This is a genomic window from Olsenella sp. KH3B4, from assembly GCA_900111695.1.
In the GTDB taxonomy this organism is placed as follows: Bacteria; Actinomycetota; Coriobacteriia; order Coriobacteriales; family Atopobiaceae; genus Tractidigestivibacter.
In genome coordinates, this window is the sequence record FOHD01000006.1 from 112,459 (window position 1) to 170,129 (window position 57,671).

45 protein-coding genes, 3 tRNA genes and 1 other RNA gene (1 of these 49 running past the window's edge) are annotated in these 57,671 nt (G+C 61.1%); 18 read left to right on the plus strand and 31 right to left on the minus strand.

Features of this window, described 5'->3' with window-relative positions:
• Positions 1–46 precede the first annotated feature (46 nt).
• From rbr to BMX94_RS07290, 10 genes are all read right to left on the minus strand, one after another.
• Positions 47–592, minus strand: coding sequence for a rubrerythrin (rbr, locus tag BMX94_RS07245; protein WP_032110601.1), 546 nt, complete (start codon positions 590–592; stop codon positions 47–49).
• 90 nt (positions 593–682) lie between these two features.
• Positions 683–1,582: an HhH-GPD family protein gene (locus BMX94_RS07250; protein WP_091005178.1), complete on the minus strand. Its 900-nt coding sequence runs from the start codon at positions 1,580–1,582 to the stop codon at positions 683–685.
• Positions 1,582–2,061, minus strand: coding sequence for an RrF2 family transcriptional regulator (locus BMX94_RS07255; RefSeq protein ID WP_091005180.1), 480 nt, complete (start codon positions 2,059–2,061; stop codon positions 1,582–1,584). Before BMX94_RS07255 ends, BMX94_RS07250 begins: the two co-directional genes overlap by 1 nt.
• A 25-nt stretch (positions 2,062–2,086) precedes the next feature.
• Positions 2,087–2,824 (minus strand): HAD family hydrolase, encoded by a 738-nt coding sequence (locus BMX94_RS07260; RefSeq protein ID WP_091005182.1) that lies wholly within the window; start codon positions 2,822–2,824, stop codon positions 2,087–2,089.
• A 235-nt stretch (positions 2,825–3,059) separates the two neighbouring features.
• Positions 3,060–3,136 (minus strand) — tRNA-Asp (locus BMX94_RS07265).
• A 207-nt stretch (positions 3,137–3,343) separates the two neighbouring features.
• Positions 3,344–4,195, minus strand: coding sequence for a hypothetical protein (locus BMX94_RS07270; RefSeq protein WP_091005183.1), 852 nt, complete (start codon positions 4,193–4,195; stop codon positions 3,344–3,346).
• 51 nt (positions 4,196–4,246) lie between these two features.
• Positions 4,247–4,852 (minus strand): recombination mediator RecR, encoded by a 606-nt coding sequence (gene recR, locus BMX94_RS07275; RefSeq protein WP_091005185.1) that lies wholly within the window; start codon positions 4,850–4,852, stop codon positions 4,247–4,249.
• Positions 4,853–4,854: 2 nt separating this feature from the next.
• Positions 4,855–5,202, minus strand: a complete 348-nt coding sequence (locus BMX94_RS07280) for a YbaB/EbfC family nucleoid-associated protein (protein ID WP_235810718.1) — start codon at positions 5,200–5,202, stop codon at positions 4,855–4,857.
• 56 nt (positions 5,203–5,258) lie between these two features.
• Positions 5,259–7,451 (minus strand): DNA polymerase III subunit gamma/tau, encoded by a 2,193-nt coding sequence (gene dnaX / locus BMX94_RS07285; protein ID WP_091005187.1) that lies wholly within the window; start codon positions 7,449–7,451, stop codon positions 5,259–5,261.
• Positions 7,452–7,844: 393 nt separating this feature from the next.
• Positions 7,845–10,973, minus strand: coding sequence for a glycoside hydrolase family 3 C-terminal domain-containing protein (locus BMX94_RS07290; protein WP_091005188.1), 3,129 nt, complete (start codon positions 10,971–10,973; stop codon positions 7,845–7,847).
• A gap of 147 nt (positions 10,974–11,120) precedes the next feature.
• On the opposite strand from BMX94_RS07290, the gene BMX94_RS10525 reads away from it, so the two are divergent.
• From BMX94_RS10525 to BMX94_RS07315, 5 genes are all read left to right on the plus strand, one after another.
• Positions 11,121–11,837: a LytR/AlgR family response regulator transcription factor gene (locus tag BMX94_RS10525; protein ID WP_177171368.1), complete on the plus strand. Its 717-nt coding sequence runs from the start codon at positions 11,121–11,123 to the stop codon at positions 11,835–11,837.
• Positions 11,834–13,225 (plus strand): ATP-binding protein, encoded by a 1,392-nt coding sequence (locus BMX94_RS07300; protein WP_091005190.1) that lies wholly within the window; start codon positions 11,834–11,836, stop codon positions 13,223–13,225. Before BMX94_RS10525 ends, BMX94_RS07300 begins: the two co-directional genes overlap by 4 nt.
• Positions 13,226–13,593: 368 nt before the next feature.
• The gene (locus BMX94_RS07305) at positions 13,594–14,274 is read left to right on the plus strand and encodes a methionine ABC transporter ATP-binding protein (protein ID WP_286160050.1); all 681 of its coding nucleotides are present in this window, start codon (positions 13,594–13,596) and stop codon (positions 14,272–14,274) included.
• Positions 14,267–14,938: a methionine ABC transporter permease gene (locus tag BMX94_RS07310; RefSeq protein WP_091005193.1), complete on the plus strand. Its 672-nt coding sequence runs from the start codon at positions 14,267–14,269 to the stop codon at positions 14,936–14,938. Before BMX94_RS07305 ends, BMX94_RS07310 begins: the two co-directional genes overlap by 8 nt.
• Before the next feature lie 74 nt (positions 14,939–15,012).
• The gene (locus BMX94_RS07315) at positions 15,013–15,870 is read left to right on the plus strand and encodes a MetQ/NlpA family ABC transporter substrate-binding protein (RefSeq protein ID WP_091005195.1); all 858 of its coding nucleotides are present in this window, start codon (positions 15,013–15,015) and stop codon (positions 15,868–15,870) included.
• A gap of 279 nt (positions 15,871–16,149) precedes the next feature.
• On the opposite strand, the gene BMX94_RS10530 is transcribed toward BMX94_RS07315, so the two are convergent.
• The 3 genes from BMX94_RS10530 to BMX94_RS07325 all read right to left on the minus strand — a co-directional run bounded on the left by BMX94_RS10530 (position 16,150) and on the right by BMX94_RS07325 (position 23,237).
• Positions 16,150–16,779 carry a hypothetical protein gene (locus BMX94_RS10530; protein ID WP_143052290.1) on the minus strand — a complete coding sequence of 210 codons (630 nt, stop codon included), beginning with the start codon at positions 16,777–16,779 and terminating at the stop codon, positions 16,150–16,152.
• Between the two features lie 445 nt (positions 16,780–17,224).
• Positions 17,225–20,173 carry a glycoside hydrolase family 3 C-terminal domain-containing protein gene (locus BMX94_RS07320; protein ID WP_091005196.1) on the minus strand — a complete coding sequence of 983 codons (2,949 nt, stop codon included), beginning with the start codon at positions 20,171–20,173 and terminating at the stop codon, positions 17,225–17,227.
• A gap of 595 nt (positions 20,174–20,768) precedes the next feature.
• Entirely contained in the window at positions 20,769–23,237 is a 2,469-nt protein-coding gene (locus BMX94_RS07325) for a glycoside hydrolase family 3 N-terminal domain-containing protein (RefSeq protein WP_177171369.1), read from the minus strand.
• A gap of 186 nt (positions 23,238–23,423) precedes the next feature.
• On the opposite strand from BMX94_RS07325, the gene BMX94_RS07330 reads away from it, so the two are divergent.
• Both BMX94_RS07330 and BMX94_RS07335 read left to right on the plus strand, forming a co-directional pair.
• Positions 23,424–24,215 (plus strand): LytR/AlgR family response regulator transcription factor, encoded by a 792-nt coding sequence (locus BMX94_RS07330; protein WP_177171370.1) that lies wholly within the window; start codon positions 23,424–23,426, stop codon positions 24,213–24,215.
• Entirely contained in the window at positions 24,215–25,534 is a 1,320-nt protein-coding gene (locus BMX94_RS07335) for an ATP-binding protein (RefSeq protein WP_177171371.1), read from the plus strand. Before BMX94_RS07330 ends, BMX94_RS07335 begins: the two co-directional genes overlap by 1 nt.
• A 669-nt stretch (positions 25,535–26,203) precedes the next feature.
• Here the strand turns inward: BMX94_RS07335 and BMX94_RS07340 are convergent.
• A complete protein-coding gene (locus BMX94_RS07340; protein WP_091005203.1) occupies positions 26,204–26,863 on the minus strand; it encodes a DedA family protein in 660 nt (219 codons plus the stop codon).
• A 100-nt stretch (positions 26,864–26,963) separates the two neighbouring features.
• Positions 26,964–27,059: signal recognition particle sRNA small type (gene ffs / locus BMX94_RS07345), an RNA gene on the minus strand.
• 402 nt (positions 27,060–27,461) lie between these two features.
• Between ffs and BMX94_RS07350 the strand changes: the two genes are divergently transcribed.
• From BMX94_RS07350 to amrS, 3 genes are all read left to right on the plus strand, one after another.
• A complete protein-coding gene (locus BMX94_RS07350; protein ID WP_091005205.1) occupies positions 27,462–28,055 on the plus strand; it encodes a hypothetical protein in 594 nt (197 codons plus the stop codon).
• A gap of 119 nt (positions 28,056–28,174) precedes the next feature.
• Positions 28,175–29,578 (plus strand): AmmeMemoRadiSam system protein A, encoded by a 1,404-nt coding sequence (gene amrA / locus BMX94_RS07355; protein WP_091005207.1) that lies wholly within the window; start codon positions 28,175–28,177, stop codon positions 29,576–29,578.
• Positions 29,575–30,420: an AmmeMemoRadiSam system radical SAM enzyme gene (gene amrS / locus BMX94_RS07360; RefSeq protein ID WP_091005209.1), complete on the plus strand. Its 846-nt coding sequence runs from the start codon at positions 29,575–29,577 to the stop codon at positions 30,418–30,420. The genes amrA and amrS overlap by 4 nt, the downstream gene beginning before the upstream one ends.
• Before the next feature lie 28 nt (positions 30,421–30,448).
• On the opposite strand, the gene BMX94_RS07365 is transcribed toward amrS, so the two are convergent.
• From BMX94_RS07365 to BMX94_RS07375, 3 genes are all read right to left on the minus strand, one after another.
• The gene (locus tag BMX94_RS07365) at positions 30,449–31,807 is read right to left on the minus strand and encodes an ATP-binding protein (protein ID WP_091005212.1); all 1,359 of its coding nucleotides are present in this window, start codon (positions 31,805–31,807) and stop codon (positions 30,449–30,451) included.
• A gap of 533 nt (positions 31,808–32,340) precedes the next feature.
• Positions 32,341–34,035, minus strand: coding sequence for a glucose-6-phosphate isomerase (gene pgi, locus BMX94_RS07370; RefSeq protein WP_091005213.1), 1,695 nt, complete (start codon positions 34,033–34,035; stop codon positions 32,341–32,343).
• 67 nt (positions 34,036–34,102) lie between these two features.
• Positions 34,103–34,660: a hypothetical protein gene (locus tag BMX94_RS07375; protein WP_091005215.1), complete on the minus strand. Its 558-nt coding sequence runs from the start codon at positions 34,658–34,660 to the stop codon at positions 34,103–34,105.
• Positions 34,661–34,819: 159 nt separating this feature from the next.
• Between BMX94_RS07375 and trxA the strand changes: the two genes are divergently transcribed.
• Together trxA and BMX94_RS07385 are read left to right on the plus strand one after the other, a co-directional pair.
• A complete protein-coding gene (trxA, locus tag BMX94_RS07380; protein WP_091005217.1) occupies positions 34,820–35,140 on the plus strand; it encodes a thioredoxin in 321 nt (106 codons plus the stop codon).
• A gap of 116 nt (positions 35,141–35,256) precedes the next feature.
• On the plus strand, positions 35,257–35,934 hold the full coding sequence (locus BMX94_RS07385) for a phosphatase PAP2 family protein (protein ID WP_091005218.1): 678 nt from the start codon (positions 35,257–35,259) through the stop codon (positions 35,932–35,934).
• Between the two features lie 415 nt (positions 35,935–36,349).
• Here the strand turns inward: BMX94_RS07385 and BMX94_RS07390 are convergent, their stop codons facing one another.
• The 5 genes from BMX94_RS07390 to BMX94_RS07410 form a co-directional block, all read right to left on the minus strand.
• On the minus strand, positions 36,350–37,090 hold the full coding sequence (locus tag BMX94_RS07390; RefSeq protein WP_091005220.1) for a Spy0128 family protein: 741 nt from the start codon (positions 37,088–37,090) through the stop codon (positions 36,350–36,352).
• Complete coding sequence (gene srtB, locus BMX94_RS07395) at positions 37,071–37,931, minus strand: class B sortase (protein WP_286160051.1); 861 nt, start codon at positions 37,929–37,931, stop codon at positions 37,071–37,073. The genes BMX94_RS07390 and srtB overlap by 20 nt, the downstream gene beginning before the upstream one ends.
• Before the next feature lie 81 nt (positions 37,932–38,012).
• Positions 38,013–39,107 carry a DUF7601 domain-containing protein gene (locus BMX94_RS07400; protein ID WP_091005223.1) on the minus strand — a complete coding sequence of 365 codons (1,095 nt, stop codon included), beginning with the start codon at positions 39,105–39,107 and terminating at the stop codon, positions 38,013–38,015.
• 61 nt (positions 39,108–39,168) lie between these two features.
• A complete protein-coding gene (lepB, locus tag BMX94_RS07405; RefSeq protein WP_091005225.1) occupies positions 39,169–39,723 on the minus strand; it encodes a signal peptidase I in 555 nt (184 codons plus the stop codon).
• Positions 39,723–42,203 (minus strand): vWA domain-containing protein, encoded by a 2,481-nt coding sequence (locus BMX94_RS07410; RefSeq protein WP_091005227.1) that lies wholly within the window; start codon positions 42,201–42,203, stop codon positions 39,723–39,725. Before BMX94_RS07410 ends, lepB begins: the two co-directional genes overlap by 1 nt.
• A 470-nt stretch (positions 42,204–42,673) precedes the next feature.
• Between BMX94_RS07410 and BMX94_RS07415 the strand changes: the two genes are divergently transcribed.
• Positions 42,674–43,474 (plus strand): LytR/AlgR family response regulator transcription factor, encoded by an 801-nt coding sequence (locus tag BMX94_RS07415; protein WP_091005228.1) that lies wholly within the window; start codon positions 42,674–42,676, stop codon positions 43,472–43,474.
• A 39-nt stretch (positions 43,475–43,513) separates the two neighbouring features.
• Here the strand turns inward: BMX94_RS07415 and BMX94_RS07420 are convergent, their stop codons facing one another.
• The 6 genes from BMX94_RS07420 to BMX94_RS07445 all read right to left on the minus strand — a co-directional run bounded on the left by BMX94_RS07420 (position 43,514) and on the right by BMX94_RS07445 (position 52,287).
• A complete protein-coding gene (locus tag BMX94_RS07420; protein ID WP_091005230.1) occupies positions 43,514–43,975 on the minus strand; it encodes a metallophosphoesterase family protein in 462 nt (153 codons plus the stop codon).
• A gap of 38 nt (positions 43,976–44,013) precedes the next feature.
• Positions 44,014–44,733, minus strand: a complete 720-nt coding sequence (locus BMX94_RS07425) for a LytR/AlgR family response regulator transcription factor (protein ID WP_174519234.1) — start codon at positions 44,731–44,733, stop codon at positions 44,014–44,016.
• 86 nt (positions 44,734–44,819) lie between these two features.
• Complete coding sequence (locus BMX94_RS07430) at positions 44,820–46,163, minus strand: sensor histidine kinase (RefSeq protein ID WP_091005232.1); 1,344 nt, start codon at positions 46,161–46,163, stop codon at positions 44,820–44,822.
• Entirely contained in the window at positions 46,156–47,379 is a 1,224-nt protein-coding gene (locus BMX94_RS07435; protein WP_091005234.1) for a glycosyltransferase family 2 protein, read from the minus strand. Before BMX94_RS07435 ends, BMX94_RS07430 begins: the two co-directional genes overlap by 8 nt.
• A 334-nt stretch (positions 47,380–47,713) precedes the next feature.
• On the minus strand, positions 47,714–51,268 hold the full coding sequence (gene nifJ / locus BMX94_RS07440) for a pyruvate:ferredoxin (flavodoxin) oxidoreductase (RefSeq protein WP_091005236.1): 3,555 nt from the start codon (positions 51,266–51,268) through the stop codon (positions 47,714–47,716).
• A 359-nt stretch (positions 51,269–51,627) separates the two neighbouring features.
• Positions 51,628–52,287, minus strand: a complete 660-nt coding sequence (locus BMX94_RS07445; RefSeq protein WP_091005239.1) for a hypothetical protein — start codon at positions 52,285–52,287, stop codon at positions 51,628–51,630.
• Positions 52,288–52,474: 187 nt separating this feature from the next.
• On the opposite strand from BMX94_RS07445, the gene BMX94_RS07450 reads away from it, so the two are divergent.
• The 4 genes from BMX94_RS07450 (at position 52,475) to BMX94_RS07465 (ending at position 54,738) form a co-directional block, all read left to right on the plus strand.
• On the plus strand, positions 52,475–53,227 hold the full coding sequence (locus BMX94_RS07450) for a GNAT family N-acetyltransferase (protein WP_177171372.1): 753 nt from the start codon (positions 52,475–52,477) through the stop codon (positions 53,225–53,227).
• Positions 53,217–54,275, plus strand: a complete 1,059-nt coding sequence (gene gluQRS / locus BMX94_RS07455) for a tRNA glutamyl-Q(34) synthetase GluQRS (protein WP_091005278.1) — start codon at positions 53,217–53,219, stop codon at positions 54,273–54,275. The genes BMX94_RS07450 and gluQRS overlap by 11 nt, the downstream gene beginning before the upstream one ends.
• A gap of 73 nt (positions 54,276–54,348) precedes the next feature.
• Positions 54,349–54,439: transfer RNA gene (locus tag BMX94_RS07460), tRNA-Ser, on the plus strand.
• A 222-nt stretch (positions 54,440–54,661) separates the two neighbouring features.
• Positions 54,662–54,738: transfer RNA gene (locus BMX94_RS07465), tRNA-Arg, on the plus strand.
• A 55-nt stretch (positions 54,739–54,793) separates the two neighbouring features.
• Here BMX94_RS07465 and BMX94_RS07470 read toward each other — a convergent pair.
• Entirely contained in the window at positions 54,794–55,192 is a 399-nt protein-coding gene (locus tag BMX94_RS07470) for a hypothetical protein (protein ID WP_091005242.1), read from the minus strand.
• 188 nt (positions 55,193–55,380) lie between these two features.
• Between BMX94_RS07470 and BMX94_RS07475 the strand changes: the two genes are divergently transcribed.
• Complete coding sequence (locus tag BMX94_RS07475; RefSeq protein ID WP_091005244.1) at positions 55,381–56,325, plus strand: patatin-like phospholipase family protein; 945 nt, start codon at positions 55,381–55,383, stop codon at positions 56,323–56,325.
• Positions 56,326–56,403: 78 nt separating this feature from the next.
• Here BMX94_RS07475 and serS read toward each other — a convergent pair whose 3' ends face one another.
• Positions 56,404–57,671 carry the 3' portion of a serine--tRNA ligase gene (serS, locus tag BMX94_RS07480; RefSeq protein ID WP_091005246.1) on the minus strand. It continues 19 nt past the right edge of the window, so 1,268 of the gene's 1,287 nt are visible here — the last part of the coding sequence; the start codon falls outside the window, past its right edge — the gene reads right to left on this strand; its stop codon occupies positions 56,404–56,406.

The following is a 57,671-nucleotide window of genomic DNA, read 5'->3' on the forward strand; positions in this document are numbered from 1 at the left end:
TCCGACGAATGCGAAACGGGTGCAATCAACATGCTTGGAAGCAGCGCTAGTAGTTGATCGCCTGCTCCTCGAAGTAGCTCTGCGGGTGGCCGCAGACGGGGCAAACCTTGGGAGCCTCGGGGCCAACGTGCAGGTGACCGCAGTTGAGGCACTTCCAGACCTTGACGCCGGGACGGTTGAAGACCTCGCCCTTCTCGACGCGCTCAGCAAGCTTGTTGTAGCGCTCCTCGTGATGCTTCTCGACCTCGCCGACCAGACGGAACTTAGCGGCGATCTCCTTGAAGCCCTCCTCATCGGCGGTCTCGGCGAAGCCCTTGTACATCTCGGTCCACTCGTAGTTCTCGCCTGCCGCAGCATCCTTGATGTTGGTCAGGGTGTCGGGCACGTCGCCGCCGTGCAGATACTTAAACCAGAGCTTGGCGTGCTCGGACTCGTTGCCGGAGGTCTCGGTGAAGATGTCAGAGATCTGGACGTAGCCCTCCTTCTTGGCCTTGCTGGCGTAGTAGGAGTACTTGCGGCTTGCCTGGGACTCGCCAGCGAACGCCGCCTCGAGGTTCTTCTTGGTCTGCGAATTCTCGAAATCGACTGCCATTACTGCTCCTCTCCTTCCCCTACCAGGGGAAACATTGGGACTTGGTTCCTGCGTCCCTTCCTGCATACGCAGGTAACTCCTATGGTAGCATCAGGTGCACCAAATGCTACCGTTATTATGACAAAAACCCTCCCTCGAGAGCTCCGTCAGCAGCGCTTGGGCATCCGACGTCCCCACGTCTTTTCTACCCGCTGCACGCTCCTCATGCGAAAGCTCCACGCAAAGAGTATCAAGGTCCACGCCCCCGCGCGGATCGGCTCGGTGAGCGAGGAGGATACGCAGGACTTCGGCGCGTTTCTGCCGGTGAGAGCCCTCAAAGCGCGACTGTCGCACGTGTGAGCGAGACCGGCGCGAGGGGTTGGGGACGGTCGCTTTGAGGTGCGCCCCATAGTCGAGAAGCGCATAGTACCAGGTGCGCGGGTCATCCGCTGGGTCGCTGGCATCCGGTGGGCACGTGGCACGCGCGATGGGCACCAGCCGCGCGTCTGGCACGCTCTCCTCCCGCGGGAAGAGCTCGTGGAGAAGAACGGCGCGCACGTTTGTCTCGAGGTAGATTCCAGGCAGGTCGAAGGCAAACGCGCGGATTCCCGCAGCCGTCGCCGGGCCTACACCGGGAAGCGCCTTCAGGCTGGCCTCGTCCGACGGCATGCGGCCGCCTGACGCCGAGACCTCCTGCGCCGCGCGCCAGAGCGAGAGAGCGCGCCTGTTGTAGCCCAGCCCCTGCCACTCGTCCAGAACGTCCGCGGAGTCTGCGGCGGCCAGGGCGTCGACCGTGGGAAAGAGCTGCAACCAGTGCTGCCAGCGGCCGTCAACGCGCGAGACCTGTGTCTGCTGGAGCATGACCTCCGAAATCCAGACGGCATAGGGATCCCTCGTGCGACGCCAGGGCAAATCGCGATAGAGCTCGCGTCCACGGGCCAGCACCGTAGTGCGAAACGAGGCGAGCACATCCGCGGTTGGCAGGGCACCGGAAGCTGCAACGGACGGCATTACTCGTCCGTGACCTTAGGCTTGCGCTTGCTGGCCACAAGTTTGAATGAGCCTGTCATCTGCGGCATCTTGCCCTCCATCACGACCTGGTAGAGGGTCACCGAGTCGAAGTAGGCGCGCAGCATGCGCTCCGCGTTGCACCAGACGGGGTTGAAGTGACACTCGGCCATCCGCGGGCAAGGGCCGCCGTCCTCGCCGGCATAATCGCAGGCGGCAATAAGAATGGGGCCTTGTACCGCCTCGACCAGCTTAAGGAGCGACGTGGTATGCGGGTCGACGGCAAGCTTCATGCCGCCGTGAGCGCCACGAGTGCTCTCGACGATGCCCGCCAATGCAAGGTCATGCTGGATGGAACGTGCGAACGAATAGGGAACGTCGTTGTCCTTCGCCGCGGTGCGCACCGAGACCACGCCATCAGGGTTCTGGACGAGAGCCGCAAGCATGCGGAGCGCGTAATCTGTCTTTCTCGAGATTTCCATTGCTACCTCCTGGCAGCCCGATGGGCTAGCCTCTCCTTCGGCTCATCTTTGCTGGAGAGTCCCCCCAGTTGAGAATCTCCCACCCATGCTGCCGCGCCAACTTTCTCAGCGTTTCTCCCGGACACACGGCGTAGCCCTCTGTGGCGGACGAGAGAAGCGCTGCGTCTGTATGGTGGTCGCCATAGGCGTATGCAAGTGTCCACGCGCCCTTACCCAGGTGGGCGTCTGCCCAGCGCGTGACTGCCGCGACCTTCTCGGGGCCCTGCACCACGTTCCCCTCGACGCGACCCGTGTAGTTGCCCTCGGCGTCACGCTCCATGCCGGTGGCGATGTAGTCGTCCACACCGAGCGCCTTGGCGGCATCTGCGGCAATGGGGGCAAATGTGGCCGAGACGAGCAGCGTAACGCAGCCTTCGTTGTGCCGCTTGGCGACCTCTGCGGCAACCTCAGGGCGATACCGATCCTTGAGGGTGCTCTCGTAGAACTCGTGCATGACCTTGTCTATGTCCCGGTGGCTCAAGTCTTCCAACGCGCCAAAGACAAGCTCGCGGGCCTCGTCCTGACTCTGGGGAAGATGCAGCTTGTAGCGCAGGCCCCACCAGGCGAGCGCGAGGGCTCGGGGGACGGGCATGAGACCGTGACGCCACAGGTACACCGAGAAGAGCGCGCCAGATTGACCGTCGATGGACGTGCCATCAAAGTCGAATACGGCAAGCTTTGTCTTCCTCCGCGGTTGCGCGCTGTCGTTCTTGGTAGCGAGCATGCTAGGCGTCTCCATGGGGCGGTTGGATATCGTATCGTGCCAATAATACCAGTCCGATGAGAACATAACGACAATTGCACTAATTGCCATATCAATTGAAACAAGATTAGGGCGCGTCGGCGGGGCTTCTCGTTACAGCGGCGGGCTGCGGGGCAACGGCGCGTTGACGAGCTGCACGATGCGCGGCGCGGACGCATAAGAAAGGAGCCCCTTTCGGGGCTCCTTGAGTTCACAATGGCGGGATATGCGGGGCTCGAACCCGCGACCTCCGACGTGACAGGCCGGCGCTCTAACCAGCTGAGCTAATACCCCACGCGCGTTGTGCGGGAGCTATTATACGCAGAGGACGCAGGGTCTGTCTAGCCCAAAATTGAGAAAGTTTTGTGGGGCGAGAGACGCAGGGCTGGGCAGAGCTGTGCTCGGAGGTGCAGGCCTCCCTCGAGACGCCGCCAATGCTGCGCGTTCTTGCCGTTTAACCGGGTCTAACCGTACGGAATCCGCAGCACTGCGAGCCCCCGTCTACTCGAGCGCCACATCCGTGGTGGCACCCGTCGAATCCGTCACGTGGACCACGGAGCCGTCAAGTGTGGCCGTAGAGATGGTCCCCGTGCCCGTGATGGCATTGCCCGAGGAGTCGGCAACCGCCATGGGTGCGGAGTCGCCGCCGATCGCGTAGGCCACCACGTCCCACGTGCCATCCGGCTTGTTCTCGGGCACGACGATGACCGAGTTGTAGAGGATGAGCGAGACGGGTGTTCCGCTCACGGTGAACTCTTGGGTCTTGTTGCCCTTGGAGTCCGAGGCAATAACCGCGTACGTCCCGTCCCCAGTAGCCTCGAGGGAGTACGAGATCCCCTGGTAGGTAACGGACCCATCCGCGGTGGTCTGGACCTGCTGCGGCTCCTCCACGCTAGCCGCAGGCTCCTGCGGCTGGGGGTTGTCCTGTGCGCCAAGGAAAGTGACAAAGGCGACAATGGCGAGAATTACGAAGAGTCCCACCACGCCGGCAATAACGAGTAGCACGGACTTGAGGTTTGCGGGCTTGCGCTGGGGCTTTGTGCCGTACTCCGGACGGTTGCGTCCACTAAGCCGGCGGTTGCGCGAGCGTCGCTCCGCACGGTCCCGCGCGATGTCGGCAGCCTCGGCAGCGTTGTCGCGCGTGGTCACGCGAGCGCCCTGGCCCGCAGAGAGGGTCTGGAGGGAGTCGACGGGCGCTGCGCTCTGGCGCGGAGCCGTGCTGTCGTCGACGTCCTCGGGGATGGAATGCGCGCCCATCCTGGAGACACCGGAGACCCCGGGGCCACCGGCAGCGTGCCTTCCCGCGGCATGCGCGGCGCGCCTGTATCTCTCGTTATTGGATGCGTAGTTCATCTCGTCTCCCCTTGCGTTGCCTTACCCGTACCATCCTAGCCCTCTGCGTGGCTATACCTCGCGGCGCGCCTCTATGGCACGGCCGAGCGTTACCTCATCGGCATATTCGAGGTCTCCGCCAACGGGAAGGCCGCTGGCAAGACGAGACACGCGCACGCCCAGGGGGCGGATGATCCGCGAGAGGTATGTGGCGGTTGTCTCGCCCTCAACGTCCGGGTTGGTGGCGAGAATGACCTCCTGGACCTCGCCCGAGGCAAGACGCGAGAGCAGCTCCTTCACGTGGAGCTGCTCGGGGCCAATCTTGTCCATGGGCGAGATGACGCCACCCAGCACGTGGTAGAGACCGTGGTAGCTGCCCGTGCGCTCGATGGCGGAGACATCACGTGGCTCTGAGACCACGCAGATGGTCGTCCGGTCGCGTGAGGCGTCGGAACAAACGTCGCAGGTGTCGCGCGTAGCGTAGCTAAAGCAGATGGGGCAGAAGTGAACCTGCTGCTTGACCTCGAGAATCGCCGTGGCCAGCCTGCGCGCCTCCTCCACGTCGGCCTCGAGGAGATAGTACGCAATGCGCTGGGCAGACTTGGGGCCAATACCCGGCAGCCTGCCCAACTCGTCGAGGAGGCGCTGCAGCGCGTGCCCGTCGTTAAGCCGGTCCATCCCTAGAAGAGCCCCGGGATGTTAAGGCCGCCGGTGACGGCGCTCATAGCCTTCTCGGTAGCGGATTCTGCCTGCTCGAGGGCGTCATTCACGGCGGCAAGGATCATGTCTTGCAGCATGTCGACGTCCTCTGGATCAACTGCCTGCGGGTCGATGGTGATGGAGCTAATGCGCAGGTCGCCCGTGGCCGTGACCTTTACCGAGCCGCCGCCAGCCGAGGCCGAGACCTCGGTTGCCGCGGCCTTTTGCTGTGCCGCAACGAGCTGCTCCTGCATCTTGCGGGCCTGGGCCATCATCTGGTTGCGGTTCATACCGCCCATGTTGTATCCGCCTCTGGGTCCCTTGGACATGTCTTCCTCCTGGTTGCTTGATGTGCGTGCTGAAATATGGCTGATAAGAACGTTGGCTAGTCTGTGCCCTCTCCATCCGAAGCGGAAGGCGCATCAGGCGAGTCTGGCTTCACGACTACGGAGCCGCCAAAGGCGTCCTCGAGCATCGCCGCGATGTTCGCGAACTCCTCGGTGAGGACCGGGGCGTCGTCTGCCGGAGGCGTGGCGGGCGGAGTCGGTTTGGGGGTCGGAGCAGGTGCCGGAGCGGGGGCCGGCTGCGGCACCGACGCGGGCTTGGGCGCGGGGGCTGGTTGCGGAGCCGGGGTCGGGGCTGGCTGCGGCGTTGGAGCCGGCGTGGGGGCGCCGAACTCCGCGTCCTCCTCGTAGGCAGAGGCATCCGCATCGCTGTACGGAACCTGCTCGACCACGGGGGGCTCTGGAGCGGGTGCGGACTGCCCTGCGGGCGCAACGGGATCCCACGGCATGGGATACGACGTTGGTGCCTGTTGCGGTGCGGCCTGGGGCGCGGGTGCCGGTGCAGGTTGAGATGAGGGCGCAGGCGCCGGGCGCGGGGCAGATGCGGCTCGGTCGGACTGTGCTATCGCCTGGCTCGAGAGGCTCGACTCGACAAAGACGACCTCGCGCGGGCCAAAGATGCTCGCGACAATGGGCAGGTAGAGCTCGCGAACGTCAGCGCGCTCGAGCATGCGGGCCGCAAAGTGCGAGCCCGTGGGCAAGGACACGGTGAGCTTTGCGCCGTCATCCGAGACGATACTGGAGTTAAGGAGCAGGGAGCCCCTAGACGCCGATTTGGCCATGAGGCCCTCGGTGACGCGCTTCCAGTTGCGCTGCAGCGTGGCGCCATCGGTGATGGGAGCGCCAGCTGTCGGCGCAGCCGAAGTACGCGGGGCGGGAGCGGGCTGGGGCGCCGGAGCTGGCCGCGGCGCCGGGGCTGGCCGCGGCGCCGGAGCGGGGGTCGGCCTTGGCGCAGGCGCTGGGCGCGGCGTGGGGGCCACCGGCTGCGGAGCCGGGGCTGGCGCAGGAGCGGGCGCGACGACCGGGGCGGACGCGGGAGCTGGTGCTGGCACAGCCGGCACCGCCACGCGGCCGGGCACCGAAAGCGCGGCAACCTGACGCTCGAGGTTTCCAATCCTCTCGGCAAGCGACTCCAGCGTGAGATCAGACTCTGGCCGGGCGATTCTCGTCAGCGCAATCTCAAGAACGAGGCGCTGGTTGGTGGCCGTGCGCATCTCGCTGGAGGCCTCTCCCAAAATGGTCAGCACGCGCGCGATGCGGTCCGTGGAGCCAAACGCCACGGCCTCTGCCGAGAGGCTCGCAAGCTCCTCCGGCGACGCGGCGATGACCTTTGCCGGGTCGCCGACCACCGCGGTCACATAGACGTCGCGCATGCGCGACGCAAGCTCGCGCGTAAACTGCAGCAGGTCGCGCCCCTCAGACGCAAGGCGCGAGACCTCCTCGAAGAGCGACGCCACGTTCCTCTCGGCAATTGCCTTTGTCACGTTGCCCAGCACCGCACCGTTAGCCTCACCAAAGAGGTCCTGGGTGGCAGAGAGCGTGATGGCACCGTCGCCAAAGACCGAGACCTGCTCGAGCGAGGTGAGCGCGTCTCGCATGCCACCGCGGGCATGGCGAACAATAAGCTCGAGCGCAGCGTCTTCGTAAGTGAAGCCCTCCTGCGTGCACACGTACGCCAGGTGGGCCTGCATCTCGTTGGGGCCAATGGCGTGGAAGTCAAAGCGCTGGACTCGCGAGAGGATCGTAGCCAGAATCTTCTGCGGGTCGGTGGTGCACATGATGAAAACCACGTGGCTCGGGGGTTCCTCAAGCGTCTTGAGCAGCGCGTTGAACGCCGCCGGCGTGAGAATGTGGACCTCGTCGATGATGTAGACCTTGTAGCTGCCGCGGACGGGCGCATAGTTGACGCGGCTGATGATCTCCTCGCGGACGTTGTCGACGCCCGTGCGCGAGGCCGCGTCGAGCTCAAGCACGTCCGGGTGCTCGCCTGCGGCGATGAGCTGGCACTCCTCACAGGTGCCATCGGGCAGGTGCCCTGCGCCGCGTTGGCACATGAGCGCCTTCGCCAGGATGCGCGCCATGGTGGTCTTGCCGGTTCCGCGCGGTCCGCAGAAGAGGTACGCATGGCTCACCTTGCCCTCGAGAACCGCGCGCTTGAGGGTCTCGACCACGTGTTCCTGGCCGACGACCTCTTCGAACGTCTTTGGGCGGTACTTCGTGTAGAGCGATTCCATGGGACCTCCGCGCCTCTTGCCTGAGAATCCAGTATACCCGCGGGCATTGGGGATGGACCGCGCTCCACCGTGTCACCTTGAACGACGACGGCCGCACGCGGCCCGATGCGTGGCCCGACGCGCGCGGCGGCGCCCTGCTCGACGCCGTCAACCGCCAACCGCCAGCCAAAAGTGCACACGAAAACGATGGGGCTCGTCGCTTTCCTGGTAAAACGCTACTGCTGCGACGGCACAATCGTTTTGGTGTGCGTTTTTGCGCTAAGACGCGCAGACAGCCGCATGGGGAACCGAGAGAATGAGCATCCAAATGACGAGAAAGGCGGGCCCACCCACAAGGGGCAAGCCCGCCTCGTTCAACGCTATCGTGCAACAACGCGTTTGGCGCCTGTACCGCTACGCCTCGCCACCGTCGCCGTCAGCAGCGCTCGTCGTCGCTGCAGCAGCGGCAGCCCGCTCGGCCGCGCGCTTCTTGTGGTTGCGCCAGCCAGTCCAGAACACCAGCGCAATTCCAGCGGCTCCGCCAACGGTCACGCCAATGCGGATCTTGTCCACCGCCTGCAATCCGTAGTTGATTGTCGCGCCCGGAGCAGCGCCGTTCATCACGTGGCTGTTGGCCGTCACGTACAGCAGGTGGTGCATGGCCTCGCGCGCGAAGTGATACGCCTCGGGGTTGTCCTGCTCGTACTTCCACACGCTACCAGCGTTGTCCTGGAAGGTGAGCTTGGTGTCGCCGCCTGCCTCAATCATCTGCTTGCCGTTCATGAACGTGCCCGTATTGGCGTTGTCGGTGATGACCCAGCCGTCAAAGCCCCACTCGCCACGAACCACGCTTGTGAGCAGATCGTAGTCACCGCCGACCCACGTGGCGCCGATGCGGTTAAAGCCGGTCATGATTGCCTGCGCCACAGGTATTTCCCGCGTCTTCTCCGCAAGCGTGCCGTCCGAAGCTTTCTCGACGTAGTTCTCCTCCACGCTGCCGGCCTTCATTACCATCTCGAAGGGCTTGAGGTAAATCTCGCGGATTGCCTGCTCGTTTGCCCACGTTGCGATGGAGTACTGGCCCTCGCGGTCACCGCGGTGGTTCTCCTGATCGTTGAGGACGAAGTGCTTAATCGTGGCATAGAGGCCCTTCTCGGCAGCTGCCCTCACGGAGCGGGACGCCACCACGCCTGAGAGGAACCCGTCCTCGGAGTAGTACTCTCCATTGCGCCCGGAGAAGGGCGTGCGGTGGATGTTCATCGAGGGTGCATACCAGCCAGCGGCACCACCGAGCAGGGACTCGTTGCCAATGATGTTGCCGAACGCGGTGTACAGGTCCTGGTTCCAGGTCTGCGCCAGGGTCGACGGGCCCTCAAAGGCATGGCCGGTGCCACCGTAGATGAGGTAACTGGCAGTATCTGCATCAACGTTATACGGTTTGCCAACTGACTCAAGCTGTACGGTGCCGTATCCGCCACGGTTAATGGACACGTCGTAGTCCTCGACGGTCAGCTGGTCGAGTAGCGAGTCCCACGCGGGGTCATCGTAGTCAAGCCCGCGCATGTCGGCAAGCGTCAGGCCATTCTTGGCCCCGTACGTGGGCGTGTCAGGAAAAGTACCACCCACGTTGGGGTTGCCGGAATCTGTAGAGTCAAGCTGGGCGAGAAGGTCATCCGAAGCGACCTTGGTCCAGGTATAGGGAACGGGGTTGCCGTTCTCGTCTGTGGCGTTGAGCTCGCCGCCCCAATCCGAGATGTCTCCCTGGTAAGGAGTGCCATCATGCTTGGGGAATGTGCCCGTCCAGTCTGCACGGCTGAGATAGGTCACATCACCGCGGGCGTCATCAAACCTGTTGGTCACGCTCTGGCCGGTAAGTGAGTCCGTCGCATAGGTCGTGGTGTCGACCTCGGTGTTCTCGGGCACGTATGTCGCTGCCATCGCGGCATTGCCGTCAACGTTTGCGCCCTTTGCTGCCAGTACGTTATTCGTCGCGTCATGGGCGTTGCGTCCAGCGGTCACGTAGTAGGTGCCTGCATCAAAGATGTACGTCCCGGCGCCCCGCGAGTCATATGCGGCGAGTTGCGAGCGGTCGAAGCTCACTTCGACCGTCTGGCTCTCGCCTGGCGCAAGAAGATCGGTCTTCGCAAAGCCCACCAGCTGGACGGATGCCTTCTCCACGCCATTTGCGCGGTCGTAATCGGTGTAGGGGCTCTGGGCGTAGACCTCAACAACATCCTTTCCGGCAACGTTACCCACGTTGGTCACGGTCACGTTTGCCGTGCACCGCTCTCCGTTCCAGTTGGTCGAGAAGTCCGACCAGTCGAATGTGGTGTAAGAGAGGCCATAGCCAAACGGATAGCAGACCTCGTCAGCGTAGTTGAAGTCTCCGGCGTTGCCCTGGCCCAATATTGCATCCTCGTAGCGCGTCTCGTAGTACTTGTAGCCTACGTAGATGCCTTCCTCATAGCTCACGTAGTTGTACCTGGTGAGGTTCCCGTCCTTGTCAACATACTGGTAGTCGCCAAAGTTCTGCGCGGCGGGGCTGGCAAGCGCATCGGCGGCAAAGGTGTCCACCGTACGGCCGGACGGGTTCACACGACCGGAGAGAATACCCGCAAGGGAACTCATTCCGTCGGTTCCCGTAGATGGCACAACCAGGCACGCCTTGATGTTGGGGAACTGCTGGAGCCAGTCAAGCTCGACAGCGGAAGCGGTGCTCACAAGCACCAGACCATCGTCAAAGTTGTCGTTAATGTACTGAAGAATCTGCAGCTCGGTCGAGTCGGGCTCGAGGTAACTCTTCTCCTTGTCCTCCTCGCTTGCAGCGTGGTTGTACATCGAGCGCGGCATGTCGCGACCTTCGCCCGCGACGCGACGAAGCACGAGGACCGGCGTGGTCCCCTTGGCGGAATCGAGCACGCCTGCATCCTGCATGACCGAGAGCGGGCACTCGTTGATGGCAAAGTTCTCCCCGTCGCCAAAGTTCACGGAGCCAGAGCCCATGTTGTAGTCTTTGCCCGCACCGTTGGCATAGAAGTCCTGCAGCGTCGTGTTGACCGAGAAGCCCTCAGCCTCAAGCGCGCTGTTCAGCGCATCACTAGTAGTCTTTGAGCCGGTAACCATGCTCATCATGGACTGGGAGGCACCCAGAAGCTTGGAGTTCTCGCCAAAGAACGAGAACGTCGTACCCGCCGCATAGGGGAGCGTGTCTCCATCGTTCTTGAGCATCACGACGCCCTCGGCGGCAATCTGCTGGTCAAGCGCCTTCTCTGCGTCACCGATGCTGTCCTTGGTATAGTCGGCCTTGTTGTACTGATGATCAATGCCTTCGGTGCTCACCGAGTTGCTCCACGATTGGTCGATTCCAACCATGTTATTGAGCATCCGGCTGTAACCCGGCAGCATCACGTTGACGGCGACCATAAGCACCGCCAGCACGACTACCAGGGCAGACTTGAGGATGGTCTTGATGACTCTCCCCACCTTGCGGGCACGGCTCACGGTACGCACTCCGCCGGAACCCTTCTGGTTCTTCTTTCCCATCTTCTCCCCTCCGTTGCTTTCTCAGGCGGGACGCACACCCGCCCAAACTTCAAATCGAATGGAAAGGTAGTTCAGCTAAGCTTGGAAAAGGCAAGGGGTGACCAAATCCGTCACCGCCGGGACAGAATCGGAATCGAGGTGAACGGCGTGGACACCTACAAGGTGCTGATTGTCGAGGATGACGACCAGGCGGCAGGCACGCTCTCCGCGCACCTCGAGCGCTTTGCCGCGGAGCACGGAATCCGCTTCTTGGTGACCCGCCTTGCAACCGCCTTTGACCTCTCGTCCGCCGACGCAGTCGACCTCATCTTCATGGACATCGACCTGCCGGGCATCAACGGCATGGAGGCGGCGCAGATGCTGCGCGAGGAGAACGCCACCACCCCGCTCATTTTCGTGACGAACCTCGCGCAGTACGCCGTGAAGGGCTACCAGGTTGACGCGCTCGACTTCATGGTCAAGCCGGTTGGCTACGGCGACTTTGCTATGCGCATGGGGCGAGCTCTCCGCACGATGGAGAAGAACGCGACGCGCACCGTTGCCCTTCCCACCGCAGGCGGCACGCGTGTGGTCGACGTGCGCGACATCGCCTACGTCGAGCTCGTGAAGCACGACCTTCTCTACCACGTGACCGGCATCGACCATCCGCTCCGCCGACGCGGGAGCATAAGCGGCGCACGAGAAGAACTCCCGCAGGACCTCTTCATCACCGTGAGCCAAGGGTGTCTCGCCAACATGTCCCACGTGAGTGCGGTGCTTGGCGACTCCATTCAGCTGGATGACGGAACCTCGCTCTTCTTTAGCCGCTCGCGCAAGAAGCCCTGTCTCGAGACGCTCGCGCGCTACTTCGGGGGCACCGTATGAGCGATTGGAGCCAGTGGCCTGCCCTGGGAATGATGTACGCCACGCGGGCAACCCTGCTGTTCGTCGAGGTCATGATTGCAGCTTGCCTGTTCGCGCATGGGCAGCCGACAAGGCCGCACCCCTGGCGTCGCACCACGGCGATAACCGCAGTGGTCTTTGCGGCAGGCATGCTAGCCCCAGTTTTCATCACGCTTCTGCAAGTCCCCGACGTATCGAACTATCATCCGGGGGCACTCGAGTATGGGCTTGGCTACGCCCTCGTCCCCATGCTTGTCGCATGCTCCCTGTTCCTCCTCGTCACCATCCCATCACTTCTTGCCTGCTTCGAGATAAGCCCATGGGCTGCAATCTTCTGCGCGACGGCAGGCTACTCTCTTCAGAATCTTGCCAGCGGGCTTGGAGAGACCGCCGGACTTCTCCTCATCGCCGCAGACGTCCCTGGCATAGTGCCGGGCGAGAACGCGTGGCTCACCACGATAAGCTGCGCCACAACCTATGCGGTGGCCTACCTGCTCTTCATTGGGCGCATCGACTCCAAGGGCCTGGAGGGTCAGAGAAACCCGGCGATGCTCGCCATGATCGTCGTGGTGATGTTTGGCATCATCGGCTTTGACCTTATCCTCAAGTACGTTGTCACCGTGAGCCTGCTGCTGCCCATCGTCCTATGCCTGCGCTTGTTCCACGTGCTTATCTGCGTCTTTGTGATCATCGCCGAGGTGGAGCTTGTTGTGGTGCGCCAGCTCTCCTCCGAGAAGGCCGCCACCGAGCGCCTCCTCGCCGAGCAGGAGCGCCAATACCAGCTCTCGCGCGAGAACATCGAAGCCATCAACATCAAGTGCCACGACCTACGCCACCAGATTCGCTCGCTCGCAACGGGCGACAAGGCCGTCGACAAGGCGGTGCTCGAGAACGTCGCGCAAGAGATTGACGTGTACGACTCCAAGGTACGCACCGGCAACGACGCCCTTGACACCATCCTTTCCGAGAAGAGCCTGCTCTGCGAGAGCCGCAAGATCACGCTCACCTGCGTGGCAGACGGCGCAGCACTGGACTTCATGGCGCCTGCCGACCTCTACGCGCTCTTTGGCAACGCACTCGACAACGCCATCGAGGCCGTAGAACACATGGATGACAGGACGAGAAGGTCCATCTCGCTCATCGTTCGCCGACGTGCCGGCGTCGTGACCGTCCACGTTGAGAACTACTACAACCCCTCCGCCAGTGCCACGCGCTTCAAGGACGGCATGCCCACGAGCACCAAGGGCGACCCACTCAACCATGGTTTTGGTACGCGTTCCATGAGGTCGATAGTCGAACGCTACGGGGGCACTGCGGCCTTCTCTGCAGATGGGACAACGTTCAGCGTGGACGCCGTGATACCCGAGTGACGGCCGGACCACACCGGACGCATAGCGGATATCTGTAATAACGATAACTAGCCAACGTCAATAACGATTTGAGATTCAGCTACGCCGCGGCTACAGTGTTGGCCTATGAACACGATGAGCAGCACATACACCTTTGCGCTCATGCGCCAGCAGATGCCCAAGCCCGGGCACCCTCGTCGCTAGCAGCCTGCCGCGTCACCCGGCACGGTCCGCCAGCGCGGAGGGACCGGGCGTCTTATCAGCGCGGCTTTTGCAAGAAGCTGCGCATTGGCCGGCAAGCGGAATCGAGCGGAGTACAGGTTTTGATCTCTCTGGAACATCTCAGCAAGACCTTTGAGGGCGGCAGCAGTGTACATGCCCTGAATGACGTGTCACTTACCATCCCCGACGGGGATGTGTTTGGCATCATCGGCATTTCCGGTGCCGGCAAGTCCACGCTGGTGCGTTGCCTCAACCTTCTCGAGCGACCCACTTCCGGGCGTGTGGTGGTTGACGGCGTGGACGTGACCAACCTCAAGGGTGCCGCACTCCGCGAGTACCGACGCCACGTGGCCATGATCTTCCAGGGCTTTGGCCTTCTCGCACAGAAGACCGCGCTGGAGAACGTCTGCTTCCCGTACCTTGCGAGCACGGGCAAGATTACGGCAGAGAACCGCAAGGAGGCCCTTGGCTACCTCGACCGCGTTGGCCTCGCCGACCGCGCCGACTCCTACCCGGCGCAGCTCTCGGGCGGCCAGCAGCAGCGCGTGGCCATCGCCCGCGCGCTGGCATGCCATCCGGACTACATCCTCTGCGACGAGGCGACCTCGGCCCTCGACCCCGCAAGTACGGCATCGGTCCTGCGCCTCCTGCGCACGATCAACGCCGAGACGGGCGTCACGATCATCGTGATCACCCACTCCATGCAGGTTGTCGAGGACATCTGCAAAGACGTTGCAGTTCTCGTCTCTGGCAACGTGGTTGAGCAGGGAAGCGTCGCCGAGGTCTTCGCGAACCCGAAGCACGAAGTGACCCGTCAGCTTCTGGGAAAGGAGAGCTGGGATGAGTAGCCTCACGCCTTTCCTCAACCAGTACGGTGCGCTTCTCGGCGAGGGGCTCGTCGACACGCTGGTCATGCTGTTCGCCTCGACGGCCATCTCGTACGTCATAGGCATCTTCCTGGGCGTTGTTCTCTGCGTCACCTCACCGCGGGGCCTTCGTCCCATGCGCACGCTGAACGCCGTGCTCGGCTGGGTGGTGAACATCGGGCGCTCCATCCCGTTCATCATCCTGCTGGTCTCGATGTTCCCGGTCACACGTGCGCTCGTGGGCACCACCACCGGCGTGCAGGGCGTGATTCCGCCCCTCGTGCTCTCCACCACGCCCTTCGTGGCGCGCATGGTCGAGCAGTCGCTGGCCGAGGTCCCGCGCGACGTCATCGAGGCAGCGGAGTCCTGCGGGGCGTCCATCCCGCGCATCGTGGTCTCCGCGCTGCTCCCCGAAGCGCTGCCCTCAATCGTCCGCGGCGTCTCGATCACGCTCATCGCCGTGCTTGGCTACACGGCCATCGCCGGCGCAGTGGGCGCAGGCGGGCTGGGCGACATTGCCATTCGCTATGGCTACTACCGCTACCAGGACGAGGTCATGATCGCCACGCTCGTGCTGATCATCATCCTGGTGCAGGTAATCCAGAGCACCTGCGACTTCATCGCAAAGAAGATTGACCACCGCTAGCAGGAGCGCACTGCACTTCTCGACAGCACCCCTACCACCACTCTCATCATTTTTCTAACAGAAAGGAACCCGTCATGCTCACCAGAAGGAACTTCATTGGCACCGGCCTTGCCGCACTTGCCGCAACCACCCTCGCCGCCTGCGGAAACTCTGGCTCCAGCTCGGCTTCGAGCAGCTCTGCCGCCAGCGACTCGGCGCAGAGCCAAACACTCACGGTTGCCGCGTCCCCCTCGCCCCACGCGGAGATTCTCAACAACTTTGCCGCACCCAAGCTCAAGGAGCAGGGCATCGACCTTCAGACCAAGGAGTACACCGACTACATCATCCCCAACCAGGTGACCACCTCCGGCGAGGTTGACGCCAACTACTTCCAGCACATCAACTACCTCAACAACTACAACGAGGAGAACGGCACCGACCTGGTGGGCGTGGCAGCCATTCACTACGAGCCGTTTGGCATCTACGCCGGCAAGTCCTCTGACCTGGCCAATATTGCCGACGGAGCGCAGATTGCCGTCCCCAACGACCCCACCAACGAGGGGCGTGCGCTCCTTCTCCTCCAGCAGGAGAACCTCATCACGCTCAAGGACCCCGACAACCTCGAGGCCACGCCGGTCGACATTGCCGAGAACCCCCACAACCTGCAGTTTGTTGAGGTCGAGGCAGCGGCCGTGCCGCGTCAGCTCCAGGACGTGGACTTTGCCGTCATCAACGGCAACTACGCCATCGAAGCCGGCTTCCACGTGAAGGACGCCGTTGCGGTGGAGTCCAAGGACGGCAAGGCCGTTGAGCAGTACGCCAACTACATCGTGACCACGCCCGAGAAGAAGGACGACGACCGCGTGTCCGCGCTTGTCAGCGTCCTCACGAGCGACGACTTCAAGCAGTACCTCTCTGACACGTACGACCAGGACGTTCTCCCCGCGTTCTAAGGCGAGAAGACCAGAGCACGCGAGGCCCCCGGCGAATGCGTTTCCGCCGGGGGCCAAACTACTATTACTCTTGAAGCTGTTAGTTCTTACTCAACTTGAAGTATATGACGATGCAGGCCGCTATTGCTGGAATAAGACACATTACCCTTATTGCCCAGTTTCCAAGAGGTTCAAGCTCCGGAAATGCAGACATAAGAACCACGCTTAGAAGAGCATAAATTCCCACACCAGACAGAAATCCAACCACCGCGCTGCGCCATTCGATCACATCTAGCCCCCCTAGGACGTGATGCCAAAACGACAATGGATGTAATTATCCGTACCGGCATAAAGAATGCAGTCTATATATACTTTTAGACTTGCAGGAGGCGGCCTCCTAATGATTTTATTAACTGCTTGGGCAAACCAGTAAGCACTGGACTCCCCTGTAACTGCGATAACGATTCCGTCAACAACCGTTCCGAAAACATATCCGAGCAGAACGCCACCGATAACACCTAATGCCGGACTTAATACGCGCCTACCAATGTCTTCATTAGTATAATCGGGCACCAGAATACCCGCTTCATTAGACCACTGAGCTACGTTCTGCTCCGTTGCAAGCTCGAATGATTCTTCAATCGACCGGAAAGACTTGAGAGTGATAACATTGCCCTCTTCATCTATGGTACAAGTCTGCCATAGGTGTCCATCTGCTCCAATTGGAGTGCTTCTCGAACTCACAGCTTCGAGGTAGTCTTCCGGTGTCATTATTAGTTGGGCATCAGTTTGGCCATGATCAGCAAAGCCATCATCCACTGATTTCTCAGGTTCACTTGCTAGAGCTGTTTTTGGAAGAGCAAGCCCAGACGCTCCCGCCGCGATAGCCGTCAGCATTTCCCTACGAGACAGTGACAGTTTAGAATCCATGCCTTCTCCTATTCATCGAATAACCTGCCGATAAACACAAAGAGAGTATGTTTTAACGTCACCTTGATTAATGAAAGAACTGCAGCGTTGGCCAGCCGTTGAAGTTATGTTTCTCGATACGCTAGCCAGTTTTCCTCACCTCCTTCATGCATTAGAATTACCTTGTTATTCAATAGTTTTTCACATACCCCTTAAGTGCGCCGGTGAACGGGAAGCGTTTCTCGGCACGCGGTAAATTTTGGCACAGCCCACAAGGGGAATGGACCATCACTGACGGTCCACGGTCCGTCGGTTCGTGTACACCTTTTCGTCTCAAAGTGTCGCTTGGAATGTTTCCCAGGAACTTAGATTGAACGTGACTCGCTGCGTCTCCGCCGCGACACACAAAAGCGGCCCGCCCCCAACCGGGGACGGGCCGCCGCGTCACGTGGGCAGAACCGCCACGCTACTTCTCGTCAGACGCCTTCTTGTCGCCCTTCTTAACCTCGGGGACGTCGGCAGTGCCGTCCTCGTCCTCGGCACCCATGAGCTTGTGGTTCTTCACGGCCTTGTAGCCAAAGAACGCCGCCAGCGCGACGAGCGCCGCAGAGCCGCCCCACACGCCGTACTGCCACGGGGCCACGCCGTAGGTGATTTTGGAGCCCGGCACCATGTTGTTCATGGCGTTGGAGTTGGCAACGGTGTAGAGCACGCGGTGCATGGACTCGCGCATCTCGGAGACGACGGTTGCCGTGTTGGTGCCCTCGTACTCGCCGCTCATTGCCGAGTAGGTGAGCTGGAGGTCGGTACCGGCGTAGATGGCCTGGTTCTTATTCATGTAGTCATAGAGCTCGAAGTCCGTGATGACCATGCCCTTGAAGCCCCACTCGTCACGCAGAACGCCGGTGCACAGGCTCTTGCGGCCGCCGGCCCACTCGGCGCCAACGTAGTTGAAGGAGCTCATCACGCCGGTGCAGCCCGGCATGGTCTTCGTCGAGACGGTGCCCTTGTCGTCCGAGATGTACTTCATCTCGTACGTGGCCTCCTTGACGGTGGTCTCGAACGGACGCAGGTAGATTTCGCGCGCGACCTGCTCGGTGGCCCAGGTGCAGACGTGCTGCACGCGGTAGGACTCCTGGTCGTTCATCGCGAAGTGCTTGATCATGGCATAGCAGCCGTTCTCGGCAGCACCGCTCACCACGGCAGCGCCAATCTTGCCGGCAAGCAGTGGATCCTCGGAGTAGTACTCGAAGTTGCGGCCAGCGAAGGGCGAGCGGTGCGTGTTCATGGCCGGCGCGTACCAGCCGTTGTACGCGGAGGCCAGCGCCTCCTGGCCAACCATCTGGCCCATGCGATGCATGAGCTCCACGTTCCAGGTCTGGGCCATGACGACCTCAGAGCAGTAGGAGCAGTTGCCGGTGGGGCCAGTGAGCGAGGTGAAGCCGGCGGGGCCGTCGGGCTCGACCGTAGCGGGCTTGCCCACGGACTCGACCTCGGGAGTGTTGTAGGCGTCGTCGTTCAGGCAGGTCGCCATCTCCTCGACGGAGAGCTGGTCGAGGATGTCGTTCCAGGCCTCGGAGTCAAAGTCCTGTCCGCGCATGTCGATGAGCTGCAGGCCGTTGTCCGCGCCGGTGGTGGGCATGGTGGCGTTGGGATCCTCGTGGTCCTCGAGCTTCCACTCTACAAGCTCCACGCCGCAGTCCGCCGCGCTCTTGTCGGCAGCAGCCTCGGGGAAGGTCCCCTTGAGGTCCTTGCGGGACATGGTCTTGACGTTCTTCTCCATGTACTCGGTCATGTCGTCGAACTTGTTGGAGATCTGCGCGTCGGTGGCAGAGTCGGTCGTGTACTTCTTGGCCCCCAGCGTCACGGTCTTCTGGTCCACGACGGTGTGCGAGTCGGTGCGCAGGCTAATGACGTAGTCGCCTGCGTCAAGCACGTATGCCTGCTCGTCGGAGCTGTAGGAGGCCATGTCGCGCACGGGGAACTCGATGGTGACCTGCTGGCTCGCGCCGGGGTCGAGCGCGTCGGTCTTGGCGAAGCCGCCCAGCACAACGGCGGCCTTCTCGAGCCCGCCTGCGGTGTAGGGGGCGGAGTAGTACACCTCGACGACGTCCTTGCCTGCCACGGAGCCCGTGTTGGCAACCGTGACCTCGACCTTGACCTTCTCGTCATCCGCATTCACGGAGTCAAGCGTCTGCGAGAACGTGGTGTACGAGAGGCCAAAGCCAAACGGGAAGACAACGGCCTTGTCGTAGTCGAAGCCGTCGTAGTTGCCAGCCTCGGCCTCGGCGGCTGCGGTCTCGTAGTAGCGGTAGCCATAGTAGAGGCCCTCGGCGTACTCGACGAAGTACGCGTTGCCCGTGGACTTCTGGGGGTAGTAGTTCTCGACGTCGGTGTAGCGCTTGCCGCCGAAGTTCTTGAAGGTGGGGTCTGCGGTGAAGTCCGCTGCCCAGATGTCGGTGGTCTTGCCGGAGGGGTTCACGGTTCCAGCCAGCACCTGGCCAAGCGCTGCCGCGCCGGTAGCGCCAATGGAGCCCACCTCGAGAATCGCGTCGACCTCGTAGTCGCCGGAGACCAGCGGGCCAAGCTCCATGGTCGTAGAGAGGTTGAGCACCGCGATGACCTTGGTGCACGACGCCTTGGCAGCCGCAATGACGCTCTTCTCCTCGACGGTGAGCTCGAGCTCGTGCTGGCCGTCCTCGTAGTTGGCCGTCTCGCTGTTGGCGGTGAAGTTCTCAGAGACGCCGGACTCGACATCGCCCTTGAGGTCGCGGGAGAGGTCGCCGCCCTCGCCACCGCCGCGGCCAATAAAGACCAGGCCAACGGTGCCGTTGATGGACGCCTGAGCGTCGGAGCTGTAGTCCGACCAGGGAATCTCGCCAATGTAGTAGGAGGCCGTGGACGGGTTGTCCATGGTGATGGCGGCCTTGGCGTAGTTGGAGAAGTTGCTGTTAATCCAGTCGTAGGCGGTGTCATTGATGGTGAAGCCCGCCTGGCTGATGCCCTGGTAGAAGTTGATGCAGGAGTTGGCGTCGACGGTACCAGAGCCCGCGCCGCCGTAAACCGGGTCGGCGGCATAGCGGCCGAGCATGCTCACGGTCTCGGAGGTGGAGAGCGGCAGTGCGGCGTTGTCGTTCTTCATGAGGACGATGCCTTCGCCCTCGATCTCGGTGACCAGCTCGTTTGCCGCCTCGGTTGCCTGGTTGCGACCGCGATAGTCCGCGGTGTAGTACTCCGCGTCCCAGCCCTCGGAGCCCTCGACCTTCTCGACCGTCGCAGGACGTCCGCCCACGTAGTGGTCGAGCAGCGAGCTGAACTTGTTCGCCGCGACGTTGGCCGCTGCGGTGACGCCCAGCAGGCCCACCGATGCGATGGTGGAGCCGATGAACTTCCTTCTCGTAGTGTTCTTAGCCATTCCCCACTCCCCTAACGTTCCCTCCGGCCCGAGGGCCGCTTGTTCGACGATAAGGGTAGGCAGCAGGCGGGTGCAGCACAAAAGAGGGTCGCATCCGGTCAATAACGCGTCGCAAACTGCAGTTGCTGCCCAGCAGCGGCACAGCGCGACGCACGACCCTCGCGCAAGAAGAAAGCGGGCCCCGGTACGCGGCCGAGGTCCCGCTCAATCAGACGCGTCCGGGCCGTAAACGGGAGGAAGAGTCCCGGACGTTGGTGCAAGACGGCATAGGGAGGTTGTCGTCGAGAAACACAGTAGGGCCTTGGACCCATGGCACCTCGCATTTGACGCAAGTGGTCGTTCAGGTGACACCATCGGCGAGAAATACCCTCTAAGTGTGCGGGAGACACCCCCCGGCTGCGCGGGAGATGCCACCGGGTGTTGCTGTTGAGAACGAATTCGACATTTTGGGCCCGCGATACGTCGTTATGTGTCGAATTTCTTCTCAGCAGTACCCGCGCGCGGTCCCCGCCGCGCAGCCAGGTGAGCGCCACGGCAAGGGGGCCCGCAACCACGACGGCTGCGGGCCCCCTGTCACGGGCGATGCCGGCAGGAGCTACGCCTTATCGGGCCTGACCTCGGTCTCGGGCTCGGTGAGCGGAGCGACTTTGTAAGTCTTGGTGCGGTCATCGTCAATCACGCCAGACCAGTTGAGGCCAAAGCAGAAGTCGTAGGTGTTGCCCTCGGAGTCGGTGTAGCAGTCCATGTCGCGAGGCACGTCCACGAGCTGCGCCTCGACGGTGTCCATGTCCTTGGGCATCTGATACTGGAGCAGGCCGTATGGCTCGACCTTTCCAGAAATTACGCGCAGGAAGGAGTCGTCGGGTATCTCGTTCCAGTCCATGAGAATGGTGTCAGCGTAGGGTTCGATCTCGCTCATCACCATGGGGTGGCTTGCGTCAATAATGAGAATGAGCTTGGCGGTCTTGGGGAGCCTTTCCCTTACGGAAATCACGAAATCAAGGTCGCTCTCGTTGGTGGCATACGTACTGGCGCCAAAGTGGGCTCGATTCTCCTTGGAGCCGTCCTCAAGGATATCGCCCGCGACACTGACCTTCTTGACGCTCGGACCATCGGCAGTGTAGGGACGATACTGCAGCGAGACGGGACGCCAGACAATGGGGCCACCGGTAGCGCGATCGAAGACGGGCTCGTCATTGCCGGAGTACCCGTCGAAAGCATCCTGCGGGTTCTTTACCCTAACGATAGCGTACTCAACGTCAGAGAGGTCATCCGAGCCGAGAACCGCGATGTCACTCTCCTGGAGCTGCGGGGCACCGCTCTCGTCTGCCTCGCCGGTGGGGTCGCCAACCGAATCGGTGACCACATCGAAGTACTCCGAGGCAAGGGTCTCGTCAATGCAGGCGTCCGCATGCGCCGGAACGGCTGGGGCCAACGAAGACCCACCAGCACTCGCTGGAGTGAACCTTCTGGGGATGTAAACCTTGGGCTTTGACGCCATGCCGTCCTTGGCAATCGCACCACCGGCATTCTTGAGCATGATGATGCACTTGTCTGCGATTTCCCGGGCGCCCTCCTTGGTCTCCTCCGACTCGAAGAACTCCTTGGCGACCGTCCTATCGCAATAGGGTTGATCAAACAGCTGGACGTTCATCATAAGCTTCAAAATACGACGGGCAGACTCGTGAACCATCTTAGAGGCTTCGTCGAGGCCACGTTCCTCGGCTATCATGTCGAAGGCAGGCTTACCATGAGACTCAGGATAGAATTTGCCTCCGTACTGGTCCACGCCGGCCTCAAACATCACCTTGAGGCGCTCCTGCTCAGTGAGGTTATCGAGACCCCGCTGCGTGGGGCCGATGATGTTCCAGTCGCTGCAGATCATGCCGTCCCAGCCAGCATTTCGCAGGATGGAAAGCTGCTTGCCGTTGAAGCCACCGCCCACCAGGGGACCGTACTCCTCGTCCTCGCTGTAGGCCACGCCGTAGTTGGGCATAACGGAGGCCATCTCTCCAGTGGTCGAGTCGAGATTCATGCCGCCATCGAGGAACGGAATGAGGTGAGCATCGTAGTTGTCGCCCTCGAAGACGTCGTACTTGCCGGGCTTGACGTGGTCGTTGCAACCAGTCTCGATGGCACCGGCGCCCACGTAGTGCTTGAGCATGGTGGCAACGGACTCGCTGCCCCAACCAAGATCCTCAGTCGCCTCGTTATCGCCCCACGAGGACTGCATACCGGCGCAATAGGCGCGGACGAAGTCGCGGGTGAGCGCAGGATCCTCGGACTCGGCGCCGGCAAGGCGCTTGACCGTGGGATTGGTGTAGAGGTCAACCTGCGGTCCAAGCTCGACTGTCACACCCGTATAGCGCCACGCGCGACTCGTCCACATGCCCGCCTTGCGCCAGAGGTCCTTGTCCATGAGGGGAGCAAGACCGCAGCCGGTGGGGATTCCTACGGAGGAGTATGGGTCGGTCGAGTTCATGTACGGGATGCCAAGCGGGCGCTTCTCACAGCGGCCCTGCACCGTATTAATCCACTCGATGTCGCTTGCATATGAATCCCCGTCGGAGGCCAGGCGAGAAACGCCTGCCACAGAGCCCTTCTCGATAAGGCCAAAATCGGGGTCGGTGGCATCCTCTGACTTGTCAGCCACGCCACCGTGGAACATGAGCTTGATGCAATCGTCGTCAGACAGTCGGGAGGCGAGGTCTTTCGCGCGGTCATCGGCGGTCTGGCGCCAGTCCTCATAGAGGTCAAGCTTGCCGTTGCCATCAAGATCCTTAAACGCAAGACCATCCACCTGGATGATCTTATTCTTGTCCATGACGCCAATCACAGCGCCGTTGGGGTTGGTCACGCGGATCCAGCCATCGCGGGTCTCCTCCGAGGTCCAAAGCGCCTTGACATCATCGCCATCGACATCAATGGGGTAAGCGGACGCATCGGGGGCAGCATTGCCGTCCTCTGAAGCAGTACCGTTGTTGTTGGCACACGCAGCAAGCGTTAAAGCGCCCGCACCTGCAGCCGCCCCGAAAAAGTTCCTTCTTGTCACATTGTTGCCCAAGGTCCTTCTCTCCCTTCGAAAACCTAACTGTGCTACCGTTGCAGTACTTGCCTCAGTGCGGGTTTCGCGGCTACGCAAAGAGGATGCCTGTTGTGGCTTGCATGTTCCGCTGCGCTTCGCTGCAGCGGAGTCCATTGGGGGAAACTGTCGAGATTGCGGCAAAACATGCTCGCTGGAGAAAGGCAAATGAACATCAGTAATTCCGATACGACTCCGTTCGGTGGTAGCCAGAAAGACTCTCCGACGAGTTCGACATCCAAACTCATCCGCATCCTTATCGTGGAAGACGACGAGAAGGAGACAGGCGTGCTTGTCTCATGCCTGAGAAGATATGAGCAGCTTCACAATCAACCGTTCGTTATCTCGACCGAGCGCAGCGCCTTCAACATACTTGACCCCTTTCCCAACGTTGACCTTGTGTTCATGGATATTGGCCTTCCCGGGATCAGCGGTATCGAGGCTGCGGGGATTATGCGCATGAATGGGATTAGAACGCCCATTATCTTCATCACAAGTCTTGCTCAATACGGCGCCAGCAGCTATGAGGTCGACGCGCTCGATTTTATGGTAAAGCCAGTGAGCTATGGGAGCTTTGCCCTTCGCATGGACAGGGCATTAAGGATAATCCGACGCACGCTTGGCAGGAGTATTTTCGTCAAGACCAAGGAGGGTATGCGGGTTATGCCGGTGGCTGACGTGACCGCAATCACGGTAGACGGCCATTCAATTCTCTATCACCTTGCCGATGGCAGCACCTTTGAATCTCGTGGCTCGTTGGGCAAGGTGGCACAAGACCTCGCTGGGACGTCTTTTGTGAGGGTTACAAGTGGTGCGCTCGTGAACATGGACTACGTGCGCACCGTCGACACCTTGAACGTCAAGCTCGCATCGGGTGAGGAGTATCCAATAAGTCGTCCCAAGCGCCGAGATGTCTTGCGAGCCATCGCAAGCTACTACGGAGGAAGCAAGAGATCATGATGGACGGGGCACTCGAACTCCCAAACCGCCTGGTTGCCCCCTTGAGCTACATGATTCCATTTCTCATGATCATGGGGGCTATGGGGAAAAGGGGCTACTACCCTCTCAGGGCGCTTGGGTCGGTTGCGCTGTTTAGCGTTTGCTTCAAGATGCTCCGGATGCTGCAGCCAGGGCCTGCGGAGGTGTGGTCCTCGTCCACAAGCCTGCTCCTGTTTCTGTTGGTCTACACATCAGTGCTGCCGCTCGTGGTCTTAATGACCCTGTTCTGCTGCAGCGCCTCATTCACGCAGGCGTTCTTTTGCGCCGGGGCGGTCTATACCATCCAAAACCTCTCATTCATCCTGGGCACTATCGCCAAGGAAAACTTGTTGTCTGGTTCTGCCCAGAACTTCGGTAGCTTCTTTTCATGGGTGTCGATTGCATTCGGGGCAATCCTGACCTATCTGCTGTTTGTTCGAAAGATTGGCGGAGAAGGGTTCGAAATCGTAACCAGCAAAGGCGCGGTCATAGCCATCTCCGCTGCCCTCTTTTTCAACATCGTCTTCAGCGAGGTCTGCAATGGCATTACCGCGTACGGCATCCGCCCCATGCAGCAACTCGCCCTCAGAACGTCGCAGGCAGGGCTGTGCGTTCTTATCCTCTATATGGAATACGAGCTACTGCTCAACAGGCGCTTCCAGATAGAAGCCGCCGCCACCAACCAGCTGATTCGCGATAAGGAACGACAATACGAGACGAGCCGCGAGGCGATTGATGCAATCAATCTCAAATGCCACGACATTCGCCACCAAATCCGACGGCTCGGCGATGCCAGGCTTGTGGATCCCACCACGCTCGACGAGATAGCGCTCGCAGTCAACATTTACGATGCCCAAATCGATTCTGGTAACAAGTCACTCGACACCATACTCACCGAGAAAAGCCTCCTCTGCGACAGCCTTGGCATTGAGTTCACCTGCTCCGCAGATGGTTCGAGGTTATCGTTCTTCTCCGATGCCGAACTGTTTTCGCTCTTTGGAAACATGCTCGACAACGCCATTGAAGCAACTCGTGATTTGGAAGACGAGACGAGAAGGGTAATAACCTTAGGAGTCCACCTGAATGCGGGGCTTGTCACCATACATGAGGAGAACTACTTTGCCGGGGAGATAACCCTAGTCGACGGGATGCCACAGTCCACCAAGCATGACCCGCTTAATCATGGGTATGGCTTCCGCTCGATGCGTACAATTGTCGAGAAGCACGATGGTGTCATCGGGTGCACGGCAGACGATGGCGTATTCTGCCTTGATATCGCGATTCCCCTCCTGCAGGCGTGAGCCGTCATTCCCAGATAGCAAGTTCCCCACAGGGGCGGAAGGAAAGCCCTGCACGACCTGCAATGACGCATACAGGCGCCCCAGAGCTTCTAGGAAGGCGCCACTGTTGCGCTGCTAAGGAGACTTCAGACATATAACGATGTTTTCTATGGTTAAAACGTCAGAAAGGTTCTCAACAAAGTCATCAGCTACCCTGCCACATGCCTTCTTGGATGCAACATGGCCCTTGCCAAGAAGAAAATGGGGCCCAGCGGCAAGGCCAGGCCCCTCGCGGGATGCATCCGGAGGGATTGGGAGGAGACAGCCGGATGCCGCGGCGGCGCCTGTGAGATGTGGGAGAGGTGCCGCACAGCCTGAGAATAGAACCGGTCGGCCCGCCAAGCATGTCCTCGTCACAAGATGCACTTCAAAAGGCACAAACTGCACCACAAGGGCGCCGACCGGCAGCACGGGCGTCGCACGAAGCTCCGGCGCTGGAGGCGGCATTCGAGGGGCGGCGAGGCCGGTGCGGACGCCGGTGCCGGGTGTCGGCGCACCCGCTTGGCCGCGGATTCCGAACGTTTAGGACTTTTCCGAACGTTTAACCCCACCTAAACGGTGAGATCCCGCGGCCAAGCGAGGCGAGCCGGGCGCGCAGCTCTCCCGCAGTCCGCCTCCTTGGCAGCCGCGCTACTCCGCGTCGGCCGCCTTCCTCGCGTTCATATGCGCGCGAATCGCCCCGACGACGGCCGGAATCACGGACACCAGGATGATTCCCACAACTACCAGCTCAAAGTGCTCCTGCACAGCGGGGATGCCGCCAAAGAAGTACCCCAGCAGCGTGAACAGCGTGGACCACGTGATGCCGCCCAGCACGTTGAAGATCACGAAGTTGCGCCAGTGCATGCCGCCCATACCCGCAATGAACGGCACGAACGTGCGGATAAACGGAAAGAAGCGCCCCAGGAAGATGGCCACGTGACCCCACTTCTCCAGGAACTTCTCGCTCTTCTCCATACGCTCGGGCGTCATGGCCTTAACCTTGCCCGAAGCCACGATCTTGGTCCCAAAGAAGTGCCCGATCATGAAGTTGCACTGGTCGCCCAGGATGGCTGCGGCCCAGGCCACACCAAGAAGCGCAAAGATGTTGAACCCGCCGCCCTGCGCAAAGAACCCGGAGGCAAACAGCAACGAGTCGCCCGGCAGAAACGGGAAGAACACCACACCCGTCTCGATGAAGATGACGAGAAACACAAAGCCGTACGCGGTGACCGGGCCAGCCGCAATCCAGCCGGCAATGGCAGCCCGCGGATCGCGGAGCAGGTTGGCAATGAAGTCGACAAATCCCATGAAGGCTCCCAGTTCAGGCGAGAACATCAGACAGCAGGCTACAAAAAAGCCCCAGCCGGCCGTGACGAGCGCGACCCGTGGGGCAAAAATCAAAACAGCGCGCTCGATGGGAACGGGTGCCCGCCAGAGGCCCCTTATGGCTGCTGCCTCCCGGCCCTGACCAGGTTCGAGGTGTTGCGTCACCCGCACCCATCCAACGCGCTGGAGAACACTGTACCAAAGAAGGGGCCGCGTCACTCTCGCGCCACGAAAACGCGACAAAGCAGGCGAACCATCGGCGAAATGGACGAGGGCCCACGGATTGATCAGATCCGAAGGCCCCCACTTTTGGCAGCTGCCAAGCTGTTTAAAGCTCACGCAGGTCGCAGCGCAAGACCTACGCCAGTCACGCCGCGCTCCTCTGCTCGACCTCTATCATTCCCCAATCGGCTTGCCACAAACCATGCCACAGACGCGAACGGTTCATTTCATCGGAGAAGCACAGCCAGCCGACAATTACCCCACAACCCTGACCTCGCGGCACCTCACGCGTCGGCAGCCCCACGACGCCCCGATGCGCTACCATGCTGCACGTATGCGATGGCAGCAAGGAGGACCCATGGCTAAGAAGCCCAGCGCAAAGGCTCGCAAGGCGGCCGAGGAGGCCGTTCGTCAGTCAAAGCTCGACGAGAAGTACGGCAAGCCGCTCTTCTCTCTCACCTACGACATGAACGAGTACGAGCTCGCCCGCGCCGCAAACCTCTACGGACCGGACCGCATGAAGGACCTCTTCAACGGCGCCGCGATCCTCTCGCTTGCTCTGCTCATCTTTGTCCTGGTGACCATGGGCGACAAGGTTGCGCTCACCATAATCCTGCTGGTAGTTGCCGTTATCACCTCTACCATCACCACCAACTGGAGCCGCTTCGCCACCTTCCTCGCACGCAAGAGCACGCTGGGGCTTGTGGGCGAGAACAACCGTCACCACATCGTGGTGACCGAGGACAAGCTGGTTGAGGAAGGCCCCGATGACCGCGTGGTAGAGTACCCGCTCTCCGAGCTCAGGCACTCCCGTTCCAGCGACGAGGCAACCGTTGTCGACTTTGGCAACAAGCGCTGCGTCTACATTCCTCGCGCGCCCATGAGCGAGGGCCGCTACCAGGCGCTCGTTCGTTTCCTTCTCGACCACGAGCCCAAGAAGGACAAGCGCTAGGCGGGAGCGCTCCCGCATTCGAACACGCGTGACGGCAGGCGACCCCCGAACGCCGAAACCGGTGATCGTCCCCCGCTCCAACGGGTATTGACTCTGGTAGCGACCAAGGAGGTCCTGCCATGAGCATTGTTGCTGCATTCGCCGTACCGCATCCACCCCTCATCATCCCCGGCGTGGGTTCCGGCAAGGAAAAGATTGCCTCCACCATCGCCGCATACGACGAGGTGGGGCGCCGCGTTGCCGAGCTTGCGCCAGACACCGTGGTAATCTCGAGTCCACACGCCGTGATGTACGCGGACTACATCCACGTCTCCCCCGGACGCTGCGCCCAGGGCGGCTTCTCCATGTTTGGGGCGCCGCAGGCCCGCTACGAGGCCGTCTATGACCAGGAGTTTGTTCGCGCGCTCGCACACGCGTGCGCGCAGGAGGGCCTCTCCGCCGGCTGCGAGGGCGAGCGCGACCCCACGCTCGACCACGGGACCATGATTCCGCTTCACTTCATCCAGCGCCACACCAAGGACTTCCAGGTGGTGCGCATGGGGATCTCGGGCCTCTCGCCAGAGGACCACTACCGCATGGGCATCCTGGTCCAGCGCGTCGCCCGCGAGCTTGGCAGGCGCGTGGCCTACGTGGCGTCCGGCGACCTTTCCCACAAGCTGCTCAAGAGCGGTCCTTACGGCTTTGCGCCCGAGGGGCCACAGTTTGACGAGAAGGTCACGCATGCCTTCTCGACCGGCGACCTCCTGCCCCTGCTCACGATGGACCGCGGCTTTGCCGAGCGCGCCGCTGAATGCGGGCTGCGCAGCTTCCAGATCATGGCGGGCGCTCTTGACCGCACCGCCATCAAGCCCGAGCTCCTCTCTTACGAGGGGCCCTTTGGCGTGGGCTATGGCGTGGCAGCATTCACGCCCGTGGGCGAGGAGGGCGCGGACGAGAGCCGCGCGCTTCTCGAGCAGTACGAGGCATTCCATAAGGCAGACCTCGCGCGCCGAAGGGCGTCGGAGGACCCGTACGTCTCTTTGGCACGCCTCTCGCTCGAGACCTATGTGCGCGAGCGCCGGCGCATTACGCCGGACGAGAAGCCCGGTCTGCCCGCCGAGTTGCTCTCGATCCGCGCCGGCGCGTTTGTCTCGCTCAAGAAGGACGGCGAGCTGCGCGGCTGCATTGGCACCATTGCGCCCACGCAGGACAACCTTGCCGAGGAGATCTGCGCGAACGCCATCTCCGCCGGTCGACACGACCCACGCTTCCCGCCGGTCACGGCAGGCGAGATGGACGAGCTCGTCTACGACGTGGACGTGCTTGGCGCGCCGGAGGCCGTGAAGTCCGCTGACCAGCTGGACCCCGAGCGCTATGGCGTCATCGTGAGCTGTGCGGATGGCCGGCGCGGGCTTCTCCTGCCAGACCTGGACGGCGTGGACACCGTTGCCGAGCAGCTGCGCATTGCGGCGGCCAAGGGACACATCGACCTGAAGCGCGATGACTGCTTGCTTGAGCGCTTCGAGGTCGTGAGGCACACGTGAGCAGCAACGCAACATGCGACGTCTGCTGGCGCCACTGCGCGATCCCAGAGGGAGGCGCGGGGTTCTGTCGGGCTCGCACCTGCCGCGAGGGACGCGTCGTGGCGGAGAACTACGGCAGGCTCACTTCGGTGGCGATAGACCCTGTCGAGAAGAAGCCGCTGGCAGAGTGGCATCCCGGCGCACGCGTGCTCTCGGTTGGGAGCTATGGGTGCAACATGCGCTGCCCGTTCTGCCAGAACCACGAGATATCGCAGGCGGGCGCAGGCGGCGTGCCCTGGCGTGAAGTCTTGCCACAGGAGCTGGTGGACCTCGCGCTTGAGTGCGCCGAGCGCGACCCGGGCGTCATAGGCATTGCACATACGTACAACGAGCCGCTGGTTGGCTGGGAGTACGTGCGCGACTGCTCAATGCTGGCGCACGAGGCGGGGCTCGCCAACGTGCTGGTGTCCAATGGCTGCGCCAGCGCTCGCGTGATCGAGGCGCTGGCGCCGTTCGTGGATGCCGCCAACATCGACCTCAAGTGCTTCTCGGCCGATGACTACCGTGAGCTGGGCGGCAGCCTTGAGGACGTGCGGCATGCCATCGAGGTGCTGGGGACGAGCAAGACGTGCCACCTCGAGGTGACCACCCTCGTGGTGCCCGGGTTGAGTGACTCCGAGGCTGCCATGCGCAAGGAGGCCGCTTGGCTTGCCAGCGTGGACGAGAGCATCGTGCTGCACGTCACGCGATTCTTCCCGCGCTGGCACATGGCGGACGCCCAACCCACGCCGGTGGCAACCGTGATGCGCCTCGCCGACGTTGCACGAGAGTACCTGCCGCACGTCCACGTGGGAAACTGCTAGAGGCGGGGGCTGACCGATAGTTGCCCTATTACTCAATCGCGAATGCAGCGTAGAGGGGTAGCGCTCTAAGCTCGATTCCCTCCTCACTGGTGTTGCGCGAAAAGTTCTGCTCAGAGAGCCTTATGGCATATGGCGAGCCGCCAGAAGCCATAAGGTGTTTCAGACTTCTCGCGTGTACGTTGCGTGCCGACTTCACCTCAATGGGCACTACCTCTGCGCGGTCATTCTGGAAGATGAAATCGACTTCGCCTCGTGAAGAGTCTTCGTCGGGCATCCAGTAGAACGTCTTGATGCTGTTCGCCCGCAGAGACTGCATCACGAAGTTCTCAGCCAGCGCGCCACGAAAATCCGACGAGAGCTGCGCGACAAGCGCCGTGTCCAGGAAGAGAGACGGGGCGATGCCAAACTTCTTAAACATGACCCCCGTATCCGCAACATACACCTTGAAGTAGCTGCCCTCCTCGTCGTTATATGGACTCAGCGGAGCGCGCGTGTCCTTGGTGAGCTCGTTGCGTGTCACAATTCCGGCAGCCTCAAGCCACTCCAAGGGCTCCAACAGGCGGGAGCGCCTGCCACCACGCACCACATCGGCATACTTGAACTTCTTGGTAGAAGCACGCAGGAGCTGCTTGGGCAGGCTGTCCCAGATGCGTTTGGCGGATATGCCGCTGATGCCATTCTCGGGGTCGGTCATATCTGCCGTGTAGGTAGCATCAATCTCCGCAAGCTCGTCCATGACCACATCAAGCGAGCCGGTTTCAAGCCACTCGCGGAGCGGTTTGGGCATACCTCCCACCACGAGAAAACGGTGATACAAATCAAGCGCGCGTTCATGAAGCACATATGGCTCACAGCTCTGGGCGTGCTCGCGAATGGCATTTGCCATGGGCTTCTCGCCTGACGCCCAGAGGAACTCCTCGAAGTCCATAGGGTGCATCTCGAGCTGGCGGACGCCCGAGGGAAACGGAAGTCGACGGTTTTTTGTGGTTACACCTAGGAGGCTCCCGCTCGCAATGACCCGCCATGGTGAGTCGGCGAAGAACCGCAGAGAGTTTAACGCCTTCTCGGACAGCTGCACCTCGTCAAAGAAGAGCAGCGCGTGCTCTGGATCCAGAGCGAGGCGCTTGTATTCAGCGATTCTCGACGTAATGCGATTGAGATCATCCGTAGGGCCATCGAAGATTCGCTCGATGGTCTCAAGATCGGTCTGGAAGTCGAGCTTGACGAGCCCCCTTCCAGCAAGTTCTTGGCCCACGTGCTCTATGACGCTTGTCTTGCCTGTACGACGGGCTCCACTAATGAGCAGCGGGTGCATATCCCCACGCTTAAACCAGGCGCGAATAGCGTCCTCGATCTTTCTCTCCATGTAGATGGAACCCTGTGGCATGAGTTTCTCCGTCCCCAGGTGCATTTGTCACGATAATAGAACTGTTTGCCCAGGATGTACACGTTTTTATGTAATTTCGTGTACACGCTGTACACGTTTTTACGTAATTTCGTGTACACGCTGTACACGAAATTACGCACTGCGAGGAGGCTGTTGCGATACTGGGCCGCGTGATTCCACCGCAGCGGCGATTTCCTGCGGTTGATAATGCCCCTTCGGCGAGAAATGCGCTCCGGAGAGGGGACTTCGTACGGGATTCCGTACGAGATGAGTCCTCCGGAGAGAAATGGACGCCAGAGGGAAGACTACGTACAACATCGCTGCGATAAAGAGCCCTCCGGCGAGAAATGGACGCCAGAGGGCGCGTTTCGTGCGCAAGTGCTGCAAAAGGGGCCTCTCGTGTGCAAAAAAGACGCACGAAAGGCCCCTTTGTACGTGATTGCTGCTAAAACACCTGCTCCGGCGCCAAAAAGACGCCGGAGGTGAGGTTCTGGTCGCAGCCCGCACGGCCGGACGGCCGTGCGGCAATCGCCTTACTCCCGGTGCGCACGATAGAACGCGATGAGCGCCTTGGTCGACGCATCCTGCTGCGAGAGCGCCACGTCGTCGTGGAACGCAGGTGTGATCTGCTTGGCAAGCTGCTTGCCCAGCTCGACGCCCCACTGGTCGAAGGAATCAAGCCCCCACACCGTGCCCTCGACAAAGACGATGTGCTCGTAGAGCGCGATGAGCTCGCCGAGCGCGTGCGCGTTCAGCTCGATGCCAAAGATGGACGTGGTCGGACGGTTGCCGGCAAAGCAGCGCGCGGGCACCATCCACTCGGCAGTCCCCTCCGCTCGAACCTCGTCGGCAGTCTTTCCAAAGGCGAGAGCCTTGGTCTGCGCGAGGAAGTTGGAAAGGAACAGCTCGTGCACGTCCTGCTCGCCGTCCTTGGTGGGATGAGGCGTGTTCACGAAGGCGATGAAATCCGCCGGGATGAGGTGCGTGCCCTGGTGAATGAGCTGGTAGAACGAGTGCTGGCCGTTCGTGCCGGCCTCGCCCCAGAAGATCTCGCCAGTTGTGGAGGTAACCGCCGTGCCGTCCCAACGCGTGGGCTTGCCGTTGGACTCCATCGTAAGCTGCTGCAGGTACGCGGGGAAGCGGTGCAGGTACTGGTTGTACGGGAGCACCGCATGGCTCTCGGCGCCAAAGAAGTTCGTGTACCACACGTTGATGAGGCCCATCAGAGCCACGACGTTCTTCTCGAGTGGGGTCTCGCAGAAGTAGCGGTCAACGTCATGGAAGCCGGCGAGAAACTCCTCGAAGACCTTGGGCCCAAAGGCGATGATGAGCGAGAGGCCCACCGCGGAGTCCACGGAATAGCGCCCGCCGACCCAGCTCCAGAACCCAAACGCGTTCTGTGGGTCGATGCCAAACTCCTCGACCAGCTTGAGGTTGGTGGAGACGGCAACAAAGTGGTGCTTCACGGCGTCCGCGACCGAGGCGTCCGAGCCGTCAATGGCACCAGATGCCTTGAGCCCGTCGAGCAGCCACGCCTTGGCCTCGCGTGCGTTGGTCATGGTCTCGAGCGTGGTGAACGTCTTGGAGACGATGACCACCAGCGTGGTCTCGGGGTCAAGGCCCTTGACCTTCTCGGCCATGTCGTTGGGGTCGATGTTCGAGACATAGCGCACGTTGATGCCCGCGTCAGCGTAGGGCTTGAGCGCCTCGTACACCATGACCGGGCCGAGGTCGGAGCCACCGATGCCAATGGAGACAACGTCCTTGATTGCCTTGCCGGTAACGCCCTTCCACTCGCCAGAGCGCACGCGCTCTGCAAAGGCGTACATGCGGTCGAGAACCTCGTGCACGTCGGCCACGCAGTCCTGTCCGTCCACCATGAGCTTGCCCGCGTCTGCGGCGGGGCGACGCAGCGCAGTGTGCAGGACGGCGCGATCCTCGGTGGTGTTGATGCGAGTGCCCTCGAACATGGCCGTACGACGATCCTCCACGCCCGTCTCGCGCGCGAGGTCACATAGAAGCTTGATGGTGCCCTCAGTCACGAGGTTCTTGGAGAGGTCGAAGTGCAGGTCGTTGAGGTCATAGGAGAACTTGCTCACGCGGTCTGCGTCCTCGGCAAACCACTTCTTGAGGCTAATGCCATCTGCAACCAGCTTGTCGTGGTGGTTCTGAAGCGCCTTCCAAGCGGGAGTCTTGGTGGCGTCGACGGGTGCGGGAATGTTGGGCATGGGGCGCTCCTTGTCGTAATCGACAACAGACGGTTCAAGGATACCGCGTATGCAGGTCAGCTGAACACTAGAAGGGCTCTCCAAGAGGAGGTATCTGCTTGAGCCATGCCCACATGACCTGCTTCTGGCGCTGATCTCCCAGAGCTGCCGCAAAACCTCCAAGCGCCAGAACGCGGACTCCCCGCACATAGACCACATAACCAGGCTCCAGCATGGCCTCTGGCAGGCTCTGGAGGGAAGCCAGGTTGTCTGCAAAGGCGTCGCGAACGGCCTGCGCCGCCGCATCGTCGCAGCACACAAGGGTTGCTGGGTCCAGCGCCGCCAGCGTCTCGCGTACGGCGGAGGCGTCCAGGGCGCCAGCGCTTCCCGGCGCCGGAAGAAAGAGCGTGCACCAGTCCTCCGGCTCGTAGCCCAGCCTGGACAGCGACTTTCTCAGCGCCACGCCATCCGATCCAGAGAGCAGCTCGGCGCCGTTGCGCTCCTCTGGTGAGAGTTCGCCTTTTGCGAGAACCACGGCCGAGAACGCGTTGCCGCCCATGCGCACGCCGCGCGCCGCGAGCGAGGAGAGCTCAGCCCGAGCCTTTCCCACGTACGCCTCGCGGCGCCTATCCCGCTCCGTTGCCATTGCGTCCTCCCCCACACCGCTCGCCAGAGCCAGCGGCCGCTCACATGTGATAATGGAGATAGCATTTTGCACCCCATGTCACACCCAGTGTAAATCGGGTATAAGCCGTTTCGACACGAAACCGCGGGCGAAGGCGTCCGCATCCGCTGGGAGGCAGACATGGCTACAACCCCTATCACTATCGACAAGTTCGACTCCATCGTATCCGGCTCCGCAAAGCCGGTCCTTGTTGACTTCTGGGCGTCCTGGTGCGGTCCCTGCCGCGCCCTTGGCCCCGTTGTCGAGGAGATTTCCGGCGAGCTGAGCGACAAGCTCGACGTCTACAAGTGCAACGTGGACGAGGAGGCGGACCTCGCAACGAGATTCCGCATCGTCTCCATCCCCACGCTCATCCTTTTCAAGGACGGCAAGCCCGCGCACACCATGGTGGGCAACATGCCCAAGGCCGAGCTCAAGAAGGAGCTGGAGGCGTACCTGTAAGGGGCAGCGCGGGGCACGCGCTACGCAGCATGCCCTAGACTTGTGCTTAACGCGGGGCGGATGCCTTCTCGGCGTCCGCCCCTTCTGGTATCACGCGAACTGGAAAGGACTCCCGCATGGCCGAACATCTTGCAGAGAAGGGCCACACGTTTCGAAGGCTCCTGCGAGAGAACCTGCGCCTTGTCCTTGCGGCAGCTGCGGCCTGCATCTTTATCTGGCTTCTTGAGGAGGTTGGCGAGGGCGAGCTCACCAAGCTCGATTCCGGTGCCTACCTGCTCTTTGTTCAGACTCTACGCCAACCGTGGCTCACACCGTACATGGAGTCCATCTCCGAGCTTGCGCAACCGGTGGTGCTTCTCGTCATGCTGCTGGCAGTGGAGGCGTTTGCCCCGGGCCGCAGGCCGGGCACCTGCGCTGCCGTAAACCTAGTGTGCTCCGTTGCGTTGAATGTCCTGCTCAAGCAGTTCGTTCAGCGGCCAAGGCCAGACGGGTTCCGCCTCATTGCCGAGACGGGCTATAGCTTCCCCTCCGGGCACTCCATGGTGGCGATGGCATTCTACGGGCTTCTTGCCTGGATGGTATGGCACTACGAGCGCGACCGACTCGTGCGCTGGCTGTGCGTGATCGGCTTTGGCCTGGTGATTGTCCTTATCGGCATCAGTCGCATCTACCTGGGCGTCCACTACGCTTCTGACGTGCTTGCCGGCTTCTGCGTGTCTCTCATCTGGCTCGCGCTCTACACCAAGCTCGTGGTGCCCTTGCTCATGGACGAGAAGGTCACCGAGCACGAATGAGGAAGTCATCGCGCACGAATACAATGACGCCAACGCAAGGGTTTCCTGCGCAGAGGCTGCAAGGATGCGCCCTCCGGCGAGAAAATGACGCTGGAGCTGGGGTTTCCGACGGGATTCCGTACGAAATGCGCCCTCCGGCGCCGAAAAGACGCCAGAGACGAGGTTCCGTTCTTCTCCGCTGCGGAAATGCTCCTCTCGGCGAGAACATGACGCCGGGAGGAGCCTTTTGTACACGATTGCTGCTGTAACACGCCCTCCGGCGAGATTGCAACGCCGGAGCTGGGGTTTCCAACGGGATTCCGTACGAAATGCGCCCTCCGGCGCCGAAAAGACGCCAGAGGGCACAGCAGATTAGTATTTTTGTCGAAAAGAAGACCTCGGGCGTCGCACAAGCGCCGGACGCCCAACACCGCGCTTACGACCTCGCCGCACGCTCCTTCTTCTTGCGACGAATGGCCATGACAACTAGCACGGCGCCACCAATGCAGATAGCAGTGCTCAGCTGGATGAGCCCCCACGTAGAGTCACCAGCCACAGGAAGCTTGACGCCCAGAATCTCGACGGGCTTCTCGGGCTCAGGCACAGGCTCGGGTTGTCCCTCAAAGCTGTGCGAGAACGACGCGGCGTCCGGCTTATAGCCATCGGACTCACGCCTGATCACCACATGCGATACTGCAAGGCTGTCGTCAGCATTGTTGACCTCGATCTCGACGTCGTAGACGGTATCGTCCACGGTGAGCCCTTCAGTCCCCGAGGGGTCCGTGACGCAACGCAGCTGATAGGAGAAGACGCCCGCATGCGAGAAGGTCAGTGCATCCGCCGCAGCAGTGTTCCCCAGCGTCAGCGAAATGTCCTTGCTCGTATCGCCATCCAGGGTAAACGTGTAGGTGTCGCCCTCCGCATTAGCTGGCAGCGGCGCCACGCCGTCCCTTCCCTCAACACGCGTGAGCTGGTAGGTGAAGGTGCTGCTCAGCTCCTCGGGGACCATGCCGGTCTTCGAGAACTCCTGCCCCACGGTGAAGTGGTCGACAACGGCTGCAAGCGCACGCGAAGGCGCGGCGAGCAGGGCAACCGCAATGGCCATCGCAAGCATGCAGACGGCAGCGAGGGCATGCGCCCGCGCCCGTGCGTACAGCCTATCCTCTATCGCGCCCATCTATCCTTCTCCTCCTGTTGTTCCCGCTGCGTTTCCGCGAGGGTGCGCCAACCACCCACGCAATGAGCAGGAACACGAGCAACCCAATACCAATCTTTGCCCACAGCGCCAAACCCTTGTCGGCGGTGCCGGAAAGCGTCCTGGAGACGCTCTCGTCGGTGAAGGTGTTCTCGTACGTCTCGTCCGTGATGCGAGCCACCACAATGTGGCGGTCATTGGTCCCGGACCCGCACGTCGAGAACACCAGCACGTGATCGTTCTCGCCGATCGCACCATCTCGCCAGAACTTGGCGTGAGCCTTTAGATAGGCTAGGAACTCAGCCATAGATGGAGAGCTCCCAACCGTCGTGCTATAGACAACTTCGTCGTACGCATCGGCAAGAAGGTAGGCGCATATCTCAACGCCGTGGTTCTTGCCGCCGTAGTAGATGTTGCCGTACCTGTGCTGCCAGAAGAATTCCTCGTCACCAAACTTGTCCAGGTCGCCAAACATGAGGGAGTTCTCCATGTGGTGGCCAAAGATCACCGTGCTTGGGTCTGTGAAGTCCCGCGCATTGCGGTAATCCAGGAAAAGCGAGCCGGAAAGGGCAAACTCGCCCTTTGCGTTGGTGTTGAGGTACTTCTCGTTGTCTGGCCCCTGAACCAGCGGGTAGTCAACGCCTGTTCCGTAGAGCGTGAGCCAACCAACCACGTCTGAGTTGGATGCCGCAAGCTCTTCGAAGCTTGGGTCGTTGTTCTCTGCCGGACGATACGAGGCAAAGTTCTCCTCGCTTGCCTGGCCCTCCACCCGGTTGTTGTCGAGCACCGAGTAAGCGGTGAAGAGAACGACGAGCAGCAACACAGAGAGAACTATCCCGTCGACCAGCCAATTAGCGAGTCGTAGGGCCCCACGGGCCAGCCGACGGGATAGCGAATGGGGCATTTACTTCTCGAGCTTCCTCTTAGCAGCACCGTAGGCAACAACGCCGGCGACGGCAACGCAGCCCAGCATGATGAAGGGCAGGTTGTTGATGACGAGGCCCGTGGGGGTCACGTCCTCGTGGGTGTTGGTCATGGTGCCGTTGTTGGCGTTCTCACCAATGAGCAGGTTCGCCTGAGAGGTGCTCTCGGTGCCGTTGGCAGTAGCCTTCCAGGACGGGGCGTAGCCATCAACCGCAGTCTCCTGAACAGAATAGGTCGTACCAACGAGGACGTTGGAGAAGGTCACGTCCTGGGCATCAGCAGCCGTGAAGGTGATGGTGCGGGTAGTAGCGCCGTCAGCAGCGTTGTCGATCTTAACAACGGTAGCACCGTTAGCGGTCGCAGTGATAGCGTTCAGGACATCTGCAGCAGTCTTGCCTTCAGGGAGCACAGTAGGAGCAGTGAAGGTCACCGTGAACTCGAACTGCTTGCTCTTGTCACCCTGCTCTCCCTCAACTGCCTTGGTGATCGTGAGGTTAGTGTTGTTCTCGCTAGTGGTCTCGGTGTACTTGTTATCGAACTTAAGCGCGTCAGCCTTGGATGTGTTGGTTACGCTCGTGGCCTCACCCTTCACAATCACGAAAGAGCTGAACTCAAGACCATTGTCGCCGTTAACAACGGTGGCAATGAGGGTGTAGACCTTCGGGTCATCCTGGAAGGTGCCAAGGCCGGTGTTCTGCGTGGTGTTCTCCTTGATGGTCCAGGCATAGACGCCGGCGTGCGTGAAGGCGCTGGCGTCAGACTTGCCACCAAAGGTGATGGCACCATTGCCAGTGTTGTTTGCAGAGCTGGACGCATCAGTCAGCGTGATGTCAGCAATCGCGGCAGTAGGGCCATCGGTGTAGGTCTTCTCGTTGCCGGTGCCAGTGGAGAGCTCCTTGGGCGTAATGCTATACGTGAAGGTCGCCGACACCGTGGAACCCGGGTTGAGGCCAAGCTGCTTCTGGACCTGCGGTACAGTCGCAGTCGCTGCCAGCGCGGTGCTTACGCCGCCAAACAGCGCCGCGGCAAGCGCAATTGCGGACGCAAGTGCGACAAACCCTCTGTTCTTTCTCATCTCATCTTCCTTTCGACGTGCGCCCCAGGGGACGCGACTTGCCTTGTCTATCACACGGCTCTCAGAAGTTCCTTCTTCTAATCACCGTCATGACCTTTCCTTCCGTGCTCGTGTCGATGTCCACCGGACCGTAAAGCCTGCTGTCCTTCGACTCTGGACGGTTGTCGCCCATCACGAACACCTGACCTTCGCCAACCGTCACTGGATACGTGATGCCTTCCGTAAACGGCAGCGTCTCGGTGTAAATCTTGTCTTCGCTCTGCAGGTAGCCGTTGATTACCAGCCCGTCTGAGGAGAACTCCACCGTGTCGCCCGCAACCGCAACAACCCTGCGGAGCTCCTTGGAGTCGCCATCGTCGACCACAATCACGTCACCGGCGGCATAGCTCTTCTCCAGGCGGTAGTACACGACCAGGTCCCCCTCTCTGAGCGCTGGCGACATGCTCTCGTCAGGCGCTTGGAACAGACCAAAGACGAAGAGGAACACCATTGCGACAAAGCCCAGAACAAACGCGATCTTGAGGACGAGAAGTAGAAGCTCCGCCGCAAGCGACGGCTCCGAACCCTCGTCCGTGGGCTCTGCGCTCCCCGACGTAGGGGCAAAGTGGCTGGGCATCACTCCCCTCGCACGCCGTGACGCCGGGTTGTGGCAACGCACAGGACGGCGGTGATGGTACCCACACCCAACACTGCGGGCAGGATGGGAATCCCCTCATTGCCGTCGAGGCCAGTGATAGGAACCGGTGGCTTGGAGTTCGTGAAGCTCACCGTGGTGTCACCGGAGAGGCTGAAGCTTGCCTCAGAGCCGTTCTGCTCGGATGCGTCCCCAACCTTGTATGTGGTGGTGTAGCCATCGCCGTTGGCCTCGGTTATGGTGACCTGGTCGCCGGGGAGCAGGGCACCGCTATCTGGCGCAATGGTCTTGCTGTCGCCATCCTTGAGCGTGTACGTCTTGTTGTCAATGACGGTCTGGTCCCCGCGCTTCACGGTGACGTTGAACGTGAACTCCTTGGTCTTGTCGGCCAGGCCACCTGTTACCGTCTTCGAAAGCGTGAGCGTAGGCTGCTCGCGGTTGGTGACAACAATGTTCTTGTCATCGTCTCCATAATTGACGGTGAACGTGTTGGTGACATCATCACCCACTTTCACCTCGGTGGTGTAGTCATCCTTGCTCTTGCCATCGGGGTAACCGGTCTCTGTGGCGGTATAGGTATCCTCCCAACGCAGGTTGGTTAGGACCTTCCTGTCGCCAGGCTTGAGGGTATAGGTCTGATCGTAGGCCTCTCTGCTCTTGGCATCTCCCTTTACGTTGACAGAGAACGTCTGGTCGCTGTTCGTGACTTCGTTATTGTTCTTGTCGTAGAGCTTCTTCTGTACCACGAGCAGGACGGGGTCGACGGTAGGCGAGACAAACTCCCCCGTTTGGTCAGCACCAGTGGCGTCCTTGTAATTGATGACCGTCTCGCCATTGGTCTTGTACGACTTGCCGTCTGGCTCTGGCGTTGCAGTGAGGATGGTGTCATCGATCTCGATGCGGTAGGTAAGCTGCGCGTACCTCACCGTGGAGTCGCCGTCGATGGTGTTGGAAAGCGTTCCAATCTCCCAGTTGATGGTCTTATTGCCAGCATTGTACGTTGCGGTTCCCTGGCTTGCCGTAATGTTGCTCACACTGCCAGCGGGAATTGTGAAGCCGGCACCCATGGGGTCGCTAACCTTGGCGTCCTGTACGGCCGCCTTGATGTTGCCGGCAATCTCGGTGAAGATCTTCGCGAGCTCCGTCGGGTCTTCTGTCGACTTTGCATGGGTGTCATCGGTCGCACACTGGGACAGGACGCTCTTGCCCGTATCTCCGGCGTTCACCGCAACGGTCCACATGGTGTAGCCAGCGTTCTTCGCGATGGTCGACTCGGCGATGGTGCTGTTGCCGTGGTTGTAGTACCAGTATCTCCCGTTGTAACGACCGCCGAAGGTGAACATGTTTGTGCCGCCCCCAGCGTGAGATCTATAGTTAAACGCGCTTTGAGGGATATTCGTGCTTGTCTCGTAATAACCATTTTCGGTAAGAGCGAGATGGCTCTCGGCGTTGGTGATGTCATAGCTATACGTAGGCTCACCATCGGACAGGATCACGATGTTCTTAACATCTGCGTTCGAGTTCGCCAGAATCGCCTCTGCCTGCTTTATCCCTGCCTGGGTGAAGGTGCCACCTTTAGCTTGAAGATTCTCAATGGCGTTATTGAGGCTGCTCACATTGTGTGTAAGAGATTGGTTTGTTGTCACGTCGCTCGCGAACGAGACGATGGCGATGCGCGTGTTCCCATCGTTCCCATCAGGCAGAAGCGTGCTCACAAACTTCTTTGCAGCCTCCTTAGCCCGCACCATTCGGTTGTTGTCTTTCATACTGCCCGAGCGGTCAATAACGAGCACGACGTCACTAGTTTTGGTGGTGTCCTTGCCCTCAACGCGCACCGAGACATCCCACGTGTTGACCATCCCGTCAACAGGGGTCGCCGTCTTTGAGAGGACAACCTGACCGGGCTCGGTGGGATGGGTAGATGCCGTAGGCAGCGCCATGAGTCTCATACCAAGAAGACGGCTCGGCGACACGGAGGAGCCAAAGTCCACCTCGGGATAGACGCTCTCGTCGATGGTTCCGTCAGCCTGCTCGGGACCAGTGAGGTGATCGGGGTTTGAATCAAGGTCAACCTCACCTGCGTTTGCAGAAGCGGAATCGTTGGAATCCGCAGCCTTGAAGCTGGCAACGTAGGTGGCCGTCTCCTTGGCGGGCGCGAAGGTTGCGCTGGTGCTCACCTCGACGCCATCGCGTTTCCAGTCGACAAAGACATAGCCATCGGAAGGCGTTGCCGTAACAGCAGCAACCTCGCCCTTGTCGTTAGACGAGAAGGTCTGGACCAGATTCTCCTCGGGACCAACAGTACCGCCGTCACCCGCTTGGAATGTAACCTTGATTGGAGAGCCCTCTCCGCTTTCTGTGGCGTACGCCTGCCTTCCGGCAAGGCCAAGGCCAGCCATCATAAGCGCACTGACAAGCACCGCCAGGGCAAAGAGCGATTGCCTCGCGAGCTTCCTACTCATGTGACCAACCCCTTACTCGTAGTACGAATATCGTTCATTTTGTTCGGGTCTAACCGGTTGCAGGACTCGCCAAGATAAGTGCGGCATCTCGGCCTCTGCAGAGTAGACCCCAGGGCCGGTTGGCCAATATTGCGACCTAGTCATTTCCCCTTGTATCCTTTTATCAGAATATCCGGTTAGCTCTTTCCTTTTGGTCCCAATGACCGGAAATCACGAGCGGAATACCCTTCTATGCTGAATTCTCTTTTGCAACTACAAAGCATTTTAGGGCAACAATAGCTGCGCGATGCTTTGCCTCAAGCTCGCTATGTTCAAGTCCAATGCACGGTTAGCGAGTCTTAGGCCACCGTTCATTCTCTTCTCACGTGAAACCACTTTCCGTATACTGAAGGGACGCATTCTCGGTAGTAACCTACAAGCGTTTATGCAGTTCGCATATTGTCTTGCGCTTGGGGAGAGGTGAGCCCGTCATGGCAGTCCACAGCGTGCTTGACTTGAGTACCTTAGTTCTGGTCTCTTGTGCGCAGGGCATCCCTGAGCAGTGTGCCCGCTTTCTTTCGGAAAGCCTTACCTTTGTTGGGCCATTTGGGATAACCACTGTAGCCGGCGCGCACGCGTTCATGGAGTACTTCGCTAAGATGGCGCCGCTATTCACAAAGCTGGACCTAACCTTTGGTTGTCCGACAATAGTCTTTCAGAGCAACGAAAACTCTGTAGTGTTCATAGGCAGCTGCTCAGGAGGACGGCGCCCCGCCGTATCCTTACGCGCCACGCTCGTCTGGTATACCGGCGTGCCCGAAAGGCCTCAGCTCGTCCACCTGCACATCTCAATTCCTCCCGTCGAGAAGCGGCGCGATGCGCCTGCCCCCATTGTGACGTCCCTTGATATGCCAGACACCAAGGGATATGAGCAGGACTCGCTTCTCTACGTCCATGACACCGAGGGTGTATCGCATGCCGTACGCCCCAGTGCCATCGTGTACCTCGCAGCCGCCCATCAGTACGTGGATATTCATCTCTTAAGGGAGACGTTTCGCACGAGGTGCTCGCTATCATCGATGCTCGAAAGGCTCCCGGCCACCTTCGTGCGCGTACACCGCAGCTACGCAGTAAATGCAAGGTTCGTCACATCAATGTCGACCACCAAGGTCCTGCTGTCTAACGGAGAGCAAGTCATCGTTCCAGCAAAGCGCCGCACGGCCGTACGAAAACAGCTCCGAGAGGCCCTGGAACTCAATTCCTATGACAAAGGCCCCTCACCTAACTGCTAGTCACACCCGCAGCGATGTCAACGATCCGGGGTCTGAGGTTTACCGCACCTCGTCGAGCGGGATAATGCGCGCCGAGACGACCTTGCCCTCCTCGCAGATGATGCGCCCCATGCTGGGGCCACCGGAACGCGGGTAGGTAGGGCTGCCGGGGTTCATTAACAGCACGCCTGTTGCACGATCCCTCTCGACAAACGGGCGGTGCGTGTGGCCGCAGATGGCAATGTCGCAGAGCTTGAGATCAAGCCGCTCGCGATGGTGGCAGACCTCCCAGCGCAACCCGCTCGAGAAGAAGATCTTGACACGCTTGACCTCGGGGCCAAAGTCGTATGACCAGTCGTTGTTACCCAGGCATAGCTGTACCGGAGCAATCTGGCCGAGCGCGCGGTAGTCGGACGCGGAGCAGATGTCCCCCGCGTGGACTATGGTGTCTGCACCCTGAAGCTCGTCGAGCAGCCTCTTCGAGAGATACCCATGCGTATCCGAAATGATGTCAAACCGCATCCTGGCCATGCCTTCTCGTCTAGCGCCCCACTAAGCACCTAGAGACCAAGGGCCCGCTTGAGGGCGACCACGCGACGGCGCGAGACCGAGATCTTCTTGCCCTCGATGCCGTTGATCCCGAGCTGGAGGATGCCGCTGGAGACCACCTCGACGTCCTCGACGTACTCGAGGTTCACGATGTAGCCGCGGTGCACGCGGAAGAAACCGTGCGGCGCGAGCTTCTGCTCGAGCTTGGCAAGCGAAATCGTGGAGAGGTAGCGGTCGTCATCCGTGTAGATGCAGGAGTAGTCGTCCTTTGCCTCGATGTAGCGGATCTGGTCGATGGGCACGAGCACCTTGCGGCCGCTCTTCACCACGGGGATGCGCTCCACAGAGGAGTGGGACTGGGGCTGCGGCTTCACGCGGGACTGCACCTTGTCCAGCGCCTGGTTGAGACGGTCGGTCTCCACCGGCTTCATGAGGTAGTCGATAGCATCGACGTCAAAGGCCTCGAGTGCATACTCGCTGTAGGCGGTCACAAAGACTACCGCAGGCGGGTTCTTGAGCTTGTGGAGCGCCTCTGCGAGCTGCATGCCGTTGGTCTTGGGCATCGAGACGTCAAGGAAGATGACGTCCGCACGCGCCTCCATGAGTCGCTCGACCGCCTCGCGTGCGCTCGACGCCTCGGTGATGGCATCCACGCGCCCGGTCTCCTCGAGGAGGTAACGCAGCTCGGAACGGGCGGGAGCCTCGTCATCGACAATCATCGCACGCAGCATTGCAACAACCTACCTTCCGACTGCGACTCACGTCCCGCCGCAGACACGCAAAGAAGCATCTTTGCCTACCGTTTACCGTTAGTATGCTACCCCTTGGACCCGTTATGCAACGTCAGGGCCGCCTCGCCCAGTCGCAGGGTCACGCAGGTTCCCTCTCCTGGCTTGGAGATGATCTCCACACCGGAACCCGTGCCATAGAAGCGCTCCACGCGCTCGGCAACGTTCTTGAGGGCAATGCCGGTGCCCTTCTCCTCGCCAGAGGGCTTTGAGGCCGCGGCCAAGAGCCTGTCGGCCGTCTTCTGGTCCATGCCAAGGCCGTCGTCTGCCACTGCCACCAGCACGTCGTTGCCGTCCACGGCAACGTGGATGTCTATGTGGAGCGCGCCCTCCTCGCGCATGGCGTGGCGCACGGAGTTCTCAACAATGGGCTGCACCAGGAACGAGGGCACGGGGAGGCTCTCGCAGCCGGACTCCACGAACTCCTCCTCCAGAATGCGGTCCTCGCCAAAGCGGGCCTTCTCGATCTTGAGGTAGCGCCGCGTCTGCTCGAGCTCGCGCGAGAGTGGGATGAGCTGGTCGGACCCCTCTAGCGTACGCCTGTAGAAAATCGAGAACTCCCTCAGGAGGTCACGCGCCTTTGTTGGGTCAGTGCGGGTAAGTGAGGCGATGGTGTTGAGCGTGTTGAAGAGGAAGTGGGGGTTGATCTGCGCCTGGAGCGCCTTGACCTCGGCACGTGCAAGAAGCTCTGCCTGGCGGTCAAGCTCGTAGGAGGAGAGCTGCGTCGAAAGCAGCTCCCCAAAGCCCTTCGCGATGGCCAGCTGGGTCCGGTCGATGTCCGTCCCGCTGTGATAGTAGAGCTTGATGGTTCCCATGGGCTCATCCTGCACGAGGAGAGGCACGATGATGCCAAAGGTTTGTCCCGAGCGGTTCTGGACCAGACTGAAGCGGCTTGTCGTCTGGTCCCCGTCATCCATGGAGACGAAGGTCTCCATTCGTTTGCTCTCGAGGACCTCGAGGGTGGGCACGGTATTCTCGCTTCCAACCGGCGTGCCCACGCCGTGTTTGCCTTCGTAGGCGAGAACCTTCTTGGTGTTGGTGACGGCTATGCCCACCGCCGCCGTCTCGGGCAGGAGGAGACGGCAGATGCGGGCGGCGTTGTCGGGCGTAAGACCGTGGTTGCAGCTGCGCAGCGTCTCTGAGGCAATGGCCAGAGTCCTCTCGGTTGCCTCGGCGCGCATGGTGTCCGGCACCAGGTTGATGGTACCAAATGCCACGATGACCACGGCAAGCCCCGCACCCGCAAGCATGGAGGCCGTGACGTTACCCTCCGCGACGCCCCACGCTACAAGAAGCAGCAGGAATGCCGTCACGGCACTAAGGGCGATGTTTATGACGCTTGGCGAGAGCGAGGCCGAGTTGTCATCACTCATGGGAGCTTCCTTTCGCGGGCGAGCCTGTACTCAGGAGCTCGCGCTGAAGGTAGCGGCTGTTCCAGACAGACGATGCGATGCTTGGCCAGATAGTTGCAAACGAGAGGTAGCACGTGGTTGCTACCTGCGCGTATCGATCCGCCTCACGGCAGCCGGTGCGCAGGATACGCAGGTAGTCTGCACGGTCGCGCCCCACAAGGGCCCGTCGGGTGGCCGTGCCCCTCACGCGCGAGCGCACCTGTGGGGTAAGCCATGGTCCCGGGTACGGCATGAGCGACTCGGGGGTGACGGTGCGCAGGTCTCGGCGCCCGTTCATGGCCTCGAGCTTGCGGTACTCGTAGAACCACCTATAGACGTCCTGCATGAAGATGGATGGCGTAGACGCCATCTCCTCCGGAGGCTGCATGCGCACGTGCCATGTGTTGTCAAACCACACGTCGATGCCATTGGCACGCAGGTCAAGAAGGTAGTCGAGGTCTTCTCCGCGCGTTATGTAGGGGTCGAAGGGCACCCGCGTGAACGCGGAGGCGTGGATGGAGCAGCACCCGCCGCAAAGGTAGCTTGAGCGGAGAATGCGCGTTGGCGAGGTGAGGTAGCGCTTCATCATCTCGTTGAAGCCAACGTGCTTGGACCACAGCCGCTCGCACCACTCCGTCTGGACGGGCGCGTAGGGGGAACTGCGCACGTCTACGTAGCAGCCGCTCTTTGCAAGGATGGGCAGGTCCTGGCGGGTGAGAGAGTCAAGGCCGTAGACGGCGTCGATGAGGTAGTCCTCGTTGAGCGCCACCTCGTCGTCATCAAGGAAGACCACGGCGTCGTGGCCAAAGGCCGAGGCAACCGCCAGGCCCATGTTGCGAATGGCACCGTAGCCCCGCAGCGCAATGGGGTCGCCCTGAAGCTTGGCACTCATACCAGCGCACTGCTCCTTGACGGCTGCCGCTTCCTCGTCGCCAATGACAATGGGGTTCAGGTCCATGTGGCTTCGGCAGATGGAGTCGACGCGAGCGCGTGCCGATGCAGCGCATGATGGAGCGGCGACGAGAAGGACGATGACGCGGTCGACGCCGCGCACCTGCTCAAGCGACGAGAGGCATATCTCGAGCTCTGGCAGCGGCTTGGTAATGGGCGTGGAGTAGTCGTAGGAGCCGCGCTCCCCCAGGAGGCCGCGAGACTTGCTCTCGGCCCAGTATGAGGGGATTACGATGACGGGATTCACGGCTGCCTCCGTTTGCACCAGCGTTGGCCACCGCTTCGCGTGGCGGCCCCTCCATGGTACCGCACGCAAGGCCTCTAACTGACCCGGCTCACCACCTGCCCCCAATCCCCGTCACCCGCCCCCCATTCTTTATCGGTATCCGTTAATTCCGATGCTCGCCAACAGGGCGAACGCCAGGTCTTTTTCACACATGCCGATAGAGAACGGGAAGTGGGAGTGCGGGGGGGGCGGCGGAGGCGGCGCGGAGCCGCACATGAGAAGAGGCCCCCGACCTTGCGGCGGGGGCCTCTCGAGCTGCACGGACTAGCCGGCAGCAGGTCTTACCTTGCAGACACTACGCGTCGGCGTACATGTCCTTGAGCTTGAGAAGGTGTGCATAGCGAGCCATTGCAGCCTCCTCGTTCTCGGCGAAGAGCTCCTCGGCACGGCCAGGGAACTCGTTGACGAGACGAGCGTAACGAGCCTCGTTCATCAGGAAGTCCTGGTAGCCGCCCTTCGGCTCCTTGGAGTCGAGCGAGAACTTCTTGCCATCGGGCGCAGAAGGATCGAAGCGGAAGAGGTTCCAGTAGCCGCAATCGACGGCACGCTTCATCTCCTCCTGGCAGTGCGTCATGCCGCCCTTCTTGATGGAGTGCATCTCGCAGGGGCTGTAGCCGATGATCAGCGACGGGCCGTTGTAGGCCTCGGCCTCGCGGATTGCCTTCAGGGTCTGCATGGTGTTGGCACCCATGGCGACCTGGGCAACGTAGATGTAGCCATAGCTCATGGCAATCTCGGCGAGAGACTTCTTCTTGGTCGTCTTGCCGGCAGCAGCAAACTGAGCGACCTGGCCGAGGTTGGACGCCTTGGACGCCTGGCCACCCGTGTTGGAGTAGACCTCGGTATCGAAGACGAAGACGTTGACGTCACGGTTCTGGGCCAGGACGTGATCAAGGCCGCCGAAGCCGATGTCATACGCCCAACCGTCGCCGCCGAAGATCCAGAAGGACTTCTTGGTGAGGTAGGACTTCTCGGCCAGGAGCTTCTCTGCCTCGGGGGTACCAGCGGCCTCGAGGGCCTTGACGAAGGCGGCAGCCGTGGTCTTGGAGGCAGCGGCATCGTTGCGAGCCTCAAGCCAGTTGGTAGCAGCGGTCTTGAGCTCGTCGGAGGCGCCGGACTCGAGCAGAGCCTCGGTCATGGCAACGACGCGGTCGCGCTCGGCCTCGTAGCCAACCTCCATACCAAAGCCGTGCTCGGCGTTGTCCTCGAACAGCGAGTTGTTCCACGCGGGACCGTGGCCCTCGGCGTTCGTGGTGTACGGGCAGGTGGCAGCGGGGTTGCCCCAGATCGAGGAGCAGCCGGTGGCGTTGGAGATGAACATGCGGTCGCCAAAGAGCTGGGTCACGAGGCGAGCGTAGCTGGTCTCGGCGCAGCCGGCGCAGGAGCCAGAGAACTCAAGCAGCGGCTTGTGGAACTGGGACGCCTTGACGTTGGAGTCGCCGGCGAGCTCGCTCTTCTCGGTGACCTTGTTGACGGCGTAATCCCAGACCTCGGCCTGATCGGCCTCGGACTCCTGAGGCACCATCGTGAGGGCGCCGCCCTCCTTGACGTCGCTCTTGGGGCACATGGCAACGCAGTTGTAGCAGCCCATGCAGTCCAGCGGAGAGACGGCGATGGTGAACTTGTAGCCGGTGCCCTTGGGGAGCTTGAGGTCGGTCGTACGCATTGCCTCGGGGGCGGCAGCGGCCTCCTCCTCGGTCATGGCAACCGGACGGATGGTGGCGTGCGGGCACACATAGGAGCAGGTGTTGCACTGGATGCACTTCGTGGGATCCCAGCGAGGCACCATGACGGCGACGCCGCGCTTCTCGTATGCGGAGGCACCAAGCTCCCACTGGCCGTCGGCGTGATCTTCGAAGGCGGAGACGGGCAGGCTGTCGCCGTCCATCATGTCGATCGGGGTGAGCAGCTCCTTGACCTGCTTCACGATGGCCTCGCGGCCCTCAAGGGTGAGGGTGGAGGGCTCATCGGTGGCGTTGGCCCAGTCGGCAGGCACGTCGAACTTGCGGTAGGCGGTAGCGCCAGCCTCGATGGCCTTGTGGTTGGCGTCGACGATGGCCTGGCCCTTCTTCATGTAGGACTTGGTCGCGGCGTCCTTCATGTACTTGATGGCGTCTTCGGGAGGAAGCACCTTGGCCAGCGAGAAGAACGCGGACTGAAGCACCGTGTTGGTGCGCTTGCCCATGCCGACCTTGGCGGCAAGGTCGATGGCGTCAATCAGGTAGACGTTGATGTTGTTCTGCGCGATGTAACGCTTGCCGGCGGCAGGCATCTTCTCGGCGAACTCAGCGTCATCCCACTGGCAGTTCACGAGGAACGTGCCGCCAGGCTTGACGTCGCGGACCATCTTGAAGCCCTTGACGATGTAGCTGGGGTTGTGGCAAGCGACAAAGTCGGCCTTTGTGACGTAGTACGGCGAGCGGATGGGCGAATCGCCAAAGCGCAGGTGGCTGATGGTGACGCCGCCGGTCTTCTTGGAGTCGTACTGGAAGTAGGCCTGGACGTACTTGTCGGTGTGGTCGCCGATGATCTTGATGGAGTTCTTGTTGGCGCCAACGGTACCGTCGCCGCCGAGACCCCAGAACTTGCACTCGATGGTGCCAGGGGCAGCAGTGTTGGGGGCGTCGGGATCCATGGGCAGCGACAGGTTGGTGACGTCGTCCACGATGCCGATGGTGAACTCCTGCTTGGGAGCATCCTTCTTGAGCTCGTCGTACACGGCGAAGGCTGCCGCGGGAGGCTCGTCCTTGGAGCCGAGGCCGTAGCGGCCGCCGATGACGGCGATGTTGGAGAGGCCGGCCTCGTAGAGAGCGGAGACGACGTCCTCGTAGAGGGGCTCGCCCACGGAGCCGGGCTCCTTGGTGCGGTCGAGGACGGCGATCTTCTTGGTGGTCTCGGGCAGGACCGCTACGAGGTGCTTGATGGAGAACGGACGATAGAGGTGAACCTCGACCAGGCCGACCTTCTCGCCCTTGGCAACCAGGTAGTCGATGACCTCCTTGAGCGTGTCGCAGAAGGAGCCCATGCAGACCACAACGCGGTCGGCGTCGGGAGCGCCGTAGTAGTTGAACGGCTTGTAGTCCGTGCCGATGCGCTTGTTGATCTCGTCCATGTAGGCCTCAACGACGTCGGGGAGCTCGTCGTAGAGGGTGTTGCAGGCCTCGCGGTTCTGGAAGAACGTGTCGCCGTTCTCGTGGGAGCCACGGGCGTGCGGGTGCTCGGGGTTGAGCGCGTGGTCACGGAAGGCCTGGACGGCACCCATGTCGAGCATCTCGCCAAGCTCGTCGAAGTCCCACGTAGCGACCTTCTGGATCTCGTGAGAGGTACGGAAGCCGTCGAAGAAGTTAACGAACGGGGTCTTGCCCTTGAGGGCAGCGAGGTGCGCGACAGGGGAAAGGTCCATGACCTGCTGAACGTTGCTCTCGCAGAGCATGGCAAAGCCGGTCTGACGGCAGGCCATGACATCGGAGTGATCGCCAAAGATGTTCAGCGACTGCGTGGCAACGGTACGGGCGCTCACGTGGAAGACCGTGGGGAGCTGCTCGGCAGCAATCTTGTACATGTTGGGGATCATGAGGAGCAGGCCCTGAGATGCGGTATAGGTGCTCGTGAGGGCGCCTGCGCCAAGGGAGCCGTGAACGGTGCCTGCGGCGCCGGCCTCGGACTCCATCTCAACGACCTTGACCGGAGTACCAAAGACATTCTTCATGCCCTTGGCCGCCCACTGGTCGACATGGTCGGCCATGGGGCTAGACGGCGTGATCGGGTAGATGCCCGCCACCTCCGTGTAGGCATACGACACCCAAGCCGCAGCCTCGTTGCCGTCCATCGACTTGAATTTTCTCGCCATATCCTCTCCTTCTCAGCAATACCGCCGTTATGGCGGAAGTTGCCAAACTTAGCGACTCGGGGACTGGCTGGCCCCGAGGCTTCTGCCTTGAAACTGCAGAGAGCAGTTACCCAGACGGTTTTTATGATACCGCAACGCATCCGGCTTAATACCGCAACGAGGATGTCACGAAGGACCGATTGGCGCAGTGCCCATACGGTTAAATACCCCAATCTAGCTAGGGATTCTTTGAACTGGGGCGATGCCATCCGTTGCGTAGTGCACGCCCGGCCACGGGCGCCGTCGCGTATCAGGAATTAGTCAACGCCTTTTACCGTTTGCAGCAAAAATAGTACCGTCTGCGGCATTGTGAGAGATATCTACCGTTTCTTCTTTTGGGCTGCGAGAAGCCGTGCATATCCCTCTGCAAGCTTCGTACCACGTGGCCCCGTGGCATCCGAGGCGCACACGATGCCATGCTCATCGGATACGAGAAATGCTTCCTCATACTCAAGCGTACCGGCGAGAAGGGCTTGGGCTATCCCCTCCTCGCAGGCAACGGTGATGCCCACCGTGCTGGCAAGATCGCGCACGAGCGTGACGGCACCCGAAGCCCCGTCCGAGGCGTCCATGCCGCAGACCAGGGTATCGCCACGGGTCACCCACAACGTCTCGGGCGCAATCCCGGTCTGCTCCGCCTCTCGAGACGCCTCGAGGGCGCGGTTGGCGAGGGCCGATGCGGTGGAAGACTCCAGAGGTGCGTACGGCCCCACCGTCATCGCCGCCTGGCCCTTGTCGTCCAGCACGAGCATAAGCACGCCATCTGGGTTGAGGGCAGAGCCGTCTTGCAGCGTCCACTCGATGTGCTGCTTTGCCCAAGCAACCAACTGGGTGGAAACCGTGCGACCGTTCACCACACGCTTTGCGAGTGCTCTTAGGTGGCGATTCTCCATGGGGAGCTTGCCAGAGGCAAGCCTCCACCGGCATACCAGGACAGGACGTCCCAGGGTAAAATCCTGCTCTGACGCGTTGTCGCTCATCGTTGCCACCCTTCCGGCGCGCATTTCTCGCACCGTGTATACCAACACCAGCCTTTCGCCGGGAGCGCCGAGAAAGAGCGCCGCGGTCTCGCAACGAGCATGGTACCCAATGCATCGTTACCAGTACTGTGAGAAGATATGACGCCATATGCAAGAAGCTCCAAGATTCATGAGAGGGTGCAGTTACATGGCACGGCGCGAGGAACGCACGTGTGACGAGACAGGCCACCAGGCCCCCAAGCTAACGCTCGAGCAGCCAACAGACGCGACGCTGGACGAGGCTACAGAGCTGATAGGAAAGACCTGGTATCCCGACGAACCGGCCAAATGGGGTGGCGCTTGCGAGCAGATCGAGCTTGCCCACCACCTCGAGCACGCAACATATGTGCGTGTGGCCATGCTCTGCAATCGCTTTACCGGCATCGTCGCCGTTGGTCCCACGAGAGGGGCCAATGGGGCTTTGCTCGTCAGCGCAAGCGCCCTGTGGTATCGCAACCACTTGCAATCCGTCGCCCCATGGGCAGCAGGAACCCAGGACGAGGTGGCAATTGGCGTTGCCCTGGCCCCCATCACCGCTGAGATGGTCCTCACCCAGGAGCTCATCGAGCGTGGCGACGCGCGCTCTGCCTGGGAAGTCACGCTTTTGGCGGTTGACCCCGCGTGCCACGGCCACGGCATTGGGCGGGCGCTGTTTACGGATGCCCAGAACTACCTTCGTGCCCAAGGCGCGGCAGGATTCTTCCTGGCAACGGACGATGGCTGCGACTTTGGCTTTTACGATCACCTGGGGCTCGAGCGCATCGCCTCGAGGGAGGCGGCCTCTTGCCCCGGAGTACCCCAAGAAGAAGGCAGCGCGTCTTACGGCAGCACCAACAAAAAGAAGCCCTTCCGCGTGTATCTCTACGGCGCATGGCTTGGTGACCAAGACGATGTGTGCTAGCACGACAAACCCCCGCACCGCAAACACTGCAGCCCCGCTTGGCTCTAACGCCGGTCGGGCAAACGACCAGGTGATAGGGCGCTTTGCGCCCACGCCGTCTGGTCGCATGCATCTGGGCAATGTCTTCTCGGCACTTATGGCATGGCTCGCCGCGAGAAGCGCCGGCGGACGCATGATCCTGAGGATAGAGGACCTTGACCCCAGGGCACAGGACCGCACGGTTGCCAACCTTCTGATGAATGACCTTGCCTGGCTTGGGCTCAACTGGGACGAGGGTCCCTACTTCCAAAGCGAGCGCGGGGACCTTTACGCCGAGGCCATTGAGCGCCTTGGTTCGCAGGGCCTCACCTACCCGTGCTTCTGCACGCGCTCCGAGTTGCATGCCGCAACCGCGCCGCATGCCTCCGACGGCACCTATGTGTACCAGGGTACTTGCAGGAATCTCTCCCCAGAGGAGGTTGCTCGCAAATCCAAGCTTCGACCACCCGCCACCAGGCTGCGCGTTCCAGGTGAAGGGGACCCCATGGGCACCATCTCTTTTTACGATATGGTCTATGGACCCTGCAGCGAGATACTTGCGCGAGAGTGTGGGGACTTTCTGGTTCGCAGAAGCGATGGCGTGGTAGCCTACCAGCTCGCTGTTGTTGTCGATGACGCACTCATGGGGGTGACTCAGGTGGTGCGCGGCCATGACCTCCTTGGCTCCGTGCCCCGCCAGATGTATCTCCAGCGTCAGCTGGGGCTTAGAACCCCCTCCTACGCGCATGTCCCCCTTCTTATAGACCCGGATGGGAGGCGCCTCTCCAAGCGGGATCATGACCTTGACCTGGGGATTATTCGTGATGAAGGCCGCACGGCCCGCCAGGTGATCGGTTTTCTCGCCTCGCTTGTTGGGCTTGCGGAGAAAGGCGAGGAGGTCTCGGCAGACGAGTTGGTGCCACGCTTCTCTTGGGACATGCTTCGCGAGCACCGCAGCGATATTGTGATGGATCATGGAGCGTTCCCTCCCTCCACGAATGCTTTGCGTGAGGAGATGGGGAACGGCTGAGGAACTCTCCATCTCGTAAAACTGGGTTGTAGCGACCTGGCTTTGTGGGGTATCATGCTTGGGCACAACGTTCGGAGAGCTGACCGAGAGGCCGAAGGTGCTCGCCTGCTAAGCGAGTATTCCCTCCAAGGGAATCTGGGGTTCGAATCCCCAGCTCTCCGCCAGATTATTGACGTACGAGCTTGGTCCACCAGCACGGATCATAAGTTTCGACGTGAGCATAGGAGACCGGAGGCACTGCGCCTTCGGTCTCTTTTTTTCAAGCAGCCCCAAGCGATGCGGGACCCCCCGTTACCCATCCGTGCGTGGTGTCTTTGCGACGAGAATGTGTGCAGGAAAAAGTTCTTGACGCCCGCACGCATTCGTGTCATATTATCTAACCGCACGCGCCGTTACCTCAGCTGGATAGAGGACCTGACTACGAATCAGGGCGTCATAGGTTCGAATCCTATACGGCGCACCACGAACGCGCAGGCCAGACGAGAAGTTCTCGTCTGGCTTTTTTGTTAGCGGCCGACCTAGAGCCTTTCTGCCGCAGGCCTATACGTCACCCCCGTGGCAGACCCAAGCGCCTGATACGAGTACGACACGCCCCTCTCGTCGCACAGATCCATAAGGTCAATAAGTGCATGTTCGCCATCCTGGAAGTATGAGCGGAGATGGTTGACAATCTCCTCGGCCCCTGCGCCTTCCCCCAAGAGAGAGGCGAGCGCGCCCACGACCTCCGGCTGAAACATGACGCGCACCCTGTGCGACGGTTCTCCATACGCCACGCTGGACGATGGGCCGCTCACGTTCTCGCTTACCATTAGTGACCCGTCCTCGGCATAGCCAGACTCAACTACCGTAACGTCCCCGGACTGCTCTTCACGTGCAATGACCTGCATCTTATTGCCTGGTCTCTCCCACTTGGCCATGTTTGCCCCTTCCTCTGCTGGATTGTTCTTTACTAGACAGTCTACCTCATTGGCTAACGCAATGCGAACATTTGTTCTTGTTTTTCATTCGCCGACGATTCTCTTCGGCGAGCGGCATAGGTAAAAGTAACGGAGTGGGACTTCTCCGGGTACCTTAGAACGTAGTTGTCGCGAGGACGGAGGAATGCATGGGCAAGGTCGACGGAGTGGGCGTTGCGTTCTGCGGTGGCGGCTTTCGCTCGTACGCCGAGGTCGCGGTTGTCGAGGACCTCGCTCGAGCGGGGATCACCATCGGCGCCGTTGCGGGCACCTCGATGGGATCGCTCGTCGCTGCCCTTGTGGGCGCGGGCCTCTCTCCACAGCGCGTCGCCGAGCTTCTCGTTGAACTTGACCGCCGAGTTGTCGAGACGGGCACCCTTAAGAACCTGCGCCTGCGGGTGATAAACATGGTGACCTCGAACGGCATCGTGGAATCCGAGAAGATGCAGGAGCTTGCTCGTGGCGTTCTGGGTGAGGCGGGAATCCACACCTTTGGGGACTTCATCATGCCCGTGGCCATGCCGGCGGTGGACATTGTCTCGGGCGAACTCACGGTGTTCACGAACGATCCCGAGCTTTTCAGGAGCACGGGCGCCGGTTGGAACTGCATCTCGGGCGAGGATTTGGACGTGGCGAGCTGCGCGTGTGCCTCGGCCTCATATCCCTTGGTCATTGCCCCAACCACGTACAGGGGCCACGTCTACATGGACGGTGGCTGCCGCATGAATCTCCCAACGCCACTCTTTGACCGCAGCTCGGTCGACGCCGTGGTGGGCGTGGGAATGATTCGCAAGCTTGAGCCCCTCAACGACCTCAAGCCGCTCGCTATTGCCCAGAGGACCATGTCGTGTGGGGCCAACCAGCTTGACCGCCTTCATGCACAGGCGGCTGACATCTACGTCAACCTGCCCGTGTCGGGCGCAGACGCATTCCAGGCGGGGACCGGCCAGCTAGTCATTGACGAGGCGCGTGAGATGCTTCGCACCAATCCCGTGGACTGGAGCCCCGCGCGACCCAGCGCCTTCTCGGCCATGAGGCGCGCGGCCGTCGATGCCATCGCCAACATGGTCCGCGGCTGGCAGAGCTCGCAGTAGAACTCCTAGCGTACAAGAGAGGGTGGTGCCGCCACCAGGCGACACCACCCCATGAGACAAAGGGACTGTCCCTTTGTCTCACGCAAGCGGCTTGATGACCTCCATGTCGCGCATGTACGGGCGCAGGACCTCAGGCACCGTAATGGAGCCGTCAGCGTTCTGGTAGTTCTCCATGATTGCCGCCATGGTACGACCCACGGCAAGGCCGGAGCCGTTGAGGGTGTGGACAAGGCGCGTGCCCTTGAACTCAGCGGGGTCCTTGTAACGGATGTTCGCACGACGCGCCTGGAAGTCCCAGCAGTTGGAGCAGGAGGAGATCTCCTTGTAATTGTTGTAGCTGGGCAGCCAAACCTCGAGGTCATAGCACTTGGTGGCCGAGAAGCCAATGTCACCGGTGCAAAGCGTGACCACGTGGTAGGGCAGGCCAAGGAGCTGCAGGCACCTCTCGGCCTCGGCAACCATGCTCTCGAGCTGGTTCATCGAGTCTTCGGGCTTGGCAAACTTGACCATCTCGACCTTGTCGAACTCGTGCACGCGGATGATGCCACGGGTGTCACGGCCTGCGGAGCCAGCCTCCTCGCGGAAGCATGGCGTGAAGGCGGTGTACCAGAGCGGCAGCTTGTCGCCGTCGAGAATCTCGTCCCTGTGGATGTTGGTGAGCATGACCTCGGCCGTGGGGATGAGGTACATGCCACCGCTCACGTGGTAGAGGTCCTCGTCGAACTTGGGCAGCTGACCGGTGCCAAAGAGGGAGTCATAGTTGGTGATCACGGGCGGCCACCACTCGGTGAAGCCCGCCTTCACGTGGGTGTCGATGAAGAAGTTGATGAGCGCACGCTCCATGAGGGCGCCCGCGCCGCCAAGCAGGTAGAAGCGAGTGCCGGCAAGCTTGATGCCGCGCTCGAAATCGATCATGCCGGTAGAGGGGCCAAGGTCCCAGTGCGCCTTGGGCTCGAAGTCAAACTGCGTGGGCTCGCCCCAGCGACGCACCTCAGGGTTGTCGGAGTCGTCGACGCCATACGGCACGGACTCGTGCGGGATGTTGGGGATGGCGGCAACCAGGTCAAAGAGGTCCTTCTCGACCTTGGTGCGCTTCTCGTTAAGCTCGGCGATGCGGTCCTTGCTGGCTGCCACCTTTGCCTTGGCGGCTTCGGCTTCGTCCTTCTTGCCGTCGCGCATGAGCTGGCCAACCTGCTTGGAGATGGCGTTACGGTCTGCCTGCAGCTGCTCCACCTCGGCGATGACCGAGCGGCGCTCCTCGTCAAGCTCGGAGAAACGCTCGCGATCCCAATGCGCGTTCTGGCGAGAAGCACAGGACTTATCGACGAGGTCTGGATTCTCTCGCA

Coding starts and splice junctions, on each gene's coding strand:
- rbr (WP_032110601.1), bottom strand. CDS start 592: ATGGCAGTCGATTTCGAGAATTCGCAGACCAAGAAGAACCTCGAGGCG.
- BMX94_RS07250 (WP_091005178.1), bottom strand. CDS start 1,582: ATGCCGTCCGTTGCAGCTTCCGGTGCCCTGCCAACCGCGGATGTGCTC.
- BMX94_RS07255 (WP_091005180.1), bottom strand. CDS start 2,061: ATGGAAATCTCGAGAAAGACAGATTACGCGCTCCGCATGCTTGCGGCT.
- BMX94_RS07260 (WP_091005182.1), bottom strand. CDS start 2,824: ATGCTCGCTACCAAGAACGACAGCGCGCAACCGCGGAGGAAGACAAAG.
- BMX94_RS07270 (WP_091005183.1), bottom strand. CDS start 4,195: ATGAACTACGCATCCAATAACGAGAGATACAGGCGCGCCGCGCATGCC.
- recR (WP_091005185.1), bottom strand. CDS start 4,852: ATGGACCGGCTTAACGACGGGCACGCGCTGCAGCGCCTCCTCGACGAG.
- BMX94_RS07280 (WP_235810718.1), bottom strand. CDS start 5,202: ATGTCCAAGGGACCCAGAGGCGGATACAACATGGGCGGTATGAACCGC.
- dnaX (WP_091005187.1), bottom strand. CDS start 7,451: ATGGAATCGCTCTACACGAAGTACCGCCCAAAGACGTTCGAAGAGGTC.
- BMX94_RS07290 (WP_091005188.1), bottom strand. CDS start 10,973: ATGGGAAAGAAGAACCAGAAGGGTTCCGGCGGAGTGCGTACCGTGAGC.
- BMX94_RS07300 (WP_091005190.1), top strand. CDS start 11,834: ATGAGCGATTGGAGCCAGTGGCCTGCCCTGGGAATGATGTACGCCACG.
- BMX94_RS07310 (WP_091005193.1), top strand. CDS start 14,267: ATGAGTAGCCTCACGCCTTTCCTCAACCAGTACGGTGCGCTTCTCGGC.
- BMX94_RS07315 (WP_091005195.1), top strand. CDS start 15,013: ATGCTCACCAGAAGGAACTTCATTGGCACCGGCCTTGCCGCACTTGCC.
- BMX94_RS10530 (WP_143052290.1), bottom strand. CDS start 16,779: ATGGATTCTAAACTGTCACTGTCTCGTAGGGAAATGCTGACGGCTATC.
- BMX94_RS07320 (WP_091005196.1), bottom strand. CDS start 20,173: ATGGCTAAGAACACTACGAGAAGGAAGTTCATCGGCTCCACCATCGCA.
- BMX94_RS07330 (WP_177171370.1), top strand. CDS start 23,424: ATGAACATCAGTAATTCCGATACGACTCCGTTCGGTGGTAGCCAGAAA.
- BMX94_RS07335 (WP_177171371.1), top strand. CDS start 24,215: ATGGACGGGGCACTCGAACTCCCAAACCGCCTGGTTGCCCCCTTGAGC.
- BMX94_RS07340 (WP_091005203.1), bottom strand. CDS start 26,863: ATGGGATTTGTCGACTTCATTGCCAACCTGCTCCGCGATCCGCGGGCT.
- BMX94_RS07350 (WP_091005205.1), top strand. CDS start 27,462: ATGGCTAAGAAGCCCAGCGCAAAGGCTCGCAAGGCGGCCGAGGAGGCC.
- amrA (WP_091005207.1), top strand. CDS start 28,175: ATGAGCATTGTTGCTGCATTCGCCGTACCGCATCCACCCCTCATCATC.
- BMX94_RS07365 (WP_091005212.1), bottom strand. CDS start 31,807: ATGCCACAGGGTTCCATCTACATGGAGAGAAAGATCGAGGACGCTATT.
- pgi (WP_091005213.1), bottom strand. CDS start 34,035: ATGCCCAACATTCCCGCACCCGTCGACGCCACCAAGACTCCCGCTTGG.
- BMX94_RS07375 (WP_091005215.1), bottom strand. CDS start 34,660: ATGGCAACGGAGCGGGATAGGCGCCGCGAGGCGTACGTGGGAAAGGCT.
- trxA (WP_091005217.1), top strand. CDS start 34,820: ATGGCTACAACCCCTATCACTATCGACAAGTTCGACTCCATCGTATCC.
- BMX94_RS07385 (WP_091005218.1), top strand. CDS start 35,257: ATGGCCGAACATCTTGCAGAGAAGGGCCACACGTTTCGAAGGCTCCTG.
- BMX94_RS07390 (WP_091005220.1), bottom strand. CDS start 37,090: ATGGGCGCGATAGAGGATAGGCTGTACGCACGGGCGCGGGCGCATGCC.
- BMX94_RS07400 (WP_091005223.1), bottom strand. CDS start 39,107: ATGAGAAAGAACAGAGGGTTTGTCGCACTTGCGTCCGCAATTGCGCTT.
- lepB (WP_091005225.1), bottom strand. CDS start 39,723: ATGCCCAGCCACTTTGCCCCTACGTCGGGGAGCGCAGAGCCCACGGAC.
- BMX94_RS07410 (WP_091005227.1), bottom strand. CDS start 42,203: ATGAGTAGGAAGCTCGCGAGGCAATCGCTCTTTGCCCTGGCGGTGCTT.
- BMX94_RS07415 (WP_091005228.1), top strand. CDS start 42,674: ATGGCAGTCCACAGCGTGCTTGACTTGAGTACCTTAGTTCTGGTCTCT.
- BMX94_RS07420 (WP_091005230.1), bottom strand. CDS start 43,975: ATGCGGTTTGACATCATTTCGGATACGCATGGGTATCTCTCGAAGAGG.
- BMX94_RS07425 (WP_174519234.1), bottom strand. CDS start 44,733: ATGCTGCGTGCGATGATTGTCGATGACGAGGCTCCCGCCCGTTCCGAG.
- BMX94_RS07430 (WP_091005232.1), bottom strand. CDS start 46,163: ATGAGTGATGACAACTCGGCCTCGCTCTCGCCAAGCGTCATAAACATC.
- nifJ (WP_091005236.1), bottom strand. CDS start 51,268: ATGGCGAGAAAATTCAAGTCGATGGACGGCAACGAGGCTGCGGCTTGG.
- BMX94_RS07445 (WP_091005239.1), bottom strand. CDS start 52,287: ATGAGCGACAACGCGTCAGAGCAGGATTTTACCCTGGGACGTCCTGTC.
- BMX94_RS07450 (WP_177171372.1), top strand. CDS start 52,475: ATGGCACGGCGCGAGGAACGCACGTGTGACGAGACAGGCCACCAGGCC.
- gluQRS (WP_091005278.1), top strand. CDS start 53,217: ATGTGTGCTAGCACGACAAACCCCCGCACCGCAAACACTGCAGCCCCG.
- BMX94_RS07470 (WP_091005242.1), bottom strand. CDS start 55,192: ATGGCCAAGTGGGAGAGACCAGGCAATAAGATGCAGGTCATTGCACGT.
- BMX94_RS07475 (WP_091005244.1), top strand. CDS start 55,381: ATGGGCAAGGTCGACGGAGTGGGCGTTGCGTTCTGCGGTGGCGGCTTT.